General features: G+C 71.8%; 57 protein-coding genes and 1 pseudogene (1 of these 58 cut by a window edge). 29 read left to right on the top strand and 29 right to left on the bottom strand.

Features of this window, described 5'->3' with window-relative positions:
• From Van01_RS13755 to Van01_RS13740, 4 genes are all read left to right on the top strand, one after another.
• Positions 1-71, top strand: partial view of a serine hydrolase gene (locus Van01_RS13755; RefSeq protein ID WP_204006726.1) — the 3' end only. It extends 835 nt beyond the left edge of the window; the window shows 71 of its 906 coding nt (coding positions 836-906); the start codon falls outside the window, past its left edge; it ends in the stop codon at positions 69-71.
• A 119-nt stretch (positions 72-190) separates the two neighbouring features.
• On the top strand, positions 191-619 hold the full coding sequence (locus tag Van01_RS13750; RefSeq protein WP_204006723.1) for a hypothetical protein: 429 nt from the start codon (positions 191-193) through the stop codon (positions 617-619).
• Positions 613-837 (top strand): helix-turn-helix transcriptional regulator, encoded by a 225-nt coding sequence (locus tag Van01_RS13745; protein WP_204006721.1) that lies wholly within the window; start codon positions 613-615, stop codon positions 835-837. The genes Van01_RS13750 and Van01_RS13745 overlap by 7 nt, the downstream gene beginning before the upstream one ends.
• Positions 834-1,826 (top strand): NAD(P)-dependent alcohol dehydrogenase, encoded by a 993-nt coding sequence (locus Van01_RS13740; protein ID WP_204006720.1) that lies wholly within the window; start codon positions 834-836, stop codon positions 1,824-1,826. Before Van01_RS13745 ends, Van01_RS13740 begins: the two co-directional genes overlap by 4 nt.
• A 58-nt stretch (positions 1,827-1,884) precedes the next feature.
• Here Van01_RS13740 and Van01_RS13735 read toward each other — a convergent pair whose 3' ends face one another.
• Together Van01_RS13735 and argG are read right to left on the bottom strand one after the other, a co-directional pair.
• Positions 1,885-2,211 (bottom strand): hypothetical protein, encoded by a 327-nt coding sequence (locus tag Van01_RS13735; RefSeq protein ID WP_204006718.1) that lies wholly within the window; start codon positions 2,209-2,211, stop codon positions 1,885-1,887.
• A gap of 130 nt (positions 2,212-2,341) precedes the next feature.
• On the bottom strand, positions 2,342-3,790 hold the full coding sequence (gene argG, locus Van01_RS13730) for an argininosuccinate synthase (RefSeq protein WP_204006716.1): 1,449 nt from the start codon (positions 3,788-3,790) through the stop codon (positions 2,342-2,344).
• A gap of 123 nt (positions 3,791-3,913) precedes the next feature.
• On the opposite strand from argG, the gene Van01_RS13725 reads away from it, so the two are divergent.
• The 3 genes from Van01_RS13725 (at position 3,914) to Van01_RS13715 (ending at position 6,119) form a co-directional block, all read left to right on the top strand.
• The gene (locus Van01_RS13725) at positions 3,914-4,495 is read left to right on the top strand and encodes a carboxymuconolactone decarboxylase family protein (protein ID WP_204006714.1); all 582 of its coding nucleotides are present in this window, start codon (positions 3,914-3,916) and stop codon (positions 4,493-4,495) included.
• Positions 4,492-5,370, top strand: coding sequence for an RNA polymerase sigma-70 factor (locus Van01_RS13720; protein ID WP_204006712.1), 879 nt, complete (start codon positions 4,492-4,494; stop codon positions 5,368-5,370). Before Van01_RS13725 ends, Van01_RS13720 begins: the two co-directional genes overlap by 4 nt.
• A 167-nt stretch (positions 5,371-5,537) precedes the next feature.
• A complete protein-coding gene (locus Van01_RS13715; RefSeq protein ID WP_204006710.1) occupies positions 5,538-6,119 on the top strand; it encodes a hypothetical protein in 582 nt (193 codons plus the stop codon).
• A 78-nt stretch (positions 6,120-6,197) separates the two neighbouring features.
• Here the strand turns inward: Van01_RS13715 and Van01_RS13710 are convergent, their stop codons facing one another.
• From Van01_RS13710 to Van01_RS13700, 3 genes are all read right to left on the bottom strand, one after another.
• Complete coding sequence (locus Van01_RS13710; RefSeq protein WP_239099062.1) at positions 6,198-7,376, bottom strand: ABC transporter permease; 1,179 nt, start codon at positions 7,374-7,376, stop codon at positions 6,198-6,200.
• A 95-nt stretch (positions 7,377-7,471) separates the two neighbouring features.
• A complete protein-coding gene (locus tag Van01_RS13705; protein WP_239099061.1) occupies positions 7,472-8,191 on the bottom strand; it encodes an ABC transporter ATP-binding protein in 720 nt (239 codons plus the stop codon).
• On the bottom strand, positions 8,188-9,435 hold the full coding sequence (locus Van01_RS13700) for an efflux RND transporter periplasmic adaptor subunit (protein WP_204006708.1): 1,248 nt from the start codon (positions 9,433-9,435) through the stop codon (positions 8,188-8,190). Before Van01_RS13700 ends, Van01_RS13705 begins: the two co-directional genes overlap by 4 nt.
• Positions 9,436-9,525: 90 nt before the next feature.
• Between Van01_RS13700 and Van01_RS13695 the strand changes: the two are divergent.
• The 6 genes and pseudogenes from Van01_RS13695 to Van01_RS13670 all read left to right on the top strand — a co-directional run bounded on the left by Van01_RS13695 (position 9,526) and on the right by Van01_RS13670 (position 13,963).
• A pseudogene (locus Van01_RS13695) lies at positions 9,526-10,232 on the top strand (response regulator).
• Positions 10,229-12,064, top strand: coding sequence for a sensor histidine kinase (locus Van01_RS13690; protein WP_239099060.1), 1,836 nt, complete (start codon positions 10,229-10,231; stop codon positions 12,062-12,064). Before Van01_RS13695 ends, Van01_RS13690 begins: the two are co-directional and overlap by 4 nt.
• Before the next feature lie 123 nt (positions 12,065-12,187).
• The gene (locus Van01_RS13685) at positions 12,188-12,511 is read left to right on the top strand and encodes a hypothetical protein (protein ID WP_204006706.1); all 324 of its coding nucleotides are present in this window, start codon (positions 12,188-12,190) and stop codon (positions 12,509-12,511) included.
• Entirely contained in the window at positions 12,490-12,759 is a 270-nt protein-coding gene (locus tag Van01_RS33770; protein ID WP_204006704.1) for a GNAT family N-acetyltransferase, read from the top strand. The genes Van01_RS13685 and Van01_RS33770 overlap by 22 nt, the downstream gene beginning before the upstream one ends.
• Positions 12,756-13,250 carry a nitroreductase/quinone reductase family protein gene (locus Van01_RS13675; protein WP_204006702.1) on the top strand — a complete coding sequence of 165 codons (495 nt, stop codon included), beginning with the start codon at positions 12,756-12,758 and terminating at the stop codon, positions 13,248-13,250. Before Van01_RS33770 ends, Van01_RS13675 begins: the two co-directional genes overlap by 4 nt.
• Positions 13,251-13,348: 98 nt before the next feature.
• Entirely contained in the window at positions 13,349-13,963 is a 615-nt protein-coding gene (locus Van01_RS13670) for a GNAT family N-acetyltransferase (protein ID WP_204006694.1), read from the top strand.
• A 20-nt stretch (positions 13,964-13,983) separates the two neighbouring features.
• Here the strand turns inward: Van01_RS13670 and Van01_RS13665 are convergent, their stop codons facing one another.
• Positions 13,984-14,241 (bottom strand): hypothetical protein, encoded by a 258-nt coding sequence (locus tag Van01_RS13665; RefSeq protein WP_204006692.1) that lies wholly within the window; start codon positions 14,239-14,241, stop codon positions 13,984-13,986.
• A 105-nt stretch (positions 14,242-14,346) separates the two neighbouring features.
• Here Van01_RS13665 and Van01_RS13660 point away from each other — a divergent pair, with 105 nt between their 5' ends.
• Entirely contained in the window at positions 14,347-14,697 is a 351-nt protein-coding gene (locus tag Van01_RS13660; RefSeq protein WP_204006690.1) for a UBP-type zinc finger domain-containing protein, read from the top strand.
• A 101-nt stretch (positions 14,698-14,798) separates the two neighbouring features.
• On the opposite strand, the gene Van01_RS13655 is transcribed toward Van01_RS13660, so the two are convergent.
• Positions 14,799-15,695, bottom strand: a complete 897-nt coding sequence (locus Van01_RS13655) for a LysR family transcriptional regulator (RefSeq protein WP_204006688.1) — start codon at positions 15,693-15,695, stop codon at positions 14,799-14,801.
• A gap of 81 nt (positions 15,696-15,776) precedes the next feature.
• Here Van01_RS13655 and Van01_RS13650 point away from each other — a divergent pair, with 81 nt between their 5' ends.
• The 3 genes from Van01_RS13650 (at position 15,777) to Van01_RS13640 (ending at position 18,905) form a co-directional block, all read left to right on the top strand.
• On the top strand, positions 15,777-16,763 hold the full coding sequence (locus Van01_RS13650; protein WP_239099059.1) for a DMT family transporter: 987 nt from the start codon (positions 15,777-15,779) through the stop codon (positions 16,761-16,763).
• Between the two features lie 629 nt (positions 16,764-17,392).
• A complete protein-coding gene (locus tag Van01_RS13645) occupies positions 17,393-18,046 on the top strand; it encodes a hypothetical protein (RefSeq protein WP_204006686.1) in 654 nt (217 codons plus the stop codon).
• Positions 18,047-18,218: 172 nt separating this feature from the next.
• Entirely contained in the window at positions 18,219-18,905 is a 687-nt protein-coding gene (locus Van01_RS13640; RefSeq protein ID WP_204006684.1) for a hypothetical protein, read from the top strand.
• Between the two features lie 117 nt (positions 18,906-19,022).
• On the opposite strand, the gene Van01_RS13635 is transcribed toward Van01_RS13640, so the two are convergent.
• Positions 19,023-20,186 (bottom strand): helix-turn-helix domain-containing protein, encoded by a 1,164-nt coding sequence (locus Van01_RS13635; protein ID WP_204006682.1) that lies wholly within the window; start codon positions 20,184-20,186, stop codon positions 19,023-19,025.
• Positions 20,173-20,340 carry a hypothetical protein gene (locus Van01_RS13630; protein ID WP_204006680.1) on the bottom strand — a complete coding sequence of 56 codons (168 nt, stop codon included), beginning with the start codon at positions 20,338-20,340 and terminating at the stop codon, positions 20,173-20,175. Before Van01_RS13630 ends, Van01_RS13635 begins: the two co-directional genes overlap by 14 nt.
• Positions 20,341-20,520: 180 nt before the next feature.
• Here Van01_RS13630 and Van01_RS13625 point away from each other — a divergent pair, with 180 nt between their 5' ends.
• Positions 20,521-20,760: a FadR/GntR family transcriptional regulator gene (locus Van01_RS13625; protein ID WP_204006678.1), complete on the top strand. Its 240-nt coding sequence runs from the start codon at positions 20,521-20,523 to the stop codon at positions 20,758-20,760.
• Positions 20,761-21,072: 312 nt separating this feature from the next.
• Here the strand turns inward: Van01_RS13625 and Van01_RS13620 are convergent, their stop codons facing one another.
• From Van01_RS13620 to glgX, 4 genes are all read right to left on the bottom strand, one after another.
• Positions 21,073-21,552 (bottom strand): hypothetical protein, encoded by a 480-nt coding sequence (locus Van01_RS13620; protein WP_204006676.1) that lies wholly within the window; start codon positions 21,550-21,552, stop codon positions 21,073-21,075.
• A gap of 742 nt (positions 21,553-22,294) precedes the next feature.
• Complete coding sequence (gene treZ / locus Van01_RS13615) at positions 22,295-24,019, bottom strand: malto-oligosyltrehalose trehalohydrolase (protein WP_204006674.1); 1,725 nt, start codon at positions 24,017-24,019, stop codon at positions 22,295-22,297.
• 16 nt (positions 24,020-24,035) lie between these two features.
• Positions 24,036-26,321, bottom strand: coding sequence for a malto-oligosyltrehalose synthase (treY, locus tag Van01_RS13610; protein ID WP_204006672.1), 2,286 nt, complete (start codon positions 26,319-26,321; stop codon positions 24,036-24,038).
• A gap of 1 nt (position 26,322) precedes the next feature.
• Entirely contained in the window at positions 26,323-28,440 is a 2,118-nt protein-coding gene (glgX, locus tag Van01_RS13605; RefSeq protein WP_204006670.1) for a glycogen debranching protein GlgX, read from the bottom strand.
• A 360-nt stretch (positions 28,441-28,800) separates the two neighbouring features.
• Between glgX and Van01_RS13600 the strand changes: the two genes are divergently transcribed.
• Positions 28,801-30,204: a glycosyltransferase family 4 protein gene (locus Van01_RS13600; RefSeq protein ID WP_204006668.1), complete on the top strand. Its 1,404-nt coding sequence runs from the start codon at positions 28,801-28,803 to the stop codon at positions 30,202-30,204.
• A 103-nt stretch (positions 30,205-30,307) separates the two neighbouring features.
• Here the strand turns inward: Van01_RS13600 and Van01_RS13595 are convergent, their stop codons facing one another.
• Positions 30,308-30,502, bottom strand: a complete 195-nt coding sequence (locus Van01_RS13595; RefSeq protein ID WP_204006666.1) for a mycothiol transferase — start codon at positions 30,500-30,502, stop codon at positions 30,308-30,310.
• A gap of 141 nt (positions 30,503-30,643) precedes the next feature.
• Positions 30,644-31,090 carry a hypothetical protein gene (locus Van01_RS13590; RefSeq protein WP_204006664.1) on the bottom strand — a complete coding sequence of 149 codons (447 nt, stop codon included), beginning with the start codon at positions 31,088-31,090 and terminating at the stop codon, positions 30,644-30,646.
• A gap of 89 nt (positions 31,091-31,179) precedes the next feature.
• On the opposite strand from Van01_RS13590, the gene Van01_RS13585 reads away from it, so the two are divergent.
• From Van01_RS13585 to Van01_RS13570, 4 genes are all read left to right on the top strand, one after another.
• Complete coding sequence (locus Van01_RS13585; protein ID WP_373306252.1) at positions 31,180-32,028, top strand: DinB family protein; 849 nt, start codon at positions 31,180-31,182, stop codon at positions 32,026-32,028.
• A complete protein-coding gene (locus tag Van01_RS13580) occupies positions 31,935-32,591 on the top strand; it encodes a response regulator transcription factor (RefSeq protein ID WP_204006662.1) in 657 nt (218 codons plus the stop codon). Before Van01_RS13585 ends, Van01_RS13580 begins: the two co-directional genes overlap by 94 nt.
• 120 nt (positions 32,592-32,711) lie before the next feature.
• Positions 32,712-34,808 (top strand): M14 family zinc carboxypeptidase, encoded by a 2,097-nt coding sequence (locus Van01_RS13575; RefSeq protein ID WP_239099058.1) that lies wholly within the window; start codon positions 32,712-32,714, stop codon positions 34,806-34,808.
• An 85-nt stretch (positions 34,809-34,893) separates the two neighbouring features.
• Complete coding sequence (locus Van01_RS13570) at positions 34,894-35,562, top strand: fasciclin domain-containing protein (RefSeq protein WP_204006660.1); 669 nt, start codon at positions 34,894-34,896, stop codon at positions 35,560-35,562.
• A 94-nt stretch (positions 35,563-35,656) separates the two neighbouring features.
• On the opposite strand, the gene Van01_RS13565 is transcribed toward Van01_RS13570, so the two are convergent.
• The 9 genes from Van01_RS13565 to Van01_RS13525 all read right to left on the bottom strand — a co-directional run bounded on the left by Van01_RS13565 (position 35,657) and on the right by Van01_RS13525 (position 47,111).
• Positions 35,657-36,940: a citrate synthase gene (locus Van01_RS13565; protein WP_099846194.1), complete on the bottom strand. Its 1,284-nt coding sequence runs from the start codon at positions 36,938-36,940 to the stop codon at positions 35,657-35,659.
• A 251-nt stretch (positions 36,941-37,191) separates the two neighbouring features.
• Complete coding sequence (locus Van01_RS13560; protein WP_373306256.1) at positions 37,192-39,252, bottom strand: sulfatase-like hydrolase/transferase; 2,061 nt, start codon at positions 39,250-39,252, stop codon at positions 37,192-37,194.
• Between the two features lie 62 nt (positions 39,253-39,314).
• Positions 39,315-40,790, bottom strand: coding sequence for a class I SAM-dependent methyltransferase (locus Van01_RS13555; RefSeq protein WP_204006658.1), 1,476 nt, complete (start codon positions 40,788-40,790; stop codon positions 39,315-39,317).
• 9 nt (positions 40,791-40,799) lie between these two features.
• Complete coding sequence (locus tag Van01_RS13550; RefSeq protein ID WP_155220336.1) at positions 40,800-40,949, bottom strand: hypothetical protein; 150 nt, start codon at positions 40,947-40,949, stop codon at positions 40,800-40,802.
• Between the two features lie 247 nt (positions 40,950-41,196).
• Positions 41,197-42,420: a bifunctional glycosyltransferase family 2/GtrA family protein gene (locus Van01_RS13545; RefSeq protein ID WP_204006656.1), complete on the bottom strand. Its 1,224-nt coding sequence runs from the start codon at positions 42,418-42,420 to the stop codon at positions 41,197-41,199.
• Positions 42,417-44,549: a glycosyltransferase family 39 protein gene (locus Van01_RS13540; RefSeq protein WP_204006654.1), complete on the bottom strand. Its 2,133-nt coding sequence runs from the start codon at positions 44,547-44,549 to the stop codon at positions 42,417-42,419. Before Van01_RS13540 ends, Van01_RS13545 begins: the two co-directional genes overlap by 4 nt.
• Positions 44,550-44,594: 45 nt before the next feature.
• The gene (locus tag Van01_RS13535; RefSeq protein WP_204006652.1) at positions 44,595-46,043 is read right to left on the bottom strand and encodes a sensor histidine kinase; all 1,449 of its coding nucleotides are present in this window, start codon (positions 46,041-46,043) and stop codon (positions 44,595-44,597) included.
• Positions 46,044-46,048: 5 nt separating this feature from the next.
• Positions 46,049-46,792, bottom strand: a complete 744-nt coding sequence (locus Van01_RS13530; RefSeq protein WP_373306255.1) for a response regulator transcription factor — start codon at positions 46,790-46,792, stop codon at positions 46,049-46,051.
• Between the two features lie 94 nt (positions 46,793-46,886).
• Positions 46,887-47,111 (bottom strand): DUF8847 domain-containing protein, encoded by a 225-nt coding sequence (locus Van01_RS13525; protein WP_099846198.1) that lies wholly within the window; start codon positions 47,109-47,111, stop codon positions 46,887-46,889.
• Between the two features lie 165 nt (positions 47,112-47,276).
• Here Van01_RS13525 and Van01_RS13520 point away from each other — a divergent pair, with 165 nt between their 5' ends.
• The 3 genes from Van01_RS13520 to Van01_RS13510 all read left to right on the top strand — a co-directional run bounded on the left by Van01_RS13520 (position 47,277) and on the right by Van01_RS13510 (position 49,895).
• Positions 47,277-48,224 (top strand): serine/threonine-protein kinase, encoded by a 948-nt coding sequence (locus Van01_RS13520; RefSeq protein ID WP_204006648.1) that lies wholly within the window; start codon positions 47,277-47,279, stop codon positions 48,222-48,224.
• Between the two features lie 59 nt (positions 48,225-48,283).
• Positions 48,284-48,706 (top strand): OsmC family protein, encoded by a 423-nt coding sequence (locus Van01_RS13515; RefSeq protein WP_093402731.1) that lies wholly within the window; start codon positions 48,284-48,286, stop codon positions 48,704-48,706.
• A 319-nt stretch (positions 48,707-49,025) separates the two neighbouring features.
• Positions 49,026-49,895: a hypothetical protein gene (locus Van01_RS13510; RefSeq protein WP_204006646.1), complete on the top strand. Its 870-nt coding sequence runs from the start codon at positions 49,026-49,028 to the stop codon at positions 49,893-49,895.
• A 43-nt stretch (positions 49,896-49,938) separates the two neighbouring features.
• Here Van01_RS13510 and Van01_RS13505 read toward each other — a convergent pair whose 3' ends face one another.
• The 4 genes from Van01_RS13505 to Van01_RS13490 form a co-directional block, all read right to left on the bottom strand.
• Complete coding sequence (locus Van01_RS13505; protein WP_204006644.1) at positions 49,939-50,385, bottom strand: response regulator; 447 nt, start codon at positions 50,383-50,385, stop codon at positions 49,939-49,941.
• Between the two features lie 57 nt (positions 50,386-50,442).
• The gene (locus tag Van01_RS13500) at positions 50,443-50,802 is read right to left on the bottom strand and encodes an STAS domain-containing protein (protein ID WP_204006642.1); all 360 of its coding nucleotides are present in this window, start codon (positions 50,800-50,802) and stop codon (positions 50,443-50,445) included.
• A gap of 86 nt (positions 50,803-50,888) precedes the next feature.
• On the bottom strand, positions 50,889-51,935 hold the full coding sequence (locus Van01_RS13495; protein ID WP_239099056.1) for a cobalamin B12-binding domain-containing protein: 1,047 nt from the start codon (positions 51,933-51,935) through the stop codon (positions 50,889-50,891).
• Positions 51,932-53,686 carry a PP2C family protein-serine/threonine phosphatase gene (locus Van01_RS13490; RefSeq protein WP_204006639.1) on the bottom strand — a complete coding sequence of 585 codons (1,755 nt, stop codon included), beginning with the start codon at positions 53,684-53,686 and terminating at the stop codon, positions 51,932-51,934. Before Van01_RS13490 ends, Van01_RS13495 begins: the two co-directional genes overlap by 4 nt.
• Before the next feature lie 211 nt (positions 53,687-53,897).
• Between Van01_RS13490 and Van01_RS13485 the strand changes: the two genes are divergently transcribed.
• Together Van01_RS13485 and Van01_RS13480 are read left to right on the top strand one after the other, a co-directional pair.
• Complete coding sequence (locus Van01_RS13485) at positions 53,898-54,296, top strand: STAS domain-containing protein (RefSeq protein ID WP_239099055.1); 399 nt, start codon at positions 53,898-53,900, stop codon at positions 54,294-54,296.
• A gap of 105 nt (positions 54,297-54,401) precedes the next feature.
• Positions 54,402-54,749 carry an STAS domain-containing protein gene (locus Van01_RS13480; RefSeq protein WP_204006637.1) on the top strand — a complete coding sequence of 116 codons (348 nt, stop codon included), beginning with the start codon at positions 54,402-54,404 and terminating at the stop codon, positions 54,747-54,749.
• A gap of 66 nt (positions 54,750-54,815) precedes the next feature.
• On the opposite strand, the gene Van01_RS13475 is transcribed toward Van01_RS13480, so the two are convergent.
• On the bottom strand, positions 54,816-55,118 hold the full coding sequence (locus Van01_RS13475; protein WP_204006635.1) for a hypothetical protein: 303 nt from the start codon (positions 55,116-55,118) through the stop codon (positions 54,816-54,818).
• 214 nt (positions 55,119-55,332) lie between these two features.
• Here Van01_RS13475 and Van01_RS13470 point away from each other — a divergent pair, with 214 nt between their 5' ends.
• The gene (locus Van01_RS13470) at positions 55,333-56,313 is read left to right on the top strand and encodes a DUF2267 domain-containing protein (RefSeq protein WP_204006633.1); all 981 of its coding nucleotides are present in this window, start codon (positions 55,333-55,335) and stop codon (positions 56,311-56,313) included.
• Positions 56,314-56,326 lie beyond the last annotated feature (13 nt).

Raw genomic sequence — 56,326 nt, 5'->3', positions numbered from 1 at the left:
CGCAGGCCGAGGCGGCGCTCGCACAGGTGGCCCGGGAACTGCACGACGCCCTGCGCGCCGCCCGAGGCTGACCTCCCGGCGGATCGCCCCAAGCTGCGGACGCGGGATTCTATGTAAAAGTTTCTAGACATGACGTCAAAGACGCCTTACTCTCAGGATGTCAATGATTCTTTATATCGAGGAGTCGGTGATGACGCACCAGGAGAAGCGTGCCTGGATCATGCTGGTGGTCAGCGCGATCGGCTACGCCGTCTACGTGACAGTCGTCCTCAGCCGGGTCGGCGACGGGAGGCTGGCCTCGACGCCGTACGCCGGCACGCTGTTCTGGACGATCGGCGGCGCGATCGCCGCCAGCATGGTGCTCGAGATCGGGATGGGCGTCGTCAATCCCCGCGCCTCCCGGGCCAGTGACGTGCGCGACCGGGAGATCGGGCGGCTCGGCGACCACGTCGGGCAGGCGTTCGTGGTGATCGGCGCGGTGTCGGCGATGCTCATGGCGATGGCGCAGTGGCACTGGTTCTGGATCGCCAACGTGATCTACCTCTGTTTCGTGCTGTCGGCGGTGGTCGGCTCGCTGGCGAAGGTGATCGTCTACCGCCGGGGCGTGCCGCAGTGGTGAAACCGACACGCGTCACGAACAACATCCGGGCGCTGCGTTTCGCCCGCGACGAGATGACCCAGGCAGCGCTGGCCGAGCGGATCGGCGTGACCCGGCAGACAGTCATCGCCATCGAGCAGGGCCGCTACTCACCCTCGTTGGAGATGGCCTTCCGGATCGCCCACGTGTTCGGCGTACGGCTCGACGACGTGTTCCAGTACCCCGAGGAGGCACCGTGAAGGCCATCGTGTACGACCGCTACGGCCCGCCGTCCGGGCTCCGACTCCGCGACATCGACCGCCCCGAGATCGGCGAGCACGAGGTGCTGGTGCGGGTCCACGCCGCCGGGGTCGACCCGGGAGTGTTGATCTTCCTGGCCGGTCGCCCCTACCTGGTACGGCTCACCTCCGGGCTACGCCGGCCCCGGGTGCCGGTGCTCGGCCGGGACGTGGCAGGCGTGGTGGCCGAGGTCGGCGCGCGGGTGACCCGCTTCCGACCCGGCGACGAGGTGTACGGCACCTCGCTGCGCGGGTCGTACGCCGAGTTCACGGCCACCCACGAGCGGCGGCTGGCCGGCAAGCCGGCGAACCTGACCTTCGCGCAGGCCGCCGCCGTGCCCGTCTCCGGGATGACGGCCCTGCGTGCGGTCCGCGACACCGGTCTGGTGCGCCCAGGTCACCGGGTGCTTGTCATCGGCGCCGCCGGTGGCGTCGGTTCCCAGGCCGTGCAAATCGCCAAGGCGTACGGGGCGACGGTGACCGGCGTCTGCTCGCCCACGGCTGCCGACTTCGTGCGCTCACTCGGCGCCGACGACGTCGTCGACTACACCCGCGAGGAGATCGACCGGGACGGTCCGGTGTACGACGTGGTCATCGACACCGGCGGCAACCGTCCGCTGTCCCTGCTGCGACGCGCGCTCACCCCGCGCGGCACACTGGCCCTGGTCGGCGGCGACTGGACCAGGGGCGCCCTGCTCGGCGGGTACGGCCGGCAGATGTTCGGGGCGCCACTGCTGTCGACGGTCGTCGGCCACCGGCTGCGCGCCGTCAGCGCCCGGGAGCGCATCGAGGATCTTGACGAGTTGCGGGACCTCGTCGAGTCCGGTGCGCTCACCCCCTCGGTCGACAGCGGCTATTCGCTCGCGCAGACGGTGGACGCGCTGCGCCACTTCTCCGACGGGCACCCGGCCGGCAAGGTGGTGATCACCGTCTCGCACCCGGCCACCTAGGAGTCGCGGGCGACCCCGGCACGGCCGGCGGACACCCGGCAGGTACGCGCCGGAGCGGTCAGCCGCCCGCCTGCCACACCGTCCACAGGCCGTACAGGGCGGCGACGCCCAGCGCCACAGTGCCCAGCGCGACCGACCGGCGGGGGTGCTCACCCGGACGGACCCGGACGGCGACGACGACGGCCAGGTAGAGCACCGCCACGATCGTCGTCCAGACCCACGCGGCGGAGATCCGCGCGTCGACCCGGCAACCGGCCGGGGCCGGGGCCACCGCGCGGCACACCTCGAAGCGCGGCAGCGCCAGGTACCAGAAGCCGGCCCAGGCGAGAACCGCGACGGCGCTCGCCACCGCGACCGCCTGCCAGGGTCGGACCCTTGCCAGCACCGGCACCTCCTCCTGGACGCCCGAAGGCGGCAAGCGTACCGGTCACGGACCGGCAGGTCGGAGACGGCTCCGCCCGCCACCGACGGACTGCTGATCGGTGGCGGGCGGGCCTTGGCCGCAGCCGGGTCGGTCAGTCGACGCCGAACTCCATAGCGGCGCGGTCGAGCGCCTCGTCCTCCGCCGACGGGACACCCCGGGAGGCGATCGCCTCCGCGCCGCCCTCCGGCATCGCGCCGATCAGCCCGGTCGAGGCCGCCTGCGCCGCGCCGACCACCCGCTGCGGGGCGCCACCGACCATGCCCAGGTGCGCGTACTGCTCCAGCTTGGCCCGCGAGTCGGCGATGTCCAGGTTGCGCATGGTGAGCTGACCGATGCGGTCGGCCGGGCCGAAGGCGGAGTCCGTCGTACGCTCCATCGACAGCTTGTCCGGGTGGTAGCTGAACGCCGGGCCGGTGGTGTCCAGGATCGAGTAGTCCTCGCCCCGGCGCAGCCGCAGCGTCACCTCACCGGTGACCGCGGTGCCGACCCAGCGTTGCAGCGACTCGCGCAGCATCAGCGCCTGCGGGTCCAGCCAACGCCCCTCGTACATCAGCCGACCCAGCCGGCGACCCTCGTTGTGGTAGTTGGCCAGGGTGTCCTCGTTGTGGATGGCGTTGACCAGCCGCTCGTACGCGGCGTGCAGCAGCGCCATGCCGGGTGCCTCGTAGATGCCCCGGCTCTTGGCCTCGATGATCCGGTTCTCGATCTGGTCGGACATGCCCAGCCCGTGCCGGCCGCCGATGGCATTGGCCTCCAGCACCAGATCGACGGCGCTGCCGAACTCCTTGCCGTTGATGGTGACCGGCCGACCCTGGTCGAACCCGATCGTCACGTCCTCGGTGGGGATCTCCACGGTCGGGTCCCAGAACCGGACGCCCATGATCGGGTTGACCGTCTCGATGCCGGTGTCGAGGTGTTCGAGGGTCTTCGCCTCGTGGGTGGCACCCCAGATGTTGGCGTCGGTGGAGTACGCCTTCTCGGTGCTGTCCCGGTACGGCAGGCCCCGGGCCAGCAGCCACTCCGACATCTCCTTGCGGCCACCGAGGTCGCTGACGAAGTCGGTGTCCAGCCACGGCTTGTAGATGCGCAGCTGCGGGTTGGCCAGCAGGCCGTAGCGGTAGAACCGCTCGATGTCGTTGCCCTTGAAGGTCGAGCCGTCGCCCCAGATCTGCACGTCATCGGAGATCATCGCCCGGACCAGCAGCGTCCCGGTGACCGCGCGCCCCAGCGGCGTGGTGTTGAAGTACGCCCGCCCGCCCGAGCGGATGTGGAAGGCGCCGCAGGTAAGCGCGGCAAGCCCCTCCTCCACGAGCGCCGCACGACAGTCGACCAGGCGGGCCACCTCGGCGCCGTAGTTGAGCGCGCGATCGGGCACCGAGGCGATGTCGGGCTCGTCGTACTGGCCGATGTCGGCGGTGTAGGCGCACGGGATGGCGCCCTTGTCGCGCATCCACGCGACCGCGACGGAGGTGTCGAGGCCGCCCGAGAAGGCGATGCCGACACGTTCACCGGTGGGCAGGGAGGTCAGAACCTTGGACACAAGGAAAAGTATGCACCATGGCGTATGGTCATGCAAACGGTCGGTCGGTGTTTCCGGCTGGCCTGTCACAGAGCCTCGCCGGCCGGTGTCTGGATGGGCAGAACCGACAGGCGAGGAGGAGACATGGCCCGCATACCCGCGGCGGAACTCACCGGCGTGCACGGCGCCCTGCTCAAGCGGATCATCAGGAAGAAGTTCGGCGCGGTACCCGACGCGCTCGGAGTCATGTGGCACAACCGGCGGGTGCTGCGCACCAGCATGGGCATGGGACGGGCGGCCACCCGGTGGAACGCCTGCGACCAGGATCTCAAGTCATACGCCCACATGGCAGCCGTCTCCCTGATCGGCTGCTCCTTCTGCCTCGACCTGGGCTACTTCCAGGCGCACAACGAAGGGCTCGACCTGGCCAAGGCCCGCGAGGTGCCCCGGTGGCGCGAATCGGAGGTCTTCACCCCGCTGGAACGCGACGTCCTGGCGTACGCCGAGGCGATGTCGCAGACCCCACCCACGGTCACCGACGACCTCTCCGCCCGACTGCTCAACCAGCTCGGGGCCCCGGCGCTTGTCGAACTCACCGCGTTCGTCGCCGCCGCGAACCTGGCCGCGCGGATGAACGTCGCGCTCGGCATCGAGGCGCAGGGCATGGCGGCGGCCTGTGGCCTACCGCCCCTGGCCCAGCCGAGCCACGTAACCTCGCGGGCATGACCGGCGACCCGTTCGTCGCGCACCGCAGCCTGCTCTTCACCGTCGCGTACGAGATGCTCGGCTCCGCCGCCGACGCCGAGGATGTCGTACAGGAGACCTGGCTGCGGTGGGCGAACCTCAACACCGAGGTCCGGGCCGAGGTCCGCAACCCGCGCACCTACCTGGTGCGGATCGTCACCCGCCAGGCCCTCAACCGGCTACGTACGCTGGCCCGGCGGCGCGAGGAGTACATCGGGCAGTGGCTCCCCGAACCGCTGTTGACCAGCCCCGACGTGGCCGAGGACGTGGAACTCGCCGAGAGCGTGTCGTTCGCCATGCTCACCGTGCTGGAGACGCTGGGCCACACCGAACGGGTCGTGTTCGTGCTACGCGAAGTGTTCGACACTCCGTACGACGAGATCGCCGCAGCCGTCGGCAGAACGCCGGCGGCGGTCCGCCAGATTGCCCACCGCGCTCGGGAACACGTGGCGGCGCGGCGCCCACGGGTACGGGTCAGCCGAGCCGAGCAGGAGGCCGTCGTGGACCGCTTCCTGGCCGCAGTGCGCGGCGGTGACCTGCGGGAACTGCTTGAGGTGCTGGCACCCGACGTGATCGTGGTCGCCGACAGCGGTGGCCTCGCACCTGCGGCCCGCCGCCCCGTCGAGAGCGCCCGGCGGGTGGCGCCGCTGCTGGCCAAGCTGGCCGAGATGGGCCTCGACTACCAGGCGATGCCGATGTGGATAAACGGCGCGGTCGCGGTCCGCTTCGACCTCGACGGCAGGCTGTTCGCGGTCGTCAACCTGGTCATCGTCGACGGACGGATCAGCCGGCTCTACTCGGTGCTCAACCCGCACAAGCTCGCCCACCTCGACAGGCGGACGCACCTCACCCGCTGATCGCGCGGCCCATCCCGGCATCCGGCACCCCAGCTCGCACACCCAGGTAAGCCGGGTCTCAGTGCCCCGTGGCCACGGGGAACCTGACATCTTCCTCACGTCCGCCCGAGAGGCTGCCTTCGCGGCCCGGGACCGGTCCCGGGCCGCCCGGACAGAGAGGCATCGTCATGCGGAGAAATCGTGCGCTCCTGGTGAGTGCGATCGCGTTGATCGCGCTGTCCGCCTGCGGGTCGCCGTCGAGCGGCGGAAAGAACGAGCAGGGCGACACGGCGGAGGTGGCCACGTTGCGCACTCCCGAGGCGGAACGGAGCGGCTCGGCATCGCCGAAGGCGGAACGCCCGCGCGAGCGGCTCGACACCACGGCGGAGGAGTACCAGGCGCTGCTCGGGCCGTACCACACGTGCATGCGGGACCACGGCGTGGACCCGAGCAAACACCGCCGCATCGGGCTGCCCCCGGGCACGGCGGGCTCGAAGGAGGAGCAGGAGGCCGACGCGGCGAACCGGATCTGCGAGCCACAGTTCTATCCCCTACCGCCGTGGGAGAGGGATCCGGCCAACCCGGAAGCCCGGGACTTCGCGCTCGACGTGGTGAAGTGCCTCAGGGACAAGGGCGTGAAGTACGTCGAGGTGGCCGAGGACGGCGTCTCCATCTCCTTCGGTGGTGACCGGAACGACTCCCGCTCGATCAGCTTGGGCCTCGACCTCGCGCCGGAGTGCGAGCGCAAGGTGGCCGCCGAATCGAACTGACGCGGGGCGAACAGCGAGCGTGGCGGCCGGAGATCCGGCCGCCACGCTCGCTCGTGGCAGTCTTCCCCGCCAGTCGGCTCAGCCGGCGGCGAGGGCCTGCGTCGGGGGCAGCCGAGCGGCGCGTACGCACGGGTAGACCCCGGCGAGGACCCCGATCGCGACGGCACCGGCCACCCCGACGACGGCCGACTCGACGGGAACCACAAGCGGCCAGCCCTGCCAGGTCGCGTAGCCGACGGTGACCAGCAGGCCCAGCGTCGTGCCGGCCAGCCCGCCGAGCGCCGCCAGCACCACCGACTCGCTCAGGAACTGGCCTCGGATCTGCCCCCGGGTCGCCCCGAGCGCCCGCCGCAGGCCGATCTCGGCACGGCGTTCCAACACCGAGACCACCATCGTGTTGGCCACCCCGATGCCGCCGACCAGCAGGGCGACCCCGGCCAGGGCCAGGAAGAGCACGGAAAAGCTGCCCTCGGTGGCCCGCTTGGCGGCCAGCGCGTCCGACGGGCGACTCACCACCACCTGGCCGGGCCGCTCCGGGAAGATCGTTTCCGCCAGCACCCCCCGGACCGCCTCCAGCTGCGGCTCCGCACAGCGCAGGTAGATCACCGTCGGATGTCCGTCGAAGCGCAGCTCGCTGCGGGCCGTCGCCCAACCGATCAGCACCGATCGGTCGATGTCCGGCGAAAGCGGCGTCCGCGCCAGGATGCCGATCACGGTGAACGGGCGGTCGGCGATCAGCACCTGGGGCGAGGGCTGGCCGGCGGGCAGGTCGACGATGCCGAGCCGGGCGGCGGCCACCGAGCCGAGGACCACGGTGGGAAAACTCGCCGTGGCCGGGTTCAGCCAACTGCCCGTACGGACCCGGGCGCTGATCGTCGGCAGCAGATCCAGGTGGCTGGCCAGCACGGTCAGGCCGGAGCCGTTGCTCGGGTCGATGCGGTCGTTTCGGCGTACCACGGTGTGGGTGTTGCCGACCGCGCTGACCGCCGTGACCGGTCCGATGCGCCCGACCATCCGCACCGCCGACTCCGGCAACTTGGTCGGTGGATCGCGGTCCGGTGCCGCCATCGCCTGCAACGAGTTGGTGCCGAGCGCGGTCAGCTCCGTCAGCAGCGCCGCCTGGCTGGAGGCGGGGATGCCGGTCACCACGATCATGGTGGCGATGCCGATCGCGATGCCCAGCGCCGACAGTGCCGCCCGCAGCGGCCGGGTCCGCAGGCCCGTCGATCCGAGCGCGAGCAGGTCCGTCGCGGCCAGCCGGACCGGTCGCGGTGCCGGGTGGGTCGGGCCGACCGCTGCCGGTGCCGGATCCGCCGGTCCGACCAGTCGAGGTGCCCGGTTGGGCGGCCCGGTCACCGGTCCGCCGCCGTGCCGGCCGCACGCCGGATCGACGGCGCGGCGTCGTCGCGGACCAGCCGCCCGTCGCGGATCTCGATCTGGCGCGGCAGGGACGCCGCGATGTCCCGGTCATGGGTGATCAGCACGATGGTGGTGCCCTCCTCGTTGAGCCGGCGCAGCAGCCGCAGCACGGAGTGCCCGGTGGCGGTGTCCAGCGCGCCGGTGGGTTCGTCGGCGAGCACCAGCGACGGCCGGTTGGCCAGCGCGCGGGCGATCGCGACGCGCTGCTTTTCGCCGCCGGAGAGCTGGCGCGGGTGGTGTTCCGTGCGATGTGCCAGGCCGACCCGGGCCAGCGCCCGCAGGGCGTGCTCGCGCCGCTGCCGGCGCGGCACCCCGGCGTAGAGCAGCCCGGTGGCGACGTTGTCGACCGCGCTCAACCCGTCGGCGAGGTGGAACTGCTGGAAGACGAAGCCGATCTCGCAGGCCCGCAGCGCGGAGAGCTGTCGGTCCCCCAGGGTCGCGACGTCCCGGCCGGCGATGTGGACCGCACCCGAACTGGGACGGTCCAGGGTGCCGATGATGTTGAGCAGGGTCGACTTGCCCGACCCGGACGGCCCGACGATGGCCACCAGCTCACCTGCGGCGACCTCCATGCTGACGCCGGCCAGCGCGGTGACCCCACTCGGATAGACCAGGCCCGCGTCGCGGACGGAGAGTACGGTTTGCCGCCTCACGCGGGCACCACCACCTCGACGCCCTCGGTGAGTCCGTCGCCGGTGATCTCGACGAGGCCGTCGGCGAACATGCCGGTGCTCACCGCGACCAGCCCGCTGGGCGTCTGCACCGCGTACCCGCCCTCGCGCAGCGCCACCAGCGCCTCGACGGGCGCGACCAGCACGTCGACGGCGGTCCGCCCGACAAAGTGCACCTGTACCTCGCCGGCGTCGAGGCCGGCGATGGCCTGCGGCTTGTCGACAGACACCGTCACGGTCAGCAGTTGCGGGCCGGTGGCGGGGCCGTTCTCGGCCGCGACGAGAGCACGGCCGACGGAGACGACCCGGGCGGAGACCGTACGGTCGTCGGGCAGTCCGACAGTGACCCGGTCCCCGCGCTTGATCGAGGCAGCGTGGGCGAGCTCCGCACCGACCGTGATCACTTTGCGGACCGGGGTGACCGACATCAGCGGCTCCTGCGCCGGAGCACCGGGTTGTCCGATGATCGAGTCCACCCGGACCGCTCCGCTGGAAACCTCCACGTGCCCCACCGGGATCGTGCCGGTCGCCGGCACGCCGAGGTCGGTCTGCCACCGCTTGATCGCCGCGATCAGGGCCGGCGTGAGGACGCCCTCGCCACTGCGTACCCGATGGGGTTCTCCTGCGGCACCGCCACCCGGCTGGCCGCCGGGGATGCCATCGTCGGCCTCTGCGGCCGGCTTCCCGATGGTGGATGGCGCGGCCGGCGGGGGCGGCGTCACCCGCGCGCCGGGCGACGGCTGCCGACCGATCGAGTAGCCGAGCGTGCGGAGATTGTCCGCGACGATCGCGACGTCCCGGCCGACCAGGTTCAGCCCGGCGATGTCCCGGTACATCGGCATGCTGCCGTAGAAGAGCACCACCGGCCGGTCGTCGGCCCGGAACAGTTGCCCACCCCGTTTGACGGTGCTGCCCACCGTCGGCAACCAGGTCACCGTCGCCGCCAGGTGCCCGGACAACGGGCGGGCCGCGCCGAACCCGATGGCGCCGGGCAGCGTCCTGGTGGTGGAGAGGTCGCGCCGGTCGATCGTCGCGGTGGCGACGGCGACCGGTTCCTTCGGCCCCCGCTCGGCGGCGGCCCGGTGCCAGGTCACCGCGATCCCGGAGCCGACCACCAGCACCGCTGTCGCCAGCCCCACCGCGAGCCACCGCGAGCCGCGCCGCCGGGTCGGCGGAGCGGCGACGCGGGGGATGAACTCGGTCGGGTCGTCAAGCTTCGGTTGCATGCCGACGAGATTGGCCAGCGCTCGTTAGGAACCTGTCAGATGTCGCGGCCGGACCCGAGTCGGCGGGAATCCAGACCTATCATCGCCGCCATGTGCGCACAGGTGCTGGTCGCCGACGACGATCCCCGCCAGGCCGAGGTGGTACGCCGGTACCTGATCGCCGAGGGCCACGCCGCCGTGGTGGTGCACGACGGCCGGGCGGCGCTGGACACGGCCCGCCGGCTCCGGCCGGACTGCTGGTGCTGGACGTGATGATGCCGGTACTGGACGGCCTACAGGTGTGCCGGACCCTGCGCCGGGAGTCCGACATGCTGGTGCTGATGCTGACCGCCCGGTCCACCGAGGACGACCTGCTGGTCGGGCTGGAACTCGGCGCCGACGACTACCTGACCAAGCCGTACAGCCCGCGCGAGTTGATGGCCCGGGTCCGCACCCTGCTACGCCGGTCGGGCCGGGGCGCGCCGGTCCCGGCCGGAACCGGGCCACGCCGGATCGGCCCGATCGAGATCGACAGGGCCGCGCACCAGGTGACCGTGGACGGCGTCCCGGTCGCCTGCACACGCGGCGAGTTCGCCATCCTGGCGGCCATGGCGGAGCAACCGAACCGGGTCTTCACCCGGACCCAGCTGCTGCACCACACCCAGGGCATCGACCGCAGCTCGACCGAGCGGACCATCGACGTGCATGTGATGAACCTCCGGCGCAAGATCGAACGGGATCCGCAGTGCCCCGCCTGGCTGCTCACCGTCTTCGGCGTCGGATACAAGCTGACCAGCGACGCGGCGGCGGGGCGGTGAGCGGCGGGCGAGTGCCGATCCGGCACAGTCTGGTCACCCGGCTGCTGATCACCTCGGTGCTGATCGCCGTGGCCGCGATCGCGGCCACCGCGTGGCTGGCCACCCGGACCGCGACCCGGGCGATCAGCCAGGAACAGGGCCGCTCACTCGCCGAGAACACCAGCGTGTACGACCTGCTTGTCGCCCACGCGGCCAGCCATCCGGACTGGTCCGGGGTGCAGCCGCTGATCGAGCAGCGCGCCGAGGAGTTGGACCGCCGGATCACCCTGATGACCGAGGACCGGGCGGTCATCGCCGACACGACTCCCGGCCCGCCGCCGCAGCACGCGCGGCCGGCCGCCGTGGTGGATCCGCTGAACCTGGATCTCGGCCTCACCGGCGGCACCGACCGGATCGACCGCCGGGCGGTCGGCCCCTTCCGGCTGTCGGCGGCCGACCGCGCAGCGCAGCGCGCCGCAGCCGGCGAAAGGCTGTCCTGCCTGCGACGATCCGGCTCCGACGGAAGAATCGAGGAGCAGCCCAACGGTCGCGCCGACGTCGTGCTGACCACCGCCGACCCCTGGGAGTTGCTGAGCAGATGTGGAGAGGCAGCTGAGACGGTCACCAGATCAGAGGTGACGGCGCTGCGTTCGCTCGGCACGCTGGCGGGCCGATGCCTCGGCCTGGACCAGAAAGCCCAGCGGCTGGAGGTTCTGCCCGACTTCTCGGCGTACCTGGTCGCCGTGCCCAGCGACGAGCGCTTCGATCGAGGGGCCACCAGCGCCCGGGTGGACGCGGCCGGCACGGCGCGGATCGACAGCTGCGTGGAGAAGTCCCGGCGGACGCTACTGCAACCGTACGTGGCCCCGGCCGTGCTGCTGTTCATCACCGCCCCGGGCAGCGGAGCCGACCAGAGCACGTTCACGATGTCCGGAGCGAACACCATCCGCATCGTCACGGTGACCGGCGCGGTGCTGGTCGCCACCATCATCGTCACGGTGCTGGTCGGTCGTCGACTGGTGCGCCCGCTGCGGGCGCTCACCGACGCCGTCGACCGGCAGCGCGCCGCCCCGGTGTCCGCCCCGGACGAGATCGGCCGGCTGGCCCGTGCCCTCAACGACTCCATCCACCGCCGCGACCGGGCCGAGGCACAGCGGCGCGCCATGGTCAGCGACGTGGCGCACGAACTGCGTACCCCGTTGACCAACATCCGCAGCTGGCTGGAGGCCGCCCAGGACGACCTCGCCCCGACCGACGCCCAGCTGCTGAGCCTGCTGCACGAGGAGGCGGTGCTGCTCCAGCACATCATCGACGACCTGACCGACCTGGCCGCCGCGGACGCGGGCACGCTGCGGATCCATCCCGAGCCGACGTACGTGCGCGACGTACTCACGCAGGTGGTGGAGAGCCACCGGGGCACGGCACAGGTCGCCGGCGTCGTGCTGAGCACGCAGCTCCGCGACGACCCGGTGCTGCCGGCCGATCCGGTGCGGCTGCGGCAGATCGTCGGCAACCTGGTCTCCAACGCGATCCGCTACACCCCACCCGGCGGCACGGTCACCGTCGGCGCGTACGACAGCACGATCACCGTCCGGGACACCGGCGTCGGCATCGCAGCGGAGAACCTGCCGAAGATCTTCGACCGGTTCTGGCGGGCGGACGAGTCGCGCAACCGGGCGACCGGCGGCAGCGGTTTGGGGCTGGCGATCACCCAGCATCTGGTCGGTGCCCACGGCGGCACCCTGACGGCGCAGAGCACCCTGGGTGAGGGCAGCCTGTTCACCGTCTGGCTACCGGATGCCGGGGCGGGCGCGGCCGGACAGGCGGGATCGACACCTGGTCCAGCGACCTGACCGGCGGAACAGCCCGGCGGTGGCGTGGCACCCGGGCGAACCCGAGGGCCGCTGCGGCTGCGGCTGCGGCTGCGGGGTGAATATCGGTGGCCGCCACCCACGATCGAGCAGCAGGCTGCTGACATGGATGTCGACCCGCTGCTGGATCGGGCCAGGCCAGTGTGGACCGGGCTGGCCGGCACGCCGATCGGCTTTCCCACCCGGCATGTCGCGGTGGCGGCCTCGGCGAACTCGTCGATGTGTCCGCCGGGCTGGGTCGGAATCGTCGCCCTGGGTGACGCCGCGATCTGCACCGTACCGACGGATGACCTGGTGGACGTGGTGACGCGCGCCTGCCACACACTCCCGGTCGAGATCACCTCTACCGCGTACGTCCTCCGCGTCGGAACGGCCGTCGTCGCGGCGGCCGGCACTGGTCGGGACGGGTGGCCCACCTCAGCGTGCTGACCGCGCCGAGCCGGCGGGGACGCGGCCTCGCCCGCACCGTCGCCGCTGCGGCCACGGCGGACAGCCTCGCCGAGGGGTTGTTGCCCCAGTGGCGGGCTCGACCGGCAGCCTCCCGTCGGGTAGCCCGGGCGCTCGGCTTCCGCGAACTCGGCGCCCAACTCAGCGTGGGACTTTCGCCCCTTAGCGCCCCACCGTCGCCGCCGTACCGTCGACGCGAGGGACACGACGCCGGAAAGGGCCGATCATGAACCAGGTCAGCGACCGTCGGCGCCACCGGCTGAGGCGGTGGTTGTACCGCGGCGGCCGGCCCAACTGGCTGGCGCGGGCGATGAATCGCATCTCGGCGTGGCAGTTCTCGGCCGGCTTTCTCGCCCCCGGCAACTGGATCACCCTGGAGGTGGCGGGGCGGCGCACCGGCCGGACGGTGTCGTTTCCCGTGGTCGCCGTCGACCACGACGGCCGGCGGTATCTGGTGTCGATGCTCGGCGAGCAGGCGAACTGGGTACGAAACGTGCGCGCCGCCGCCGGGCGGGCGGTGCTGCGGCACGGCCGTCGCCGGCCGGTGCTGCTGGTGGAGGAGCCGGTCGAGCGGCGGGCGCCGATCCTGCGCCACTATCTGGAGAAGGCCCCGGGCGCGAGGCCGCACCTGCCGGTGCCCCGGGGTGCGCCCCTCGCGGAGTTCGCCCAGATCGCCGCCGCGTACCCGGTGTTCCGGGTACTGCCCCGGTCGGCGAGCTGACCCGCCCGCACCGCGCGAATGCCGCCCGCACCGCCGGCCGGCCGGCCGGGCGCGAATAATCGCGCGCCGCGCGGGTGGGATCGTGCGATCGTGGCCCGATGTCGCAACCGGTTCTGCGTACCGCTCGTCTGCTGCTGGTCCCGCTCGCCGACCGGCACCTCGACCTGGAGGTCGAGTTGGACTCCGACCCGGAGGTGCTGCGCTACCTCTTCGGCCGGGCCCGCAGCCGGGACGAGGTGGTCGCCTCGCACGAGAGACGGCTGGCCCTGGCCGACAAGGTGGACGGCCTCGGTTACTGGATGGCGTTCGGCACCGACGGCGCGGCGCCCGGTTCGACGCCGCCGGCGGCCGAGGACGACGGCGAGTTCGTCGGGCTGTTGATGCTTCCGCCGGCACACGGCCCCGACCAGCCGGACGATCCCACGGTCGCCGATCTGGGCTACCGAATCCTGCGTCGGCACTGGCGCAAGGGGCTGGCCAGCGAGGCGTCCCGGGAACTGCTGCGGCACGCCTTCGACACGGTCGGCCAGCGCCGGGTCGTCGCACAGACCATGACCGTGAACACCGGGTCCCGCCGGGTGATGGAGTCCGTCGGCCTGCGCTATGTCCGCACCTTCTTCCCGTCCTGGGACGACCCGCTGCCCGGAACGGAACAGGGTGAGGTCGAGTACGCGATCACCCGCGAGGAGTGGCAGGCCGCCCGACACCGCTGATCCGGACGGCCGCAGCGGCCCTACGCCGAGGACTGGGGTGTCGACATCGTCGTACCGGCCCGCAGGCTCGCCAGCGCGCCGCTCCAGGCCACCAATTGATCGAGCATCATGTTCACCGAGCCCTCCTGAAGCGGACCAGGCCGGAACGCGGTGAAGTTCTCGAAGTCGGTGAACAGCGAGAGTGCCACCTGCGCCCGCACGTCCGCCATCTGCAACTCGGCCACCACCAGCCGCATCTCGAACGGATCCGGGTTCCCCGCCCCCACTGGGTTGATCATGGCGGGGTAGCGGTGCACGCCCCTGACGTACGGACCGGGCTAGGGTTGGTCGCCGCAGGCACCCAGGACGAGCTGTGGCGCCCCGTTCAGTCGAGAGGACGCACGATGGAAGGCATCGACCCCGAGGTGCCACCGAGCAGCCCGGGCTGCGCCGACTGCACCTCGGCCGATCCACCGGGCTGGTGGTTCCACCTCCGGCGGTGCGGGCAGTGCGGTCACGTCGGATGCTGTGACTCCTCGCCCAGCCAGCACGCCAGCGCACACCATGCCGCGACCGGGCACCGGTTCGTCCGTAGCTTCGAGCCGGGCGAGGAATGGTTCTGGGACTACGACGAGCAGGTGCTCTACGACCAGGGGCCCGAGTTGGTGGCACCCGTCAGCCGTCCGCCCGAGCAGGGCGCACCCGCCCCCGCCGACCGAGTACCCGCCGACTGGAAACGACACCTGCGCCGCTAGCGCGGCGATCATGCAGTTCTGGCACCCGGAAGGCCGGGAACACCCCGTTTGTCAGGTGCCACAAGTGCATGATCGGCGAGGCGAGGGCGGGGGCGGGGTTGTCAGGGGGGTGGGGTTTGGGCGGCGTCTCGTAGCGCGGCGACGGCCAGTCGGGCCGCCGGGGTGTGCTCGACCGCTTCGTGCACCACCACGTGGATCGACCGGGTCGGCGTGGGGCGGAGCAGCCGGATGCAGGTCACGCCCTCCGGCAGGTGTGCCGCGCCGAGCGCGGGGAGCACCGTGACGCCGATGCCGGCGGCGACGAAGGCGAGCGCCGTCCGGTAGTCGTGCGCCTCCACCCGGAAGGCCGGGCTGAAACCGGCGGCGGTGCAGGCTTCCAGGAGGTTGGCCCGGCACCAGCCCCGGGCGAAGTCGTTGTCGACCCAGCGCTCGTCGGCGAGGTCGACGAGGTCCGTCTCCACCAGACCGGCGAGGCGGTGCCCGGCCGGCACCGCGGCAACGTACGGGTCGTCGAGAAGGTGGTGGGCGGTGAAGCCGGAACCGGGTTCGAAGCCGGCGCCCGCCACGACCACCTGGACGTCGGCGCGCTCCTCCCGGCTGTCCGGAATGTGTTCGCGCAGTTGCAGCTCCAGCCGCACCCCGGGAAGCTCGGTGAGGATGCCCCGGACCACCTGCGGCATCCACGCCGCGCCTACCGACGCGAAGTACGCGATGGACAGCGCGCCGGTACGGCCGGTACGCAGGTCCGCGATGAGCGATTCGGCAGCGCCGACCCGGGCGAGCACCCGATCGGCCTCGGCGGCGAGCGCGTGCCCGGCGGCCGTGGGGCGCAGGCCGCGCCCGGCGCGGGCAAGCAGGGTGAGACCTGTCTCGCGTTGCAGTGCGGTCAGGTGCTGGCTGACGGCGGAGGGGGTGTAGCCGAGGTTTGCGGCGGCGGCCTGCACCGACCCGGACGCCACGACGGAACGGAAGACCCGGAGGCGGTGAACGTCGAGCACCGCACAACGATAAAGCCTCGCTAAACTGTAGTGAAGAAACAGTCGCTGGTGCTGAATCTTCGGGCGGCCGAGAATCATCCCATGAGCAGCCCGCCGATGACCGAACCCGCCGCACTGCTGCGGACCGTTCCCGACGAGATCGTCACCGCGTACGCGCGGCGCGACGAGCGGCCCCGGTCCTGGCCGATCGTCGCCGCCGCCGGGACCACTGTGCTGTTGTGGGCCTCGGCGTTCGTGGGCATCCGCTTCGCCGGGCACGACTACTCCCCCGGCGCCATGGCGCTGGGCCGCATGGTGGCGGCGTCCGCCGCGCTCAGCGTGTTCGTCGCGTTCACCGCCAGACTCCGGCGCACCCGAGCACCGCACGCCGCGACTCGCCGTCGCTCCCTGCCCCGTGGTGGCACGCTGGGACTCGTCGCGCTCTGGGGCGTGGCCTGGTTCGGCGGGTACAACGTGGCGCTCAACGCCGCCGAGCGGCTTGTCGACGCCGGTACGGCGGCCCTGCTCGTGGCGGTCGCGCCCATCCTCGTCGCGGTGGCCGCGGTCCTCGTCCTGGGTGAGCGGCTCACCCGCCGGCTCGGGGTCGGGGTGGCTGTCGCCTTCGCGGGTGTCGCTCTGATCGCGGCCAGTGGTTTCACCGGGCATGTCGACAAGGTAGGCGTCGCGCTGGCGGTGCTCTCCGCCCTGCTGTACGCCTTCGGCGTACTGCTCCAGAAGCGCCTCCTGGCACGGATGGACGCACCGACGATGACCTGGCTCGGCGCGCTGGCCGGGACGGCCGCCCTGCTGCCGTTCGCACCCACCTTGCTGACGGAACTCGCCGCAGCTCCGCCACCGGCCACCCTGGGCGTGCTGTTCCTGGGTGTGTTCCCGACCGCGATCGGCTTCCTGACCTGGGGTTACGTGCTGTCCCACTGGACCGCGGGGCGTACCACAGCGGCCACCTACCTGGTCCCGCCGGTCACCGTCCTGCTGTCCTGGACGCTGCTGGGTGAGGTGCCGGCACCGCTGGCCCTGCTGGGTGGCGCGCTCTGCCTGACCGGCGTGGTGTTCGCGACACGCCGCTGAGGGAGGTCGGCGGACCCGACAGCCGGGCCGGCACGCCGGCACCCGCTGCGGTCCAGCCGGTTCCGGCCGGGGCCGGCGAGTGCCGCCCCCGGCCAGAGTGGAGTGCTCAGCTACACGCGGCGCCGTTGAGGGTGAAGCTGGTGGGTGGGGCGTCGTTGCCGCCATGTCTGGCCGGGAAGCGTCAACTCCGCCGGCCACACCCAGTCGATCAAGAGCTTTGCGCCCTGGCCACGCCGTTCCGGTGACGCAACCCTCTTGGTCAACACCACCCGGACGGCCTACGCGCCGCTGGGCACCCTGCCCGGCAGATGAGGGTGGACGCCGGCTCAGCAACGGTGGGGGTGCAGCATCACCGGGTCTCGTGGTCGGCCAAGGGCAGCGGTGGGGACGGGACCGCTCGTAGACTCCCCGGACATCGCGCAGCACGATGCACCGAGTCGGGAGGACGTCCGTGGCGAGGCAAACTCGACCTCGGCCGGCAGCTGCTCCGCTTCGGCGAGTTGCCCCGGCCCCGTCCGCACCGCCAGCTACACCATCAGGCCCGACCTGCACAAACTTGAGATCTCCGGCGCACTGAGTGACGCCTCGCCCAGCAGGGGGAACCCCTCTCGTCGGACTATGCCTGGCAGGTGGAGATCCTGATGGCGACACGGGGCGTGGACGTCCACAGCTTCGTGCCGTACGACGAAGACTCGGGCCCGGCCGTCATTCCCAGAGAGCGCGTCGCGCCGGTGCACGGTCGTCGCGCCGTCCAGGCCCTGTCGGACCAAAATCGGGTGCTGGCCTGGGAATACGCGCCCGACGCGTGGATCCGGATGATGCTGAGCACTATGAGCACCGCCGAGCGCCGCGACGAGATGGCCCGTCAGGTGGCCGAGGGCGCTCGCTGGGAGACCACCCTGCCGTTCCAGGTGGACGGCCTGCCCGATGGTGCCGTGCGGAAAAGTACCTACCTGCGTTGGGAAGCAGACGGACCTGTCGTCGCCTCCGCCGACTACCTGGTGGCTCCGGTCGAGAACGAGCACGATCACCCGGGGCCTGTCATCACGCTCGGCATCGACACGAGTAGTTTGGGCAGCGCCGCAGGCAGCGACGACGTCACCGTGTCGGGCCGGTGGGCCACCGCACGGGAATCGCGGGGCAGCGGCATCGTGGGGATCTATCGAGTAGCGCCGCTTCCCGGTGGGTGCGCCGAGTGTGTCGCGGAGCTGGTCATCGCCCCGGCCGCTACTGCCGCGATCGGGGATCGGGACGACGCCCTGAGGCGACGCCCTGCCCGATGAACGCAACTCTCTGTCGAAGAGGGTCCACCGCTGGTGCGCCTTCCAGGCGGCCAATGTGCGGGTGGCTGGCCACCACGGGGATCGCATCACCACAACTGACGGGGTCGAGGACGACCCTTTCGGCACTTGGGCCCGGGCAGCCTCGATCGTGCTACGTGGCCCACTGCGGCTGATGGCACCGCCTGGCGAGGAGGTCTACGTCGCGGCGACACTGGCGCGCGGGCTGAAGTATCAGGCTCGTGCGGACGCCACTAGCCTGTCCTACCAGGCTCATCCCGTCCGGCGCGACTTCCTGCTGACCTTCGACCTGTCCACCGAGGGTGCGACGGAAACGGTGGTGCTCGACGTCATCAAGGCCATCCGGGGGATCCACGAGTCCCTGGTGACGGCGGCGGACGACAGCGACACGTACCGCGTACAGCTTCTCGAACTGGAACTTCCGCTGCTCGGCGGCCGCCTCTGGCACGCGGGCGAGACCGGCCGGCTCGGTGAACGCGACTGGATCGACCTGGTAGTCGCCCGGATCGCCGATTACCGGGACAAGGCAGCCGAGCTGCGGGCCGCCGTCGCCCGCTGCGTCACCGACGAGGATCATCTCCGCCTCGCCCGCGACATCAACGGGGCGAAGCGACAGCTCCTGGAGCGGCTCGGCCTGCGCCGGGTGGCGCTATCGCCGGTGGAGCAGGAGCTGGTGAACGGGGTGGCGTCGGTGACCGAATCGGTGCCCGGCGTACCCAAGGTCGCCGGCATGTGGATCGGCGCACGGACACTCGGCAAACAGGTCTCCGCCACCGGCACGCCGGTGCAACGCTTCCTCTACAAGGAGTTCTACCGCGCCTGGAAACGCGCCGGCCGCTGACCCAACCCTTCTGCCCACCCACTTTCGACTGCCACGCACGCCCCGCTTGTCGATCATGCAGTTGTGGCACCTGACAATATTCGTACTCTTCCTATTCCAGGTGCCACAACTGCATGATCAGCGAAGCGGTGGCGGGTCCGCTCCAGGGGTGAGGCCGACGAGGGCGGCCAGACGGGCTACGCCGGCGGGGGCCGGGTGACGGTGGGCGAGGTCGGCGATGACCGTACGCGCCAACGGGCGGCAGCGTATCTCGGCCGGTGCGATGGCGTCGGCGTCGACCAGCGCACGGGCCGCAGCCCGCAGGTCACCGATCTGGAGGTACGCCCGCGCCACGTCCACCAGGTACGCGCCCCGATGCTCGGCCGGCAGCCGCCGCCACCCGTCCCGCCGTACGACCGTCGCGTGCCCGTGCACCGCCGCCCCGGCGTCGCCCAGCTCGATCGCCACCACCACCTGCGCCACCTCGACCGCAGCCGACCCGAACCCGGTCCGCTGCGGGTCTTCACGGACCTTCGCAGCGAGCACGGCGGCCCGCCCGATCAACTCACCGGCACGACCGGTATCACCACACCCGCCGGCCGCCAACGCGCCCTCAAGCAGCAACGTCCCGGATACGGCGGGAGCACGCGGGCCAAGACGGCTCGCGGCAGCGCCCGTCACGGCCAACGCCAACCGGTTCCGGCCCAGCGCCCGCAACGCCTGCCCCACCGCCACTGCCGCCGACGCGTACCACGCCGCGTCGTCACCCGCCGCACCCATGGCCCGGTCCGCCGCCAACCAGCCCAGCTCCGCCTCGCCGAGCTTCACCAGCACCGACGAGGCGACCCGATACGCCGGCACCAGCAAGTCCCGGCCCGACGACACCCGCACGGCGTCCAACAAACCCGGCAACGCCCGCACCAACTGCGGGTAGTGCGCGTGCTGGAAACTCAACAAGGCATGCTCGACGCGCCGCCGCGCTTCGGCGGCCGACGCGGGATCGCCGGGCACGCGGTCGTAGCAGGCCAACGCCGCCCGGATCCCGTCCACACCGTTCGAGGTACCGCCGTCCTGCCGCTGCGGCGGACGGCGCTGACCGAGCAACACCATCGGATCCACCCGCAGCACCTCACCGATCTGCTGGATCGTCGGATACCGCTCCAACCGCCGAGCACCCCGCTCCACCTTGTCCACCCAGCTCTTCGACCTGCCCAACCGGTCGGCAAGCATCTGCTGCGTCATCCCGCGCCGCACCCGCCAGCGCGCCACCCGCCGGCCTATCGGCAGCTCATCGCTGCTCACGCCGCCACCGCCGGTCCGGCACCGCCCGCGTGGTCTCCTCTACCGGAACGCGCTCCGCCTCCGCCTGCTCCAACAATCGCCGCATGGCCGCCGCCCGCTCAGCCGCCTCAACCTGCTCACCCTCACTCACCGACTCGCTGTCCTGGCGTTGCATGCCACCGTCACCGCCCGTCTTCCTCGTGCCTCTCCGAGTAAGGGCGTGGATGCCCGAACGCAGGTGCACCGGGCATCCACACGAGGACGGCCCGACAGCGCCAACCGAGGGGAACGACCTCTCCGGCAACCTCCCATAGGTAGCGTTGGGTAGTCAAGGGCTGACGTAGGTGGTCTACTCGTGTTGCCAACCGAGGGGAAGACCGTGCCACCGCGTTACCGTTACGAACAGATTGCCGATGACCTCGCCGAACGCATCGTCGCCGGCGAGTTCCCACCCGGCTCGAAGTTGCCCAGCCGACGCGAGCTGATCGAGCACTACGGCGTCACCGAGCCGGTGATCGACCGCGCCATGCAGGTGCTACGGATCAAGGGCATGACCGAGACGTTGCCCGGCGTGGGCGTCTACGTCGCCGAGTGAAGAGACTCCTGCATCAGGGGTGGCAGTCCACTCCGCGTGTGCCCGTTTCGTCGCGAACCCGATTCGACGACCGCGACTGCGGCAGCGTCACTGTTCGACGCCGCGGCGCTGGGACTAAAGTGCAATGCCACCGAAAGGCCACCGCGGCTCAGCACCGGCGAGGGCGAGGCGCATCCACCGTGCAGAGAACAGCAAGGTCCTAGGAGCCGACAGCGGGATGGCCCCGATCGGGAGCAGTCAGGACGCTCGCACACTCGCCTGCGGCATGGCTCCATTGGAGTACCGCTGAACAGCTCCCCGATCTGGGCCGACCTAACGGCTACAACCTGAAGACATTTCCTTGATCAGCCCTCCCGCATCCGCCCACACACACTTGGCCAACGCTTCCGACGAACTGGTTGTATGGAATGGCCGACCTTCATCGTCAATCACCATCGTTCCGACCCTACCCTGGGACGACCAGTCCAGCTCAATGCGCCAATCGACGTCATATTTCGAGACGACAGCCGAGACTACAAAACTCTCAGCCTCGTCAATCGCCACTTGGTATGGGAATTTTGCTGGATCCAGGCGAACGTCCGGCTCTCCACTGATACTTCCAGTTGTCTTCGAAGTCACCGTCGGCGGACTTCGGTCGAGATTCGCTTCTAGGTATCGATACTCGAACGGCTCACCACAAAGAATATCCACCTCGGTACCGCGAACCGGCACGCGACGTGGCTCTATCGTCACTACACGAACTCGGTCGATGACAACCCTGGCCTGCGACTTTCCCTGGACCGTCAAGATCACCTCATGACGATTAGTGCGAATCCCTCTTTGCTGCCTGGCCCATCCCGGCCAATCGATATACTCACCCGAGGAGGAGGGTTCTGCGAGCTGAGCAGGACCATCAGGCACCATCCACCCCTCTCGGCAGTACTCATCGGACTGTTGAACGGCAACCGTTAGCGGAACCTGCCCATCCGGCGAACTCTCCACCTCGTGGAGGCCTTCTACAGCGTCGGCTTGACTTGCCCCCCTTCCTCGTTCAACAAAGAGGGAATAGCCGCTGCGACAATCACGGCTATTGCAGAAAACGACGCCGCCGCCACAGTTCCGAGGGTTGCCAATCTGGCAATGCGCCGACCTTCAGATGGCTGACGCGCAGCACCGGAGCGTTTTACACGTGGAGACCTTACCCGAGACAATGATTACCTCTCAATTTGACGTCACCACTCCTTGCATATCTCTTCACGGGCAATCAGCCCATAAGCTCGAAGGGGCGCAAAGAGGTTGACAGTGTGCCGCACAGCCCAGCCCATGACAGCCCGACTGTCAAATAGTCGACTTTACGCGGGATCTCGCCGCTGGACTGACGGACAACGAAGACCCTTCACATCGAGTGATCCAACAGCCCTCACGGCAGTCGACAAGGTTTAGCCATATTCGCCGGCCAGACACCATGAGCGCGACTCACTCTATTGCGGACAGATCAGGTAAGACTCGCGCTTGCGTAAATCGATCCCGAAAGTGCACTCGATTCCGCCGCTCCTCAGAGCGCCACAATCGCTGCCGTTTCGGCTGGTAGTTCGATGCGGTCGCGCATCACTGTGACGCCGTTGCCGGTGGCCAGCAGGACGCGGCGGGCCACCCCGGGCAGCGTGACTCGCTGGGGTTTGCCCGCGAGGTTCGCCGCGACCAGGCAGCCACCCCGGCGCATCACCAGGAACTGGTCGCCGTGGCGTACCTCCACCGCGAACAGGTGTGGATCCGACAGTTCCGGGCGGGACTTACGGAGCGCGATGAGTCGGCGGTAGAAGTCGTACATCTCGCGGTGTTCGGGTTTGTCCAGCTCGGCCCAGTCGAGCCGGGAGCGGAGGAAGGTCTGCCGGTCCTGCGGGTCCGGCACGTCGCCGGGCGGCCAGCCGTGGGCGGCGAACTCGCTGCGGCGGCCGGTGACGACCGCGGCGGCCAGTTCCGGTTCCGGGTGGGAGGTGAAGTACTGCCAGGGTGTGGCGGCGGCCCACTCCTCCCCCATGAACAGCATCGGGGTGAAGGGTGCCGTGAGCAGCAGGACAGCCCCCACCCGCAGCAGCCCAGGCGACAGCGAGGCGGAGAGGCGATCACCGACCGCGCGGTTGCCGATCTGGTCGTGGTTCTGGAGGTACGCGACGAAGCGGTGGCCGGGGGTGCGCGGGTCGACCGGGCGGCCGTGTTGGCGGCTGCGGAAGCTGGACCAGGTGCCGGTGTGGAAGAAACCGCCGGTGAGCACCTCCACCAGGCATTCCATGGTGCCGAAGTCGCCGTAGTAGCCCTGTCGTTCCCCGGTGAGCAGGGTGTGCAGGGCGTGGTGGGCGTCGTCGTTCCACTGGGCGTGCAGGCCGTGGCCGCCGGCCTCCCGGGGGGTGATCAGCCGGGGGTCGTTGAGGTCGGACTCGGCGATCAGGGACAGCGGGCGGCCCAGATGCGTCGAGAGCGATTCGACCTCGACGGTGATCTCTTCGAGGAGGTGCACGGCGCGGGTGTCGGGCATGGCGTGCACGGCGTCCAGGCGCAGTCCGTCGACGTGGTAGTCACGCAGCCACATCAGGATGCTGTCGATGATGAAGCGGCGTACCCCGTCGGAGTGCGGGCCGTCCAGGTTGATGGCCTGACCCCAGGGGGTGTGCCGCTCCCCCACATAGGGCGCGAACTTCGGCGCGTAGGCCCCGGAGGGCCCGAAATGGTTGTAGACGACGTCGAGGATCACCCCCAGCCCCTTGGCGTGGGCGGCGTCCACGAAACGTTTCAGGCCGTCCGGCCCGCCGTAGGGTTCGTGCGGGGCGTACCAGCAGACGCCGTCGTAACCCCAGTTGTGTTCACCGTTGAAGGCGTTCACCGGCAGCAGCTCGATCAGGTCGACGCCCAGCTCGACCAGGTGGTCGAGTTTGCCGATGGCGGCGTCGAAGGTGCCTTCCGGGGTGAAGGTGCCGACGTGCAGCTCGTAGAGGATGCTGCCGGGCAGTTGCCGGCCGGTCCAGGAGCCGTCCGTCCAGCGGAAGGCCGCGTGGTCGTAGACCCGGCTGGGACCGTGCACGCCGGACGGCTGCCACGCCGACCGGGGGTCGGGCAGCGGCTGGTCGTCGTCGTCGAGCAGGAACGCGTAGTCGGTGCCGGGCTCGGGCACCTCGACCCGCCACCAGCCGTCCCGGCCGGCCCGCATCTCGTGGTCGGCGGCACCGGGCAGGTGCAGCCGTACCCGTTTCGCCTCGGGCGCCCAGACGGTGAACTCGGTCATGACGCAGCCTCCCGGGTCAGGTGGTGGGCACCAGCAGCGCGACGGGATAGGTGGCCAACAGGTCGGCCAGGCGGACCTGAGAGCCACTGTAGACCCGACCGGTGAACAGGCACGACATCTCTTTGACGGGTAGTGACAGGGTGCTGTCCCGCCAGCCGCCGGCCGCGGCCAGACGCAGCGGCAGCCGGGTGGCCACGGCGACCGCGCCGCCCCGGTCGAAGACCACGGCGTGCCGGGCCGCCGGACCGTGCACGATGAGCGGCTGGTAGTCGCCGAACAGCTCCGGGTGGTCGCGACGAGCCCGCAGCGTCCGGGACACCACGAGCAGCTTCGCCGCTCCGGTCTCGTCCACCGCCGGCTGCCAGCCGGCGTCGAGCCGGGCCAGCAGTTCCCGGCGTACGGCGAAGTCGACAGGGCGGCGGTTGTCCGGATCGACCAGGGAGTTTTCCCACAGCTCGGTGCCCTGGTAGGTGTCGGGCACCCCGGGCATGGCCAGTTGCACGAGCTTCTGCCCGAGCGAGTTCGACCAGCCGGGCGGAGTGATCTCGGCGGCGAAGGCGGCCAGCTCCGAGCTGACGGCCGGGTCGTCGTACATGGCGTCGACAAGGGCGTGCATGGCCCGTTCGAAGTCCGGGTCGGGCTCCGTCCAGCTGGTCGAGGCCGCCGCCTCCCGGGCGGCCTTCTCCGCGTACGCGTGCAGGCGCTCGCGCTCGACGGGCCAGGCGCCGACGGCGGTCTGCCACAGCAGGTGCGCCAGGGCGGCGTCGGGCAGCGGCACCGCGGCCATCAGGCGGGTGACCAGGTCGGCCCAGCGCTGCGGCAGCTCGGCGAGGACGGCGAGGCGGGCGCGGACGTCCTCGCCCCGTTTCGTGTCGTGGGTCGACAGGGTGGTCATGCTGGCCGGCCAGCGCTCGTGCCGGGCGGCGGCGAAGCGGTGGAACCGGCCGGGCCGGGTGCCGAAGTGGGTGGGGCTGCCGCCGACCTCGTTGAGCGCGATGAACCGGCTCCACCGGTAGTAGGCGGTGTCCTCGACGCCCTTGGCCATCACCGCGCCGGTGAACTGCGGGAAACGGAGGGCCAGTTCGTCGTCGGGGTCGCGCAGCCGGCGGGTGACCGCGTCCAGCGCGCCGGTCAGGTCGCTGCGGCGGCGGCCGGCCTCGGCGCGGGCGTTGGCCAGGTGCCGGGCCCCGTCGGGCGGGTAACCCCGGTAGACGGCGAAGGCGGCGGCCAGTTCGGCCAGGGCGGCGCGGGCCGCGTCGGGGTCGACGTCGGGGGCGAGCGCGGCCAACCGGGTCAGCTCGGCGGCCAGCAGCCGGGTCGCGGCGCCGAGTTTCGTGTCGTGGGTCAGGTCGGCCCAGGAGGTGGCCCGGCCGGCGAGACGGGTGTCGAGGGCGGTGAAGTCGGCCTCGGCGTCGCCGTCGACGAAGAGCCCGCCGACGGCGTTGAGCGCGTCGTAGCCGGTGGTGCCGTCGACCGGCCAGGCCGGCAGTTCCTCGCCGTACTCCAGGATCTTCTCCACGATCAGCCAGGCGTCGGGGGCGGCTTCGCGCAACCGGGCCAGGTAGCCGGCGGGGTCGCGCAGCCCGTCGGGGTGGTCGACCCGGATGCCGTCGACCTCGCCGGCCGCCGCCCAGGCCAGGATCAGCTCGTGGGTGGCGGCGAACACCTCCGGATCCTCCACCCGCAGCCCGGCCAGGCTGGAGACGGCGAAGAACCGGCGGTACGTCAGGTCGGCGTCACCGCGTCGCCAGGACACCAGCTCGTAGTGCTGCCGGTCGTGCACCTCGCGGGCGCTGCCGTCGCCGGTGCCGTCGGCGATCGGGAAGCGGTGCTCGTGGTAGCGCAGCTCCCCGTCGGCGAGCTTCAGGTCGTCGAGGGCGTCGGGGGTGTCGGCGAGCACCGGCAGCAGCAGCCGGCCCCGCTGCCAGTCGATGTCGAACCAGCAGGCGTACGCCGAGTCCTGCCCCCGGCGCAGCACGTCCCACCAGGCCGGGTTGGCCGCCGGTACGGCCACCCCGGCGTGGTTGGGGACGATGTCCACGACCAGGCCGAGGCCGACGTCGCGCAGGGCCCGCAGCAGCCGCTGCCGGCCGGCCTCGCCGCCGATCTCCGGGTTGACCTGCCGGTGGTCGACGACGTCGTAGCCGTGTGCGCTGCCCGGGGCGGCGGCCAGCAGTGGCGCGCTGTAGAGGTGGGTGACGCCGAGGTCGGCGAGGTAGCCGGCGAGGCCGGCGGTGGTGTCCAGGTCGAAGCCCGGGCGCACCTGCACCCGGTAGGTGGCGGCGACGGACCTCGCGGGCATGTCAGGCCATCCTCTCCAGCACCACCAGGGAGCGGTCCGGTACGCAGAGTGTGCCCCCGGCATCCACTGTGGTGCCCTTGTCCTGGTCCGGTTCGGCGGTGCTGATCACCAGTTCCCAGCGCTGGCCGAACTCGGCCGGCGGGAGGGTGAAGTCCAGCGGCGCGTCGTGGGCGTTGAAGCAGAGCCAGAAGGAGGCGTCGTGGTGGCGTTGGCCGTACTGGCCGCGTTCCCGGATGCCCTCGCCGTTGACGAAGAGCGCCACCGAGCGCCCGAAGTCGTTGCCCCAGTCCTCGCCCGTCATCTCCCGGCCGTCGGGGGTGTACCAGGCCAGGTCCGGCAGCGGCTCGTCGACCTCGCGGCCGTGCACCGGCAGGCCGCTGAAGAAGCGGCGACGCTGGAACACCTGGTGCTGGCGGCGGAACTCGACGAGCCGACGGGTGAAGTCGAGCAGTTCGGTGTCGGCGTTGTCCCAGTCGACCCAGGCCAGCTCGCTGTCCTGGCAGTAGGCGTTGTTGTTGCCCCGCTGGGTGCGACCCAACTCGTCGCCGTGACCGATCATCGGCACGCCCTGGGAGAGCAGCAGGGTGGCGATGAAGTTGCGGCGCTGCCGGGCACGCAGCCCGAGCACCCCGGGGTCGTCGGTGTCGCCCTCGACGCCGCAGTTCCAGGAACGGTTGTGGCTCTCCCCGTCGCGGTTGTCCTCGCCGTTGGCCTCGTTGTGCTTGTCGTTGTACGACACCAGGTCGTTGAGGGTGAACCCGTCGTGACAGGTGACGAAGTTGATGCTGTGGAACGGGCGGCGGCCGTCGTCCTGGTAGAGGTCGGCGGAGCCGGAGATGCGGGAGGCGAACTCGGCGAGGGTGGCCGGTTCGCCGCGCCAGAAGTCGCGGACGGTGTCCCGGTACTTGCCGTTCCACTCGGTCCACTGTGGTGGGAAGTTGCCGACCTGGTAGCCGCCGGGGCCGACGTCCCACGGTTCCGCGATCAGTTTCACCCGGCTGACCACCGGGTCCTGCTGCACCACCTCGAAGAAGGTGGAGAGCCGGTCCACCTCGTAGAACTCGCGGGCCAGGGTGGCGGCCAGGTCGAAGCGGAAGCCGTCGACGTGCATCTCGGTCACCCAGTACCGCAGCGAATCCATGATCAGTTGCAGTGAGTGGGGGCTGCGGACGTTGAGGCTGTTGCCGGTGCCTGTGTAGTCGACGTAGTAGCGGCGATTCTCCTCGGAAAGCCGGTAGTAGCTGGGGTTGTCGACGCCCTTGAAGCTCAGCGTCGGCCCGAGATGGTTGCCCTCGGCGGTGTGGTTGTAGACCACGTCGAGGATCACCTCGATGCCGGCGGCGTGCAGTGCCTTGACCATGCCCCGGAACTCCTGCACCTGCTGGCCGAGGTGACCCAGCGCCGAGTACGCGTGGTGCGGGGCGAAGAAGCCGATGGTGTTGTAACCCCAGTAGTTGCGCAGCCCCAGGTCGGTCAGGCGGTGGTCGTTGACGAACTGGTGCACAGGCATCAGCTCGATGGCGGTGATCCCGAGCCGGGTCAGGTGCTCGATCATCGGGGGTGAGGCGATGCCGGCGTACGTGCCGCGCAGTTCCTCCGGGATGCCGGGCAGTCGCATGGTGAGCCCGCGTACGTGGGCCTCGTAGATGACCGAGTGGTGGTACGGGATGCGCGGCGGCGCGTCGTTGCCCCAGTCGAAGTACGGGTTGACCACCACCGACTTCGGCATGAACGGCGCCGAGTCGTCGGTGTTGATCCGCTCGGGCTCACCGTGGGTGTAGTCGTACACCGCCGGGTCCCACCGCACGTCACCGTCGATGGCCTTGGCGTACGGGTCGATCAGCAGTTTGGCCGGGTTGCAGCGCAGCCCGTCGGCCGGGTCGTAGGGGCCGTGCACCCGGTAGCCGTACCGCTGGCCCGGCCCGATCCCCGGGATGTACGCGTGCCAGACGTACGCGTCGACCTCCCGCAGCTCGACCCGGCGCTCGTGGCCCACGTCCCACTCGTCGAAGAGGCAGAGTTCGATCTTCTCCGCCACCTCCGAGAAGATCGCGAAGTTGGTGCCCATCCCGTCGTAGGTGGCGCCGAGGGGATACCGCTCGCCCGGCCAGACCTGCATGTCGCTCCTTCGGCCCACACGTCATGAGCTAGCTCGCACGATGAGCGCACCAACCGGGGTGAGCCGGTGATGCGCGCGGCGGTAATGCCCCGCACGGTCCACCGCCAATCCATCCGATCGGGTGAATGCCCGGTATCCGCCCGACTGAGCCGAGATGAACCCTGCGGTGTCGTCGGTCACTGAGGCCCTCTTCGAGATGCGGGATCGGCCACGATGACGTTTGCTTGTTCGCGGGCGCGTTGTCCGCGCGCCTACCAGATCCTCGCACCGCCGGCGCGTTCACGCGTGTCCGAAACCCAACCTTGCCTCTCGCCGCCACCGTTGTCGGCGCGTTCCTCCCTGCACGGACGGAGACCGACTGTGACCACCCTGCGGGTGGGCGGACGTACCGCCACCGCTGCTGACCGCGTCCACCGCCCCACGCTCACCTCGCGACCCCAGGTTCCGGCCCAGCCCGGCCCGCCCGCCGGGTCGCAGACCCGCCGCATCCTGATGCTGTCGTGGGAGTACCCACCGGTGCTCGTGGGCGGTCTCGGCCGGCACGTGCACGCGCTGTCGGTGGCCCTGGCCGCCGCCGGGCACGAGGTCACGGTCGTCACCCGCCACGCCGACGGCGCCCCGCTCGAGGAGTACGTCGACGGGGTGCGCGTCGTGCGCGCCGCCGAGGACCCGGTGACCTTCCCGCTGGCCACCGGCTCGCTGCTGGCCTGGACGATGGCGTTCAACCACACCCTGACCCGGGCCGCGCTGCGCGCCGCCGCCACCGGCGGCTACGACGTGATCCACGCCCACGACTGGCTCGTCGCGCACACCGCGATGACCCTGCGCGACCACCTCGACCTGCCGCTGGTCACCACCATCCACGCCACCGAGGCGGGCCGGCACCAGGGCTGGCTACCCGAGGAGATGAACCGCACCATCCACGGGGTGGAGCACTGGCTGGGCGGCGAGTCGAACCGGGTCATCGTCTGCTCCGGTTACATGCGCGACGAGGTGACCGGCCTGTTCGGCGTGCCGACCGGCCGGGTCGACGTGGTGCCCAACGGGGTCGAGCCGCACCGCTGGCGGGTCTCCGCCGCCGCCGTGGCGAAGGCGCGGGCCCGGTTCGCCGGGGACGGCCCGCTTGTCACCTTCGCCGGCCGGCTGGTGTACGAGAAGGGTGTGCAGCACCTGATCGCCGGGCTGCCCCGGCTGCGCGAGCGGCACCCGGGGCTGCGCGCGGTGATCGTCGGCGACGGCCCGTACCGGGGTGAACTGGAGGCCCACGTGCACCGGCTCGGCCTGGCCGGCACGGTCAGCCTGCCCGGTTTCCTCGGCGGCACCGACCTGCCCGCGGTGATGGCCGCCTCGGACTGCTTCGCCGTGCCCAGCATCTACGAGCCGTTCGGCATGGTCGCCCTGGAGGGAGCCGCCGCGGGTGCGCCGCTGGCGGTCGCCGAGACCGGCGGGCTGGCCGAGATCGTCGAACCGGGCGTCACCGGCGTGACCTTCCGGCCGCACGATCCGGACGCGCTCACCGACGCGGTGCACACCCTGCTCTCCGACGCCGACCGGGCCCGGACGCTGGCCCGCCGGGCCCGCGCCATGGTGCACGACCAGTACGGCTGGGCCGCCATCGCCAGCCGCACCGCCTCGACGTACGCCTCGGCGATCGCCCAGGCACCGACGTTCACCGCCGAACGCGCGGCGCGGCAGATGGCCCACGGGCGGGCGCTGCCGGCGCTCCCGGAGGGCAACCTGCTCGCCGCCGCCGGCCTGCGCTGACCGCTGTTTGCGGTGACGCGCCTCCTGCTCGCCCCGACCCGGTCCTCGGCCGGGTCGGGGCGCTGACCGGACCGGGATCGGGTGGCGCTGACCGGGTTGGCGGCTATCGGGGCCCGAGACCGGTCCGGCCGTCGAGCAGCTCGCGCGCCGCATCGAGATGACCCGCGTGTCGTGCGGTCTCCTCGATCATGTGCAGGACCACGCGCCGCAGGTCGGTGACGTCTTCTCCGAGCGGGCCGGGGTGCCGCTCGCGTACCGGCGCGGACAGCGGCAGTGCGGTCTTCTCCCCGTCGCCCATTCGGGCACCCCTTCCCCGTCGGCTCGTGCGCCGGTCGGACGAGCCAGCCGGATCGGCTCCGGCGAATGCCGGACGGTAACAGGCACGACCGACATCGCTCAGCCGGCCACTCCGTCCGTCACTCGGCCATCGACACAGGGCCTAGTCGAGCAACCAGTGGTGCAGTTGCGTGCCGTAGGGAGTCAGTGCGAGGAGCGCTGTCACACACCAGAGGGCGGTGCCGACGGCGAGCCAGCGGAACGCCGACCGATCGCCGACCCGCCAGGTGCGACCGAGGGACACCAGCCCGAGGAGCACGGCGACGGCGGCGACAAGCGGGACGAGCATCGCCACCACACGGCTGAGTTCGAAGACCCAGAGCAGCGGGTTCCACGCCGAGTCGGGGCCGACCGGCGGAAGCGAGTCCTTCGGATCGCCCAGCCGTTCCAGCCGCGGGTCCCGCAACGCCCGAGGATCGCCGGCACGCAGTGCCGCCGCGAGCAGCACACCGAAACTGCCGACCAGCGCGGCGGTCAGCGCAAACAGTTGGCCTGCCAGCACCACCCGTCCGCCGAGCGAGAACGGTCGGGACCGCACCTGCTGGCTCATGGGCGGCACCGTACCGCTCACCCGGCGGGTACGGCTGTCCCTGACCCGACGGGGCCGCCGGCCCGCAGGGCGACTGGCAGCATGTGGACATGGCTGTGATGGACGGTGGAGACGTCGACCTGGCGGTGGCCGAGATGGTGCGGGTGCTCACGCCGCACGTGTCCCGGGACTGGCGGGAACACCGGGCGGGGACGCTGGAGTGGAGTTGCTGGACGACGGCGGCCCACATCGCCCACGACCTGCTGGCGTACGCCGGTCAGGTCGCGGCCCGCCCGGCCGACGCGTACCTGCCCTTCGATCTGGTCGTCCGGGACGACGCCGCGCCGCGCGACGTTCTCGCCGTGGTCACCGCCTGCGGGCGGCTGCTGAGCGACGCGGTGGGCACCGCGGAGCCGACCGCGCGTGGCTGGCACTGGGGGCCGACCGACCCGGGTGGTTTCGCCGCGCTGGGGGTCAGCGAGACGCTCGTGCACACCTGGGACATCACCCAGGGGCTCGGCATCGACTGGCGGCCACCCGCGGCGCTGTGCGCCGCGGTGCTCGCCCGGCTCTTTCCGCAGGCCCCGTCGGGGGACCCGGTCGAGGGTGCTGCTCTGGTGCACCGGCCGGGCCGAACTGCCCGGCCGTCCCCGGCTCACGTCCTGGGTGCTGACGGCCGCCGTCGGCTGACCCGCAATGTCGCTGAGCGGCGCCAGGCCGCGTCCACGTGGGTTCCACGCCCCCGCCAGACCCGTTCGGACAGTTCATTCTGTCGTTACGATCTTGTATCCGCACTGGTCAGTGCCGCTTCACATCCGACACACTCGCAGGCATCCGACGGCGGTGAGGTCCGAGGAGGGCGCGGGTGCGGGTGCTCCTGGTGGAAGACGACCTGCGCGTCTCGGCGGGGCTCGCCTCGGCGCTCCGGCGGCGGGGGCACGACGTGGTACAGGCGGTGACGGCCGCCGAGGCGGTGGAGGCCGATCCGGTCGACCTCGTGCTGCTCGACATGAACCTGCCCGACCGCGACGGTCTGGAGGTGTGTCGCCGGCTCCGCCAGCATGACGAGGGCGTCGCGATCATCGCGGTGACCGCCCGGGTCGAGGAGCACGACCGGGTGGCCGGGCTGCGGGCCGGCGCCGACGACTACGTGGTCAAGCCGTTCTCGATGGTGGAGTTGCAGGCGCGCATCGAGGCGGTGATGCGGCGTACCGCCCGTACCGTCCGGCAGGCGACCACGTTGCAGGTAGGCGTGCTGCGCATCGACGTGGACGCCCGCCGGGTACGGGTGGGTGACCGCGAGATCGGCCTGTCCCGCAAGGAGTTCGACCTGCTGGTGGCGCTGGCCCGGCAGGCCGGCACGGTGGTGCCCCGGGACCGGTTGCAGCTCGAAGTCTGGCAGACCACCTGGGCCACCCGGCACAACCTGGACGTCCACGTCGCGGCGCTGCGCGGCAAGCTCGACGACCCGGGTCTGGTGGAGACCGTACGCGGCGTCGGCTACCGCCTCCGCGTGAACTGACTCTCTGCTCAGTCGAGGCAACCTCAGAGCATCCTCAAGAATCCCAGCTCGCGGCCCCGTGGTGGAGGGAGGGCGGGTGTGCTGTGCGTACCCAGCCATCCCTCCTGTTTGGAGATCCCCTTGAGATACAGACGGACAACGGCCGGTGTCTTCTCCGCTCTGCTCGCCGTCACCCTCGCGGCGACCGCACAACCCGCCCAGGCCCAGCAGGCGGAGCCCAACCAGGTGCAGGGCCTCACGGTCGTGCAGGGCGACGGCTACGCGACCCTGGCCTGGACCCCTGTCGACGGGGCCACCGACTACCAGATCGAGCGCACCGCCGTCGCCGAGGACGGCAGCGCCACCGGGGCGTCGGTCATCGTCGGCGTGTGGCGACCAAACCGTCAGATCAACAACTCGGCGCCGACCTTCGCCGACGCCGGCTTCGCCCCCGGCAACCGGTTCCAGTGGCGGGTCCGCGCCCGCCTCGGCAGCACCGCGCAGCCCTACTCCGCGCCGGTCAGCGACGCCACCCGGGGCCACTGGGGCGACCCGGACACCCCGGGCCGGAGCCTGCGTACCCAGTGGGAGAACACGCTTGGCGCGCAGTACACGAACGACGTCAACGAGTACGCCTACACCGCCGCGATCGACGAGCTGAGCGACCGGGTACGGGTGGTCGAGATCGGCCGTACGGTGCAGGACCGGCCGATCAACATGTTCGTCATCGGCTACCCCACCCCACCGGCCACCCCGGAGGCGGTCGCCGCGACCAACCCGCTGGCGGTCAACTGCAACGTGCACGGCAACGAGCCAGGTGACCGCGAGGCATGCCTGATCATGGCCCGGCAGCTGGCCTTCACCGACGACCCGGCCACCCTCGGCCTGCTGTCGAGGACCACCATGCTGATCGTGCCGACCATCAACGGCGACGGCCGGGCGGCCAACAGCCGGGGCAACTCCACGGGCCAGGACCTCAACCGGGACTACTCGCTGATCCGCCAGCCGGAGACCCAGGCGTTCGTGGAGATGGTCCGCGACTACCGGCCGATCGCCAGCTACGACGGTCACGAGTACGGCAACGCCAACACCGGTGACCTGCCGATGCTGCCGCCCCGGCACCAGAACGTGGCGCAGGGGATCTTCGACCGGTCGCAGGACATGATCGAGGGCCACATGTACACCCAGGGCGCCAGGGACGGCTGGTGGGCCTGCCCGTACGGGTGCACCGGCGCCAACGTCGGCCTGAGCGAGGAGACCATCCTGCGCAACACCCTCGGGCTGAAGAACGTGGTCAACTCCCTGCTGGAGCTGCGTAGCTCGGGTGGACCGACCCGGCCGGACGAGGGCAACACCGCGAACAACCGCCGCCGCAAGACGTACTCGGCGCTGTGGACGTTCCACCAGTTCCTCGCGTACCACGGGGCGAGCGTCGGCGACATCACCGCAGCCCGCGCCGAGGCGATCAGGTTCCAGTCGGCGAACACCGGCCGGATCGTCTTCCGGGGCTCGCGCCCGATCGAGGCGTACCCGGCGCCGCACCCGGGCGACACGCCGCCACCGCTGGACGCCCCCGGTGAGCACCAGATCCTGGAGCAGCCGCCGTGTGCGTACAAGCTCACCGAGGAGCAGTACCACGGTGCCCGTACCGACGGCCCGAGCGGCCGGCAGACCACAGTGGCGCAACGGCTCGCCGCGCACGGCTGGAAGGTCGTCAAGGTGGCCGGTGGTTACCTCGTACCGCTGTCGCAGCCGGAGCGGGGGCTGGTGCCGCTGCTGCTCGACGAGCAGGCCGCCGAGGGCCTGGTGGCCGGGGAACGGGTCGCGCCGACGCTCACCGGTACCCGCAACGGCCCGCTGACCGTCACCGGGGTGGCCTGCCTCGCCGGGGCCACGGTCCGGGGTCCGGTCCGGGTCCAGCCCGGCGCCACGCTCATCGTCAACGGCGGCTCGATAAACGGTCCGGTGGACGCCAGCGGCGCGGCCGGGTTCGTGCTGACCGCCGGCACTGTCAACGGCCCGGTGAACGTCACCGGCACGACCGGCCCGGTCCTGCTGGTCGGCAACCGGATCAGCGGCCCGGTCAACGTGGTCAACAACTCGGGCGTCGCCCCGCTGTTGGCCGGCAACACCGTCAACGGCCCACTGAGTTGCGCCGGCAACGCCGCCGCACCGGTGAACCTGGAGGTCGCCAACGCGGTCGGTGGCCCACGGTTCAACCAGTGCGCCGGCCTGTGAGCCGCTGAGCCCCGCCCCCTCGTACCGGCAGGCCGGACCCGCGCCCGGCCTGCCGGTACGCCCCGACGCAGGAAGTGGAGAAACAGTGACCGACACCAACGCTGCGGCCGGGCGTCCGGCGCCTCGCCGGATCCTGCCGATCACCGGTGCCGCCCTGGCCGCTGTGCTGCTCATCGGGCTCGGCAGCACGTCCGGAAAGGACAGTGGCGCGGCCGATGCCGTACCGGCCGGGGTCGCCGTGACCGGGCCGCTGTGCGATCTGCTGCCGGCCGGCAGCGAACCGGGCAACCCCGCCTCGCTCGCCGACCAGCCCGCCGATCAGGCTCTCCAGTGGATTCCGGTACTCACCACCTTCGAGGCGGCGGTACGCGCCACCGGCCTGGCCGAGGAGCTGACCCGGGAGGTGACGATCCTGGCCCCCACCGACGACGCGTTCGCCGGCAAGTTCTCCCGGACCAATCTCGACGAGCTGCTCCTGCGGGACACCGACGAACTGCGCGAGTTGCTGCGCGACCATCTGGTCACCGGGGCGCTGCCGGTGGCCGACCTGGTCGCCGCCGGCACGGTGACCACTGTCGCCGGCACCAGCCTGACCGTCACCGGGGTGGGGCAGGGCGCCCGCCTCGACGACCAGGCCGAGACGGTGTGCGCCGACTACCGGGCGGCCGGCGCCCGGATCCACGTCATCAACGAGGTGCTCGGCGACCTGCCCACCACCGCTGGTCAGGACGACGACGGTCATCCGGCCCACTGAACGCGTACCCGCCCCGGTCACGACGACGGCCGCCGTACCCGTGCTCCGGGTGCGGCGGCCGTCGTCGTGAGGGCTGCGGTCAGGCTGCTCGCGGTCAGCGCTGCTCGACGGGGAGGTAGTCCCGCTCGGCGGCACCCGTGTAGACCTGCCGCGGGCGGCCGATCTTGGTCTCCGGGTCGTTGATCATCTCGCGCCACTGGGCGATCCAGCCCGGCAGCCGGCCCAGCGCGAACAGCACCGTGAACATCTTCGTCGGGAAGCCCATGGCCTTGTAGATCAGGCCGGTGTAGAAGTCCACGTTCGGGTAGAGCCGCCGGGAGACGAAGAAGTCGTCGGCGAGCGCGATCTCCTCCAACTGCATCGCGATGTCCAGCAGCGGATCGGGCTTGGCCATCCGGCCGAGCACGTCCTGCGCCGCCTTCTTCACGATCGCGGCCCGCGGGTCGTAGTTCTTGTAGACCCGGTGGCCGAAGCCCATCAGCTTGACGCCGTCCTCGCGGTCCTTGACCTTGCGGACGAACGACTGCACGTCGCCACCCTCGGCCTGGATCCGCTCCAGCATCTCCAGCACCGCCTGGTTGGCCCCGCCGTGCAGCGGGCCGAACAGCGCGTTCACGCCGGCCGAGACCGAGGCGAACAGGTTGGCGTTGCTGGAGCCCACCAGCCGCACCGTCGAGGTGGAGCAGTTCTGCTCGTGGTCGGCGTGCAGCACGAAGAGCATGTCCAGCACCCGGGCGATGACCGGGTCGACCTCGTACGGCTCCGCCGGCACGCCGAACGTCATCCGCAGGAAGTTCTCCACGTAGCCCAGGGAGTTCTCCGGGTACAGCAGCGGCTGCCCGATCGCCTTCTTGTACGCGTACGAGGCGATGGTCGGCACCTTCGCCATCAGCCGGACCGTGGACATCTCCACGTGCTCGGCGTCGAACGGGTCGAGGCTGTCCTGGTAGAAGGTGGAGATGGCGCTGACGGCGGAGGAGAGCACCGCCATCGGGTGGGCCTCCCGGGGGAAGCCGTCGAAGAAGCGCCGCATCTCCTCGTGCAGCAACGAGTGCCGGCGGATCCGCTCGGTGAACTCGGTCAGCTGCTGCGTGGTCGGCAGCTCGCCGTAGATCAGCAGGTAGGAGACCTCCAGGAAGGAGCTCTTCTCGGCCAGCTGCTCGATGGGGTAGCCCCGGTAACGCAGGATGCCCGCGTCACCGTCGATGTAGGTGATCGCGGACGAACAGGCGGCGGTGTTGACGAACCCCGGGTCGTACGTCGTCAGCCCGGTTTCCTTCAGCAGCTTGCCCACACCGATCCCGGCGGGGCCCTCGACCGCGGAATGTACCGGCATCGACAGCTGCCCGCCGGGGTGATCGAGCTTGACTTCCGTCATGTGGTTCCTCGCTTCGCCGGCAGATCTACGTTGAATTGCCTTCGCTTCTACCGTAATTGCGGTTGCGGCGACACCGCCGCTCGTGGTTCGGCGGTGAGGCATGCGTCACCCGATTCCCGACCGAAGCGCCGGGAAACCCCGACGACCGGGACGGACGGGTACGAAAGGCACACGTAGCGTGCAAGTAGACGGGCGAAGGGAATCGTGATCGAGGGCCGGAACTGAGCTGCCGGCCGGCCTGCCCTACCGGGTCAGGAGATCGACAGCTGCCGCAGGCCGCCGTCCTGGCCGACCAGGTAGAGGTCGAGGCGGTTGGCGCCGGCTCGGAAGAGCCGGTCGTCGGCGAGCAGGGCCGCGAAGCGCCGGCCGCCCGGATCGGGTGCGACCACCGGGACCACCGCCGCGACGGTGCCGTTGACGGCCACCGCCAGTTCGGTGCCGTCGGCGACGTCGCCGTCGACGGTGCCCCAGATCATGCCGGGCAGCACACCCTCGTCGGGATCCACGGCCCGGAAGGCGTCCAGCCCACCGACCCGGGCGCTGCCGGCGGTGGGCACCGCGCCGACGGCGGTGCCGACCAGCCGATGCGGGGCCGCCGGTGGCGGCGCGGCCGGCACCCCGCCGCTTATCGGCAGCGGTTGCGACGGCCGGTCGTAGAAGACCTTGCCCTGGTCGGTGCGGGGAGCCTGGCGGGCGGAACGACCGTCGACCCGCCAGGGCAGCCGGATCGCGGCCTCGTCGGCGATCGTCGGCAGCAGGTCGACATGTGCCCAGTTGCGGTCGTCGACCTGCCCACTGCGCTGGCCGGGGGTCTTGACGAACAGCGGCACCCAGGCCACCTCGTCGGCGGCGGCCCGGATCGCGTCCTCGCCGCGCCCCTGCACGCCCTTGGTGAAACTGACCCCGTGGTCGGCGGTCACCACCACGAGCGCCTCGTCCCACAGTCCGCTGGCGCGCAGCGTACGCATGGTCTCGCCGATCAGCCGGTCGGTGTAGCCGAGCTGGGCGAGGTGCCGGGCGCGGGCCAGGTCCACCCAGCCGTCGCCCTCGTTGGGGAAGTCCTCCGGGGCCTCGTACCGTGCCCCGGACGGCAGGAACGCCCACGGCGAGTGCGGCATCAGCAGGTGCAGGAAATGCAGTGTCGGTCGCGACGACGGGGTCAGGCCGTTGAGGAAGCTGGTGAACCGGGCCGGCTGGTTGACGTTGAGGCTGTCCCAGCGGAACTTCGGGTCGGTCGGCACCGGCTCGGCGGCGTCGATGCCGGCCTCCTCGGCGGTGCGCTCGCGGTATGAGTCCTCCGGGTCGATCCGACTGTCGTACGGTGCGGTGACCTGACGCAGCAGCCCCGCCGTCTCCCGCACCAGCACGCCGATCCCCTGTTCCGGGGTGACCGGCCGCTCGCAGCGGCTCGGTGGGCACAGCCGGGTGATGCTCTCCTCGGCCCGGATGTCGTACAGCCCGCCGAAGGCGGTGAAGAGGTTGTCCGGGTAGTGGGAGTAGTGCGGGGCGAACGGCTCCGCCGGGTACCGGCCGGTCAGCATCGCCGGCAGCGCGTACGGCGTCCACCCGCTGACCCCTGTCGCGTTGCGGTACCAGGTGGAGGCGCCGGCCAGCTCGGCGAAGTGCGGAAACCGGGTCGCGTCGACGCCACCGGCGGAGTCGAGCAGGGAGACCAGCGGAAGCTCGTCGAGGATCAGCATGACCACCGGCGGGTGCCGGTTTCCGGTAGCCGTACCGGCCACCCCGCCGTCGCCGAGCGGCAGCACCACCGGCCCGGTCGGCGAGGCGAACAGGAACAGCCCGACGAAGAGCGGCGGACCGGCAGCAGCCAGGCGCAGCACCCCGCCGAGCGCCGTCCAGCGCCGGTGGGCGACGGCTGCGGCGGCGCCGGCCGCCAGCGCCACCAGCAGCAGCGGTACGCCCCGCAGCGGGGTGGTGTGCCGCCCCACCTGCACCGCCAGCGCGGCGACCAGCAGCCCGAGCAGCAGGCTGTGGGTCATCGTCCGCGTCGCGGTCCCGGCCAGGCCGGACAGCAGGCCGAGCAGACCGAGCGCCACCGTCGGCGCCACCGCGACGAGGGCCACCAGCAGCAGGATCTCGCCCCGGTCGGCCCGGTGGAACAGGAAGAAGTCCGGGCTGCGGCCGAGGATGTCCAGCAGCGGCTGGGTGATCACCAGCCCGGCCAGCGCGGTGACCTCCAGCAGCCGCCGGCCCTCGGCCCGCCAGCCGCCCCAGCCCCAGCCCCAGCCCCAGCCCCAGCCCCAGCTACGACGCTCCTCGGTCGTACCGGATGGCGCGGCCGGGCCCGGCACCAGGTCGTCGCCGCCGGCGCTGCCGGAGCCGCTCGCGCCGGCCCCGGTGGTGGGGCGGTCGGTCACGGAAGCGCCACCCGGTACAGGGTGCGGGTGCCCGAGGGCAGTTCCAGCCGGTCCTCGACGGTCCCGTGGCCGGCGAGCAACGCCTCGAAGGCGTCCCGCCGGTAGTCGGGGAAGATGCCGTCCGGCTTGTTGGCCAGCAGCCGAGCGGCCATCGGGTCGTCCGGGTGGACGAACTCGACCACCAGCCGCCCGCCGGGCGCGGCGAAACCGGCGAGGCAGGCCACCACCTCCGGCAGCGGCACGTTGCGGCCGATCGCCAGGTGGTGCACCAGGGCCAGGGCGAGGACGGTGTCAGCCTTGGCCCGGGCGGCGAACGAGGCCCGTTCGGTGCCGCGCCAGCCACCGCCGGGCGACGGGTCGGCCAGGTCCATCACCAGCGGCAGGACGTGCCGTTCGCCCTCCCCGCGCAGGGTGCGGTACAGCCGGTCGACCACCGCCGGGTCCTGCTCGACGGCGACCACGTAGTCGGCGTGCCGGGCCGCGAGCCGGGCGTACCGTCCGTCGTTGGCACCCAGGTCGAGCACCAGCCGGCGCCGACCGGCGGCGGTCAACGCGGCGGTCACGAAGCGCTCCTTGCCGGTCCGGTCGTCGCCGGAGTAGCCGCAGGTGTGCTGGTAGTCGACCCAGTGCGTGGCCGGCGGCTGATGGTCCAGGCGGCGGACGAGCTTCTCCAGCCCTCGCGCGGTGGCCAGGGCCAGCTCACGGGTGTAGCCGGCGTCGCGCAACTGGGCGCGCACCTCGGCGGTGCTGGTGGCGGCGCTGCGGCGCTGCACGGAGCCGTGCAGGTGGACGTGGGTGAGCACCCCCGGCAGCAGTCGGCGGGTGCCCCGGAACAACGGTCCCATCTGCTCCGGCTCGATGCCGTCGACCTGAGCCCGCAGCCAGGGCTGGAACGCCAGCCCCAGGTGCGCGCCGAGCATCAGCGGGTAGAGCAGCGTCTGGCAGAACTGCCGGTAGCCGGCCCAGGGCTCGCCGTCGCGCAGCGGGGTGAAGGACCCGACGTCGATGAAGACCGGATCGGTGCCACGCCACTGGAGGTTGTAGGCCGAGCCGTCCTTGGTGGTGAACCCGGCCGGCAGGGCGGCCCGGAGGATCTCCAGGTGCAGCAGCGCGGCGTCGCGGAGCATGGCGAAGGACCACTCGTACGGGTGCGAGACGAACGGGACGCGCTCGTGCCGCAGCACCGTCGCCCAGCTCGACGACGCCGAGCCTGTCGGCAGGTCCCGCAGCGGCGACTCCGGGGGCAACTCCTCGGTGCCACAGACCTTGCCGGTGGCGAGCAGCGGCGGGAAGAAGCTGCTGGCGGCGAGGGCACGCCAGTGGTCTGCGGCGGTCCGGTCGAGCGCGCGCAGCACGTCGTCGCCGGCGTGGAACACCCGGTTGGCCGGGTCACGGAAGGAACCGGGCTCCGGGCGTGGATCGACGTCAAGCGGGGCCGGTCGGGTCGACCGGCCCAGGTCTGGGATCACCATCGCGTCGGGTCAGCTCTGGTCGGTGGGCTGGCGGCGGAACCGGCTGACCAGCCTGCGCCAGTAGAGCTTGGCCGCCACCGCGACCCCGGCGATACCGCCGACCACCGCCTGCACGATGAGGCTGCCGGATCCCGCGTCCAGGTAGGCCAGGTGGTTCACCGACCGCTCCTTCCCTCTGCCGTCACGACACCGACACCCACCGCCGTTGCTCACATTTCGGATTTGAGCGGCATGGCCGGACCTAAGCCACCGTACGCCCCCATTCGCCTCCGCCAGGCCACAACCACACACTTCCCACCCCCCATCTCCCCCACCCCACCCTCACCCCGGCCGGTTGATCATGAGGTTGGCGGCGAGTTTGATCTCCAAAGTGCCGCCAACCTCATGATCAACGCGGAAGGGGCCTTCAGGGGTGGTGGTGCATGGCTAGGCGGAGGAGGGTGAAGCGCAGGGCGGTGGCGGCGAGGTTGGCCGTCAGGAGCACGGCTAGTTCCAGGGGGCGGGCCGGGGTGGCGACCGCGTGCAGCGCGGCAAGCGATCCGCTGGTGAGCGCGAGACCGACGGCGAACGCCAGCAGCCCCTGCGCGTGGTGCCGGGCGACGTGCCGGCGACCGGCGATGCCGAAGGTGAGCCGGCGGTTGGCGGCGGTGTTGGCCACCGCGGTGAGCAGCAGCGCCAGCACGTTCGCCGGTTGGGCGCCGAGCACGCCCCGGGTCAGCGTGAACAGCAGCAGGTACGCGCAGGTGCTGGCCACGCCGACGGCCGCGAAGCGGATCAGTTGTCGGGGCAGGCCGGCCGGCACCTGCCCCGGCGGCACCGCCAGCGGTGCTCGACCGAGTTGGGCGCGCAGGTCGGCCAGGGGCAGCGCTCCGGTCAGCAGCGCCCGGCCGAGGCGACCGATGCCACGCAGGTCCGCCACGGCGGTGGCCACCACGTCGACCCGGCTGTCCGGGTCGTCGATCCAGTCGACAGGTACCTCGTGGATGCGTAGCCCGGCCCGCTGCGCCAGCACCAGCAGTTCGGTGTCGAAGAACCAACCGGTGTCCTGCACCAGCGGCAGCAGCTCACGGGCCACGTCCGCCCGGATCGCCTTGAAGCCGCACTGGGCGTCGGAGAACCGGGCGGCCAGGGTGCCCCGCAGCAACAGGTTGTACGCCCGGGAGATGATCTCCCGCCGGGCACCGCGTACCACCCGGGAGGTGCGGGCCAGCCGGGTGCCGATCGCCACGTCGGAGTGACCGGAGATCAGTGGCGCGACCAGCGGCAGCAACGCCGCGAGATCGGTGGACAGGTCCACGTCCAGGTACGCCAGCACCGGCGCGTCCGACGCCGACCAGGCCGCCCGCAAGGCTCGGCCACGACCCTTGGCGTCCAGGTGGCGTACCTGCACCTGGGGTATCTCCGCGCTGAGCGCCTCCGCGACGGCCAGGGTGCCGTCGACGCTGGCGTTGTCGGCGATGGTGATCCGGAACGGGTACGGGAAGTGCTCGGCGAGGTGCGCGGACAGCCGCCGGACGCACGGGCCGAGGTCGACCTCTTCGTTGTAGACCGGGACGACGACGTCCAGCACCGGGTTCGGCGCGCCGGGCCGGGCCGGTACGGCGGCACGGGAACCGATCGAGGAGATCATCGCGGTCCCCCCTGCTGACCGCTGCTCAGGTCGTAGAACGTCACCCCGTCGACGGTCTGCGCCGGGAAGTTCGCCGCGACCCAGGTGGCGATCTCCGAGGAGGCCGAGCTGCCGCCGTTGGTGCCCCGGAAGCCGCCCCCACCGATGAACCAGTGGATCCTGCCGTCGGCCACGTACCGCTGGAACTGTTCGAGGGTGGGCGACGGGTCGCTGCCGTTGAAGCCACCCACCGCCATCACCGGCGAGCCGGTGGCGAGCTGGTAGCCGGAGGCGTTGTTGGAGCCGACGGTGGCGGCGATCCAGGTGTAGTCGTCGCTGTCGCGTTCCAGCACGTCCCGCAGGGCGGCGCTGGGCGTCCGGGAGTCGAGCAGCCCGCCCATGCCGGCGCCAGGGTTCGCGCCGGCCGTCTCCGGACCGCCGGGCCGGCCGTCACCGAACCGATCGGCAGCCGGGTCGCCGCCGGCACCTGGCGGCCGGGCGTCGGCCCGGTCGGTGCCGGGGAGGCCAGGTGTTCCGGTGGCACCGGCCCGGCCGGCGCCGGGCGGGCCGCCGCCGGCGAACCGGCCGCCGGCGCGGTTCGGGTCGGGGCCGCCGAACCGCCCACCACCGCCCGACCCGAACCCGCCGCGCACGTCGGGGCCGGCGGTCGGAATGGCGCCGGTGTGCGGTGTGGCGGCGGTCTGCGTCGCGTACGCGGCCGGCCCGGCCAGCGCCACCACCGCGCTGACGAGAAGCGCCGGGACGGCCGCGCGCCGAGCCAGCCGGTGGGCCAGCAGCAGCGCGGACACCGCGACGAGCCCGCCGACCAGCACGGCGCCACGCAGCCACGGGAACCAGTCGGGGGTACGTTCCAGCAGCGTCACCGACCACACCACGGTGACCGCCACGGTGCCGGTGAGCGTGAGCGTGGCCGCCAGCCGCCACCATCCCCGGGCGTGGGTACGGGCCCGCCAGAGCAGGGTCGTGCCGATGCCGACAAGCGCGCCGACCGCCGGTGCCAGCGCCACTGTGTAGTACTCGTGGAAGATGCCGGACATGTAGCTGAAGATCCCGGCGGTGACCAGCAACCAGCCGCCCCAGAGCAGCAGGCCCGCCCGCACCCGGTCGGTCCGGGCCGCCCGACCGGCCAGCACCAGCCCCGCGACCAGCAGGATCAGGGCGGCCGGCAGCAGCCAGGAGATCTGCCCGCCGACCTGGGTACCGAACATCCGCAGCAGGCCGGTCTGCCCGGCGAACGGGCCGCCGCCGCCCGGCCCGCCACCGCCGCCGACGCTGCCCACCTCGGTGCCGGTGAGGCGGCCCAGGCCGTTGTAGCCGAGGGTCAGCTCCAGCACGCTGTTGGACTGCGATCCGCCGACGTAGGGGCGGGCGCTGTCGGGCACCAACTCGACCACCGCCACCCACCAGCCGGCGGCCACCACCACGCCGAGCCCGGCGAGGAGCACCTGCCGGATCCGGCGTCCGGGCGTGGCCGGCGCGGCGAGCAGGTACACCGCCGCGAAGACCGGCAGCACCAGGAACGCCTGGAGCATCTTGGTCAGGAAGCCGAAGCCGACCAGGACGCCGGCCAGCACCAGCCATCGGGTGCTTGCCGTCTCCACCGCGCGCACCGTGGCGTACGCGGCGGCGACCAGCAGCAGCACCAGCAGCGCGTCCGGGTTGTTGAACCGGAACATCAGGGTGGCCACCGGGGTCAGGGCCAGCACCGCACCGGCGAGCAGACCGGCGGCCGGTCCGTACCAGCGGCGCACGGTGGCGTACAGCAGGCCGACCGTGGCCACGCCGCAGAGTGCCTGCGGCACCAGCAGCGCCCAGCTGTTCAGGCCGAAGAGGCGTACGGAGAGCGCCATCAGCCACAGCGAGGCGGGCGTCTTGTCCACGGTGATCGAGTTGGCCGCGTCCGACGAGCCGTAGAAGAACGCCGTCCAGTCCTGGGAGCCGGCCTGCGCGGCGGCGGCGTAGTAGGAGTTGGCCCAGCCGGACGCGCCCAGCCCCCACAGGTAGAGCAGCCCGGTGACCAGCAGCAGCAGGACCAGTGCCGGCCGGGCCCAGGCCGGTGCGCTCCCGGTGGGTAGGTCGGTGCCGCTGGCTGTCGTCGACGGGGTTGTCCGGGTCTCTGTTCTGTCCATGCCGGCCAGCCTCGGCCGGGGAACTGTTCCGCCTCCGTGCGGCGGCTATGCGTCGGCTGTGGAGTTGGGTAGTCGGACGGTGAACACCGTACGGCCCGGCCGGGAGTCCAGCGAGACGGTGCCGTGGTGCGCCTCCACCACGGCGGCGACGATGGCCAGGCCGAGACCGGTGCTGCCGTGGGCACGGGACCGGGAGCTGTCTCCCCGGGCGAAGCGTTCAAACACCTCGGGCCGCAGTTCGGGCGGTACCCCGGGGCCGTCGTCGGTGACGCTGAGTTCGGCGGTGTCGTCGGCGAGCCGGAGCCTGGTGGTGACGGTGCTGCCCGGCGGGGTGTGCACCCGGGCGTTGGCCAGCAGGTTGGCCAGCACCTGGTGCAGTCGCGCGGGGTCACCTGTCACCCGGATGACCGGCTCGGGCAGGTCGAGCCGCCAACGGTGCTCGGGGCCGGCCACGTGCGCGTCGCTGACGGCGTCGACGACGAGTGCGGAGAGGTCGACAGGTTCCACCGCGAGAGGTCGGCCGGAGTCCAGCCGGGCCAGCAGCAGCAGGTCGTCGACGAGGCTCGTCATCCGGGTGCTCTCCGATTCGACCCGGCGCAGCGCGTGGGCCACGTCGGGCGGCACCTGGTCCCGGCCCCGGCGCGCCACCTCGGCGTAGCCGCGGATCGCCGCGAGGGGCGTCCGCAGTTCGTGGCTGGCGTCGGCGACGAACTGGCGTACCCGGGTCTCGCTGGCCTGCCGGGCCGCCAGCGCGGCGGCGACGTGGCCGAGCATCCGGTTGAGCGCGGAGCCGACCTGCCCGACCTCGGTACGCGGATCGGTGTCGGTGCTCGGGACCCGTTCGGAGAGCGCCACCTCACCCCGGTCGAGTGGTAGCTCGCTGACCCGGGCGGCGGTGGCGGCGACCCGGCGCAGCGGACGGAGGGTGACCCGGACGATGAGCGCCCCGGCGGTGCCGGCGACGAGCAGGCCGACCACTGTGATCCCGGCCTGCGCGGCCACCATCGCCCAGACGGTCTCCTGGACGCCGGCCAGCGGCACACTCAGCACCCGGACGGTCCCGGTCGGCGACTGCCGGGCCACGGCCCGGTAGCCGCCCCGCTCCCCCAGGCTCAGGCTGTGCGCCCGACCGTCGGTGGGCACCTCGGCCAGTTCGCCCACCTCGTCGACAGGCACCGACTGTTCCTGCCGGCCGACGAGCGTCCACGCCTCGGTGACGCGACCGTCGACGACCTGCGCGCTTATCGTGCCGGGCGGAAAGCCGCGCGGCACCCGCACGTCGCCCCACGGGCCGGTGCCGGGGCCGGGTTCCCATGGGGCGCTGGGCCGCCCTCCGGGCGTGAAGCGCAACTGCTCGTCCACCCGGGAGATCAGGAACTGGCGGAGCGCCACGGTGGTGAGGCCGCCGATGGCCAGGCTGACCGCGGCAAGCAGCGCCACCAGGGTGAACACCAGGCGGGTCCGCAGCGACCAGCCCGCCAGCCAGCGGCGCATCCCGGTCACTCCGCCGGCTTGAGCAGGTACCCGGCCCCGCGCAGCGTGTGGATCATCGGCTGGTGGCCGGCGTCGATCTTCTTCCGTAGGTACGAGATGTACAGCTCGACGACGTTCGCCTGGCCACCGAAGTCGTAGTTCCACACCCGGTCGAGGATCTGGGCCTTGCTCAGCACCCGGCGGGGGTTGCGCATCAGGTACCGCAGCAGCTCGAACTCGGTGGCGGTGAGAGTGATCAGCCGGCCGTCCCGGCGTACCTCGTGGCTGTCCTCGTCGAGGGTGAGGTCGCCGACGGTGAGCACCGCGTCGGGGCGGGTGGCCACCGCGAAGCCGGAGCGGCGCAGCAGCGCGCGCAGCCGGGCGATGACCTCCTCCAGGCTGAACGGCTTTGTCACGTAGTCGTCGCCGCCGACGGTCAACCCGGCGACCCGCTCCTCGACCGCGTCCCGGGCGGTCAGGAAGAGCACCGGCACCGTGTCGTTGTCCGCCCGCAGCTTGCGCAGCACCTGGAAGCCGTCCAGATCGGGCAGCATCACGTCGAGCACCACCGCGTCCGGTCGGAACTGCCGGGCCGCGCGTACCGCGGCCATGCCGTCGCCTGCCGTACGCACCTGCCAGCCCTCGTACCGCAGGGCCATCGACAGCAGGTCCGTCAGGGTCGGCTCGTCGTCCACGACCAGCACCCGGACCGGCTCACCGTCCGGTCGACGCAGCTCCACCCGGCCCGGCGCGGCCTCCCCCTCGGTCATCATGGTTCCCATGGTGGTGCCGCGTGCTGGGGGCCACTTGTGCGGCTCCTGTGGGCCGGCTGTGCGGCCACGACCGCCCGAGGTGGGCCGGGGGTCACTCGGTCACACCTACCGGGTCGGTACGGACGAAGCGCATGGACCAGGTGCCCGACCCGTCGGGTCGCTGCCGCACATAGAGATGGTCCGCCGCCGGCGTGGGCGCCTCCTGCGGCCGGCGTAGCACCCACAGTCGCGGTGGGGTGCCGTCCGGCCCGGCCGGCAACGACCGCACCAGATCGTGGGCCGGACCGCCGACGAAGCGTACGGTCACCTCACTCATCACGTTCCGCCTCCAGCCCGCCCGGCGCGTCGGGCGTCCCGGCTCGCACGCTAACGCACCAGCCGCCGTCGGAGGCGGGTTTGCCCTGATCGGGGGTGGGGTACCGTGCCGGGGCCACGGTCTGCCGGGTCGTGGCGGAGCGGCACGAGGGACAGGGGGCGGTCGATGCGTACGCTGGACGGGCGCTACCGGCTCGACCAGCGCATCGGCATCGGCGGGATGTCGGAGGTGTGGCGGGCGTACGACGCCGTGCTGGACCGGCCGGTCGCGGTGAAGCTGGTATCGCCCGGGCAACCCGACGGCTCGGCCTCGGTGGAGCGGATCCGCTGCGAGGCCCGGTCCGCGGCCCGCCTGGTCCATCCGAACGTGGCGAGCGTGCACGACTTCGGCACCTGCGACTCCGTGCTGGGCCGCGAGCTGCCCTACATCGTGATGGAGCTGGCCGAGGGGCAGACCCTTGCCGCGCACCTGCGGGCCGGTCCGCTGGACTGGCGGATCGCGGTGCGCGTCTGTGCGGAGGTGAGCGCCGCGCTGGCCGCCGCGCACGCCCACGGCATCGTGCACCGCGACATCAAGCCGGCGAACGTGATGCTCACCCCGTCCGGGGTGAAGGTGCTCGACTTCGGTATCGCCACCCCCGCCGGCGCCGCCGACACCACGCCGGACGGCGTCGTCGTGGGTACGCCCGCCTACCTGGCGCCGGAGCAGCTGCACCGGGCCCCGGTGACCCCGGCTGCCGACATCTACGCCCTCGGGGTGCTGCTCTACTACTGCCTCGCGGGACGCCTGCCGTATCCGGCGGACAGCGTCAGCCAGCTGCTCGGCCGGGACGGTCGCCGCGAGCCTCGCCCCCTGCCCGAGCTGCCCGGGCTGCCGGCCGAGGTGGCGGAGCTGTGTCGGCGTTGCCTCGCCGACGACCCGACCTTGCGGCCCAGCAGCCTGGTGGCCGCGCTGCTGCTGGCCGAGGCGGTCGACGCCCGGGTGTACGTGCCGATGCACGAGCCGCTGATGCCACGGCAGCGGCCACCGGCGGTGAGCCCGTGGACGGAGCGCGCCGCGGCCGAGGCCACCGAGGCCGCCGCGGTCGCCCAGTGGAGTCGGCACGGCGGCTGATTGCCGGTTTCACCCGACCCGCCCCGGGTAGCCGGGCGGGGAGTGACGGGAGGAACGCGATGCCGAGTTCCTGGCTGAACGAGGTTGCCGCCGCGACCGCCGAGGGCGGTCACATCCACACCGACGACGAGGCGCTCTCGACCGCCCTCGCCTCGCCGCTGGCACCGCACTGCACCGGGCTGACCCCGTCGCAGCTGCTGGCCGCCGCGTTCGCGTCCTGCCTGCACCACGCGGCGGTGGAGGCGGCCGGCGGGATCACCGACGAGGCGCACACCGTGCAGGTACGCGCGGAGGCGAAACTCGGCCGCGACGACGACGGCCGGTACCGGGCCGACGTGCACGCCTCGATCTCCTCGGTCGGGCTCAGTCGACAGCAGCTCGCCGAACTGGTCGAGCACGCCGACCGGCTGTGGCCGTTCTCCAGCGAGGACGGCGGCCGGCACCGGCTCACCGTGAGTCCGGCGGAGAATGGCCGGCACTGACCCGCTGGTGAGCTGATCCCGGGCTCTCCCGGCAACGGGGCACCGGCTGGCCCGACCGCCCGACCCGTGGGCGCGGTCGGGTCGACAATGCCCTCGTCCGTTCGGGGGAGGCCGCCGACCGGGTCGATAGACGCCGACAAGATTCGGTTTTCGCCCTGCTTTGTCCCCGCATTTACGACATTTACCCACCGGCGGACAGGGGAGCTTAGTTCGCTTTGTCAGTCAGCGTGGAGAATCTCCTGGCGGATAGCCGCGAATTGTGACGCATGCCACCAACCGGGCCGATGGCAGACCGCCGTTAAGTTTCTAGCCTCGGCGGGTGCATCCCGACGACGACATCGACCAGAAGCTGACCCCCGGGCGACCGGCGAGCCTTTCGGCCGGCGAGGCATCATCCGAACGGGTGATGGGCCGACATCGCGCCGTGCCGTCGCCCCGCCGCGGCGTTCGCGCGGTGCTCGCCTCCACCCCCGTCCGGGTGGCCCTGGCCACCGGTGTGACCTGCTGTCTCGGCGCGACAGCAGTGGTGGCAGCCAGGCATGACGACGGGGGGTCGCCGCCCCCGGCGACCGAGGCGCTCACCGAGCGCGCGCTCGCCGCCCAGGAGGAGGCGGCCTCCCGCTCCCTCGACCGCAGTCCCACCCCCGCCCCGTCCAGCGCCAGCCCCACGCCGACCACCTCGCCGACCGCCAAGCCGTCGGCCACCCCCAAGCCGAAGGCGACGAAGAAGAAGGCCCCCACCAAGCCACCGCGTCCCCGGCCGGTCGCCGGGCTCACCCAGGCACAGATGGACAACGCCAAGGCGATCGTGGACGTCGGCGTCGACATGAAGATCCCCCGCCAGGGGCTGGTGATCGCGGTCGCCACCGCGATGCAGGAGAGCACCCTGCTCAACTACGCCAGCGGCGTGCTGCCCGAGTCGCAGAACTACCCGCACCAGGCCATCGGCTGGGACCACGACTCGGTGGGGCTGTTCCAGCAGCGACCCAGCAGCGGTTGGGGCAGCGTACGGGACCTGATGCGGCCGGCGTACGCGGCCCGCGCGTTCTACGAGGCGCTGCTGGAGGTACCCGGATGGCAGCAGATGAGCCTCACCCTGGCCGCCCAGGCCGTGCAGATCTCCGCCTTCCCCTACGCCTACGCCCAGCACGAGGAGCGGGCCACCACCATCGTGGCGGCACTTACCTGAGCCGGACGCGGGCCGCCGGGTCGGGCCCGTCGGGTACGGCGGGTCAGGCCCGCTTGGGCAGGACGACCACGCGACCGAAGAACTCGTCGATGCGGTGCACGACGTCGTTGAAGTCGTCCAGGTCGATCGGCTTGGTGACGTACGCGTTGGCCTGGAGCGTGTAGCTGCTGATGATGTCGGTGTCCGCGTTCGAGGTGGTCAGCACGACGATCGGGATGGTCCGTAGATCCTCGTCGCTCTTCACCTCGCCGAGCACCTGACGCCCGTCCATCCGGGGCATGTTGAGGTCGAGCAGGATCACGTCCGGACGCTGCGCGTCGCTGTGCCGGCCCTCGCGGCGGAGAAACTCCATCGCCTCCTCACCGTCACCGACCACGTCGATCACCTTCTCGACGTCCGAGGTGGCCAGGGCCTCCTCGATCATGAGCACGTCGCCCGGGTCGTCGTCCACCACGAGAATACGAACCGGAGCGAGGGTGCCTGCGCTCATCTCTACCTGCCTCAGGTCGGTCACGACGAGACCTGCCGGCCCCGCGCTGGCGGAAATCTAGCCCATCCCCGGACGGTCGGCGACCGCCGGGTCCGCGGTGTCGCAGCCGTACCCCAGCACCCCCGCCAGGCCGGTCACCGCGAGCACCCGCGCCACCCGGCCCACCGCGCCGGTGATCCGGAGCCAGCCACCCTCGGCCGCCGCCCGGTTGTCGCCGCGGACGAAGACCGCGATGCCCGTCGAGTCACAAAAGGTCAACTCGGTCAGGTCGATCAACAACCGCCGCTGGCCGGCCGAGGCCAGACGGTCGATGACCGCGTTCAGCCGAGGGGCGCTGATCATGTCGAGCTCGCCGGCCAGGCGGAGGCGGGTCGGCCCGCCGTCGTCGTCGTCGACGTGCGTGACGGTGAACGTCACGACGATCCCCTCCCGCCGCGCAGAGACAGATGCTTGCTGCGCGGCAAGTATACGTGGGCCCGCGCGGGCCGGACATCACGCGCGGGTCAGGCAGATCGCTGGCCCGCCGCCGGCAGTACCGCACGCCCCCGCTGGAGATGGTCCACCGCCCGGGGGAAGTCGTGCAACACCCGCGTGTAGTACGCCAACGAAACGTCGATCGCCGCGGCCGGAACTCCTCGGCTGTCCAAAATGGTGGTCAGCCACTCGATGAACTCGGTGAACAGCGAGCCGTCGTCGACGTAGAGGGCGGCGGCCAGAAAGTCCAGGATGTACCCGAGGTCGCTGACCGTCGAGTCCAGCTGGGCCGGCGTGTGGTCGCGGGTGGCCGGGAACCGCTGCGTCAGGTCGGCCAGGGCGCCGTCGATCAGCTCACCACGCCTGTTGACCAGGCCGGCGTACTCGTCGTCGGCGAGGTGCGCCAGGTCCGCCGGCCCCGACGCCCGCAGGGCACGTTCGTCGCCGAGCAGCTCGGCGGCGGCGACCGCGTTGGCGGCCCAGGCCACACCGAGTCGCCGAGCCCACCGACCGTCCACCCCGAAGCCCCGCCCACCGACGAGCACCGGCACGTCCGAACGCCGACACGCCTCGATCATCCGGTGTGCGTGTGGCAGCCGCATCGGCAACGCCGAGGCGAGCGCCACCGCGTACGCGTCGTACCGGTGCAGGTACGACACCAGGTGCGCGGCCGGGACACTGGCACCCAGGAAGGTGACCTGCCAGCCGCGCAGCCGCAGCACCTCGGCGACCAGCCGGGCCGGCAGCGCATGCCACTCACCGTCCATGCAGGCCACCACGATCCGAGCGCCGGTCGGGCGCACGTCGGCGTACGCGGCGACGGCCGCCACCACCCGCTCGCTGATGTGCGTCGCCGCGTGCTCCTGGGCCACGCTCCATTCGTTGCGCGCCCACCGCTCCCCCACCTCGGCCTGCGCGGGAGCGACAAGCTCCAGCAGTACGCGGTCGGCCGGCACACCGGCGTCGAGCAGCCCGCACGCCACCTCGACGGCGGCATGCTCGTCGGCCTCGGCGAGACAGTGCAGATAGTCCCGGTAGCCCGCCTCGGGCAGGGTGTCCCTGGTCGCGATGGTCACCGGGCGGTCGTCTCCTGTGGATCCGGCCCGGTCAGGGTCGGCACCGCGTGCAGGTGCCGCTGCGGGCGGCCCCCGACTCCGCTGGCGCGCAACGCGAGCACCGCGATGTCGTCGTGGTCCCGTTGGCCCAACCAGTCGCAGGTGACCTGCTCGATCCGCTCGGCCAACGCGGGTGCCGGCATCCGGTGGCAACCGTTGAGCGCCTGGATCAGGCGATCGGCGCCGAGCAGTTCCTCGCCCCGGCGACCACCCCTGGCCTCGGTAACCCCGTCGCTGTAGAGCAGACAGGTTTCACCGGGGGCCAACCGCGTGGAGACCTGGCCGATGCGCGGATCCGGCACCACGCCGACGAGCATGCCGTTCAACGGCAACTGCTCCACCTCGCCGGAGGACCGCAGGACCAACGGCGGCAGATGCCCGCCGCCGGCCAGCGTCAGCCCCAGTCCACCGTCGCGGTGCGGACGGACCACGCCCAGCACCATTGTGGCGAACCGACCCTGGCCGTGCGCCAGGGTGGTCTCCAGCAGCGCGTCGTTGAGCAGCCGCAGCAGCCTGGCGGGGTGTTGCTCGACCCGGTGCAGCGCGTGCAGACACTGCCGCAGCTGCCCGGTGAAGACCGCCGCCTCGACACCCTTGCCGGAGACGTCACCCAGGAAGAACACCGAGCCGCCGTCGGGCAGCCGGTGTGAACCGTAGAAGTCACCGCCGATACGCAGGCCGGCCTGAGCGGGACGGTACGCCGTACCCCACTGCACACCCGGAGCCGGAGCCGGCTCGACGGGCAGCAGGCTGGCCTGCAACGTGTCGGCCACCTCGGCCTGTTCGCGATAGAGCAGCGCGGTGGTCAGCGCCGCGCCGGCCCGGGCGGCGAAGGTCCGGACCAGGTCGAACTCGTCCTCGCCGTACCGCCCGCCCGCCCCCCGGGCGACGAGCAGCACCCCTGCGGGGGCGTCCCGGCCCGGCAACGGCACCAGGCGGGCAGCCACCTCGTGAGCGGCGACACCGGGCAACCAGCCCGCGTCGATGGCCTGCTCGACCAGCCAGTCGACGGTGTGCGGCTGGACGCCCCGCAGGCTGTCGGTGATCGCCGGGGGCAGCTCCGTCGCGGCGAGCACCCCGCGATCGACGGTGGGCGTCTCGTCCTCGGCCCGGCAGGCACGCCACCACCGGGCCCGACCGGAGCGGGGGGCCAACACCAGCACCGCCACCTCGGCCAGGGTGGGCACGGCCAGGCGGACCACGGCGGCGGCGGCCCGGTCCGGGTGCAGCGGATTGCCCAGCTTGTCGCCGACCACGGCCAGGAAGGCCGACTTGGCCCGTTCGGCGGCCAGTTCGTCGGCGCGCTGCTCGCTGTCGCTGACGTCCTCCACGTACAGGCAGCTGCGCCCGGCGGACAGGGCGACCCGACGCACCCGCAGCCGCCGGCCGTAATGGCGCACGTGCGAATCGAGCGAGGTCAGGTGATTGACAGCCGCGAGCGTCCCGCCGACGACCACGTCGGGCAGCAGCCGCTTCGCGACCGGGCTGACGTGCCGTACGGTGCCGTCCGGGCCACACACCACCACGCCCTCGCGGAGATGTTCGGCGACCTCGGGCCAGTCGGCGGCAAGCTGACTCTGGGGCAGCTCCAGGGCGGGCGCCGCGGCGATCTGCCGGGAGGTGGTTGGACGCCGCACCGGCACCCGGGCGACACTCGGCGTGGAAAACCGGCCGTCGCCTGGGTCGAGGTCCCTGACGTCGGCACCTGTCACCAGCTTGAGCCTCGCTCCTAGTCGGTTGCGCAGCCGCTCCGAGCGGCCTGCCTGGTCACGTCCTGACACCCCAGCCTACGCGCGTCCGCCGATGCCGCCACCCGGACGACGGTCCGCCGGACACTGCCGGCCGCCCGACCGGCGGACCAGCCCAACGGTTGTTACGATCCGAGCGCCCCTACCCGCCCGCCACCCGCGGAAGGCGTGATCGTTGCTGTCCCACGGTCGCCGACCCGAGACGCCGCCGCTGAGCATGTCCGTCGACAGGTCCGCCCCCGACGCACCCGTGATCAAGGTCGCCGGTGACCTCGCGTACACCACCGCCGCGCCGCTGCGGACGGAGATCGACAGGGCGATGAGCAGCGACCCCGCCACCCTGGTGCTCGACTTCGGTGGCCTGCGGTTCATCGACAGCACCGGGCTCAGCGTCATCGTGCATGCCTGGCGGGAGGGGCAGCAGCGGGGCATCCGACTCCGGCTACGGGCGGTCCCCCGGTTCCTCGCGACGATCCTCGACATGACCGGGGTGACCGGCCTGCTGGCCCGCGAGCCGGTCGATGCCGGGCCCACCGGCACCGATCCCGACGAGCAGTCCCCGGTCACCGCGTAGCGACCAGCGGCACCGGGCGGGCAGGTGGCGGCTTCGCCGCCACCTGCCGCGAACTTTTCCACCCCCGCGACTTGCGGCTGGCCGGCGTCCTGGGAGCATGGAGTCATGTCGGCACAGCTGTTGGTCATCGAGGTCGACCGGCACGACTCCGGGCGTGCCGAGCTGCGGCTGACCGGCGACCTGGACTTCGACAGCGCGCCGGAACTCGTCGACGCCATCAACTCGCTGCGGCGCGACGGCTACCAGCAGTTGGTCATCGACCTCACCGGCGTGGCCATGTGTGACTCCTCCGGGCTCAGCGCGTTCGTGATCGCCCATCGAGGTGGCTCCGCGCCGCTGCGGTTGACAGGCGTCAACGCCACGCTGCGCCACCTGCTGGACCGCACCGGTCTCGCCGAGGTGCTGGAGCTGCCCTCGGCCGCCGGGGAGAACGACGTGCAGGCGGTCGGCTGACCCGCCGGGGCCACCGCAGGGGTGGCCCCCGACCCTGGGACCAGGGGTCGGGGGCCGGAGGATGGCTCAGGGAGCCGGCACCGGATACCGGCCCGTGCGGTGTGGCCGGGTGGTCGGCTCGGCGTCCTCGGGCGGCCCCGAATCGGGAGTCTTGAACAGATAGCGGATGAACTCCGCACCCGTCCCGTCGTCCTGCTCCCCGGGCCACTGACCGGCGCAGTCGACGCCGATCACTTCGCGACCACCGCCGTCGGCCTCTTCCAACAGCGCCCACAGGCTCACCGGGTAACAGCAGGTGCGCTCAGGCTCCAGCCGCCACCGGGCGTACCAACCGGGTCGAGCGGGGACGATCTCGACAATCCGCTTCATCACGACCTTCCCTTCCGCCGTGCCTCGGAAGATCTCCGGTCCACCGCGATCGTCGGCCCCGTCCGGGTGATCGGCCCTCACCCCGCCCGGATGAAGCCTCGCCGACGGCGACAACCGGCCCACCGCCCGCGCCGAGAAGGTCGTTTCGCCTCGTCGGCGGCCGGGAAGGCCACCCACGAAGGCAGGCAGCACCAGCGGAAGCGAGGTGTTCACCATGCGTAAACAGATGGAGGGCGACAACCAACGTCGCCGGGCACTGGCCCGCCAGGCCCGGGAACGCGGCATGCGGGCCGCCGACACCGGGGCCAGCCTGAGCGCGTCCAAGCAACTCGCCCACCTCGACCAGAGCAAGCGGGCCGGCCCCGCGCCGGCCGGGGTCCGCCACAAACCGGACACCACCCGCGGTGGCCCCGCTCCCCCACCGGCCGGTTCGCCGGAGACCCCCCGGCCCCGCCCGGAACCGGGCGTGGAGGCACCGGGAGTGACCACTGTGGGCTACCGCGACCTGGTGGAGGACGTCGTGCGCCGCGTCGGCGTCGACTTCCGCACCGCGAAGGTCGGGGTCGAGTCGACGGTGCTCGTACTGGCCTGGGCCCTGGAGGCCGGCGAACGCCGTCGGCTGCTGGAGGCGGTTCCCGCCTCACTGCACGACGTGGTCCCGGTGGACGGCATCGAGCGTCGCCAGGACCTGGGCGGCTTCCTGGCCGAGGTGGGTCGGATCAGCGGTCGAAGCCCGGAGCAGGCCCGTTACCAGGCCGAAGCGACCCTCGCCGCGCTCGCCGAGCACGACGGTGACCTGATCGAGTCGCTGCACGTACCGGATGAGCTGCGGGAGCTGCTGAACCCGCCGGCGGCCGGCGGCGGGGTGGTCGGCGTGGTCAGCGCGACGCCGCAGTTGTCGGCGGCCGAACTGGGTGCGGCCCTGGCCGACCTGCCCTACTGGTCCGGCGACGGCTCCGCGCTGTCCCGGACCCTGGAGTTGCCGCCGGGCAACCTCGACCGGGTGCTGGACCGGCTCGACCTGCTCCGCCAGCGGACCGGTCGCGGGCCACGGATCGGCCGGGTCGGCCCGACCACCGCCGTACTGACCGTGACCTCCGGCAACGCCGGGGCGGTGACCGCGATGGACGTCGACCTGGCCCACGCGGTCGATGACGCCGTCGACGAGGCGGGCGCGGGAATGGCCGGCGGCTGAGCCGCCGGACACC

It is taken from the genome of Micromonospora andamanensis (assembly GCF_016863495.1).
Lineage (GTDB): Bacteria > Actinomycetota > Actinomycetes > Mycobacteriales > Micromonosporaceae > Micromonospora > Micromonospora andamanensis.
This window is presented reverse-complemented; position numbering and strand designations above follow the sequence as displayed.

Bases quoted from the DNA above. Each gene is read 5' to 3' on its own strand.
- Van01_RS13750 (WP_204006723.1), top strand. From the start codon at position 191: ATGACGCACCAGGAGAAGCGTGCCTGGATCATGCTGGTGGTCAGCGCG.
- Van01_RS13725 (WP_204006714.1), top strand. From the start codon at position 3,914: ATGGCCCGCATACCCGCGGCGGAACTCACCGGCGTGCACGGCGCCCTG.
- Van01_RS13720 (WP_204006712.1), top strand. From the start codon at position 4,492: ATGACCGGCGACCCGTTCGTCGCGCACCGCAGCCTGCTCTTCACCGTC.
- Van01_RS13715 (WP_204006710.1), top strand. From the start codon at position 5,538: ATGCGGAGAAATCGTGCGCTCCTGGTGAGTGCGATCGCGTTGATCGCG.
- Van01_RS13700 (WP_204006708.1), bottom strand. From the start codon at position 9,435: ATGCAACCGAAGCTTGACGACCCGACCGAGTTCATCCCCCGCGTCGCC.
- Van01_RS13685 (WP_204006706.1), top strand. From the start codon at position 12,188: ATGGATGTCGACCCGCTGCTGGATCGGGCCAGGCCAGTGTGGACCGGG.
- Van01_RS13675 (WP_204006702.1), top strand. From the start codon at position 12,756: ATGAACCAGGTCAGCGACCGTCGGCGCCACCGGCTGAGGCGGTGGTTG.
- Van01_RS13670 (WP_204006694.1), top strand. From the start codon at position 13,349: ATGTCGCAACCGGTTCTGCGTACCGCTCGTCTGCTGCTGGTCCCGCTC.
- Van01_RS13665 (WP_204006692.1), bottom strand. From the start codon at position 14,241: ATGATCAACCCAGTGGGGGCGGGGAACCCGGATCCGTTCGAGATGCGG.
- Van01_RS13660 (WP_204006690.1), top strand. From the start codon at position 14,347: ATGGAAGGCATCGACCCCGAGGTGCCACCGAGCAGCCCGGGCTGCGCC.
- Van01_RS13650 (WP_239099059.1), top strand. From the start codon at position 15,777: ATGAGCAGCCCGCCGATGACCGAACCCGCCGCACTGCTGCGGACCGTT.
- Van01_RS13640 (WP_204006684.1), top strand. From the start codon at position 18,219: ATGGCACCGCCTGGCGAGGAGGTCTACGTCGCGGCGACACTGGCGCGC.
- Van01_RS13630 (WP_204006680.1), bottom strand. From the start codon at position 20,340: ATGCAACGCCAGGACAGCGAGTCGGTGAGTGAGGGTGAGCAGGTTGAG.
- treZ (WP_204006674.1), bottom strand. From the start codon at position 24,019: ATGACCGAGTTCACCGTCTGGGCGCCCGAGGCGAAACGGGTACGGCTG.
- treY (WP_204006672.1), bottom strand. From the start codon at position 26,321: ATGCCCGCGAGGTCCGTCGCCGCCACCTACCGGGTGCAGGTGCGCCCG.
- glgX (WP_204006670.1), bottom strand. From the start codon at position 28,440: ATGCAGGTCTGGCCGGGCGAGCGGTATCCCCTCGGCGCCACCTACGAC.
- Van01_RS13595 (WP_204006666.1), bottom strand. From the start codon at position 30,502: ATGGGCGACGGGGAGAAGACCGCACTGCCGCTGTCCGCGCCGGTACGC.
- Van01_RS13590 (WP_204006664.1), bottom strand. From the start codon at position 31,090: ATGAGCCAGCAGGTGCGGTCCCGACCGTTCTCGCTCGGCGGACGGGTG.
- Van01_RS13585 (WP_373306252.1), top strand. From the start codon at position 31,180: ATGGCTGTGATGGACGGTGGAGACGTCGACCTGGCGGTGGCCGAGATG.
- Van01_RS13565 (WP_099846194.1), bottom strand. From the start codon at position 36,940: ATGACGGAAGTCAAGCTCGATCACCCCGGCGGGCAGCTGTCGATGCCG.
- Van01_RS13555 (WP_204006658.1), bottom strand. From the start codon at position 40,790: ATGGTGATCCCAGACCTGGGCCGGTCGACCCGACCGGCCCCGCTTGAC.
- Van01_RS13545 (WP_204006656.1), bottom strand. From the start codon at position 42,420: ATGATCTCCTCGATCGGTTCCCGTGCCGCCGTACCGGCCCGGCCCGGC.
- Van01_RS13540 (WP_204006654.1), bottom strand. From the start codon at position 44,549: ATGGACAGAACAGAGACCCGGACAACCCCGTCGACGACAGCCAGCGGC.
- Van01_RS13535 (WP_204006652.1), bottom strand. From the start codon at position 46,043: ATGCGCCGCTGGCTGGCGGGCTGGTCGCTGCGGACCCGCCTGGTGTTC.
- Van01_RS13530 (WP_373306255.1), bottom strand. From the start codon at position 46,792: ATGACCGAGGGGGAGGCCGCGCCGGGCCGGGTGGAGCTGCGTCGACCG.
- Van01_RS13525 (WP_099846198.1), bottom strand. From the start codon at position 47,111: ATGAGTGAGGTGACCGTACGCTTCGTCGGCGGTCCGGCCCACGATCTG.
- Van01_RS13520 (WP_204006648.1), top strand. From the start codon at position 47,277: ATGCGTACGCTGGACGGGCGCTACCGGCTCGACCAGCGCATCGGCATC.
- Van01_RS13515 (WP_093402731.1), top strand. From the start codon at position 48,284: ATGCCGAGTTCCTGGCTGAACGAGGTTGCCGCCGCGACCGCCGAGGGC.
- Van01_RS13505 (WP_204006644.1), bottom strand. From the start codon at position 50,385: ATGAGCGCAGGCACCCTCGCTCCGGTTCGTATTCTCGTGGTGGACGAC.
- Van01_RS13480 (WP_204006637.1), top strand. From the start codon at position 54,402: ATGTCGGCACAGCTGTTGGTCATCGAGGTCGACCGGCACGACTCCGGG.
- Van01_RS13475 (WP_204006635.1), bottom strand. From the start codon at position 55,118: ATGAAGCGGATTGTCGAGATCGTCCCCGCTCGACCCGGTTGGTACGCC.
- Van01_RS13470 (WP_204006633.1), top strand. From the start codon at position 55,333: ATGCGTAAACAGATGGAGGGCGACAACCAACGTCGCCGGGCACTGGCC.